Source organism: Collinsella sp. 1033st1_E11_1033SCRN_220408 (assembly GCF_039062465.1).
Lineage (GTDB): Bacteria > Actinomycetota > Coriobacteriia > Coriobacteriales > Atopobiaceae > Parolsenella.
The window spans coordinates 1-56,958 of the sequence record NZ_JBCLNF010000006.1 but is presented as its reverse complement, the minus strand read 5'-3'; the positions used below and the strand labels follow the sequence as shown (position 1 = coordinate 56,958).

Annotated in this window: 54 protein-coding genes; 3 read left to right on the top strand and 51 right to left on the bottom strand. The window is 65.1% G+C overall.

Annotated features, from left to right (window positions below):
- Positions 1 to 348: 348 nt before the first annotated feature.
- The 51 genes from ABCN07_RS06090 to ABCN07_RS05840 form a co-directional block, all read right to left on the bottom strand.
- The gene (locus ABCN07_RS06090; RefSeq protein ID WP_343005848.1) at positions 349 to 567 is read right to left on the bottom strand and encodes an exodeoxyribonuclease VII small subunit; all 219 of its coding nucleotides are present in this window, start codon (positions 565 to 567) and stop codon (positions 349 to 351) included.
- Positions 568 to 569: 2 nt separating this feature from the next.
- The gene (gene nusB / locus ABCN07_RS06085) at positions 570 to 1,181 is read right to left on the bottom strand and encodes a transcription antitermination factor NusB (protein ID WP_343005847.1); all 612 of its coding nucleotides are present in this window, start codon (positions 1,179 to 1,181) and stop codon (positions 570 to 572) included.
- A 5-nt stretch (positions 1,182 to 1,186) separates the two neighbouring features.
- Entirely contained in the window at positions 1,187 to 1,549 is a 363-nt protein-coding gene (locus ABCN07_RS06080) for an Asp23/Gls24 family envelope stress response protein (RefSeq protein ID WP_343005846.1), read from the bottom strand.
- Positions 1,550 to 1,609: 60 nt separating this feature from the next.
- Positions 1,610 to 2,176: an elongation factor P gene (gene efp / locus ABCN07_RS06075; protein WP_293816019.1), complete on the bottom strand. Its 567-nt coding sequence runs from the start codon at positions 2,174 to 2,176 to the stop codon at positions 1,610 to 1,612.
- 75 nt (positions 2,177 to 2,251) lie between these two features.
- Entirely contained in the window at positions 2,252 to 2,626 is a 375-nt protein-coding gene (locus ABCN07_RS06070; RefSeq protein ID WP_343005845.1) for a DUF956 family protein, read from the bottom strand.
- 91 nt (positions 2,627 to 2,717) lie between these two features.
- A complete protein-coding gene (locus ABCN07_RS06065) occupies positions 2,718 to 3,638 on the bottom strand; it encodes a PTS system mannose/fructose/sorbose family transporter subunit IID (RefSeq protein ID WP_343005844.1) in 921 nt (306 codons plus the stop codon).
- 18 nt (positions 3,639 to 3,656) lie between these two features.
- Positions 3,657 to 4,472 (bottom strand): PTS mannose/fructose/sorbose transporter subunit IIC, encoded by an 816-nt coding sequence (locus tag ABCN07_RS06060; RefSeq protein WP_343005843.1) that lies wholly within the window; start codon positions 4,470 to 4,472, stop codon positions 3,657 to 3,659.
- A gap of 15 nt (positions 4,473 to 4,487) precedes the next feature.
- Positions 4,488 to 5,477, bottom strand: a complete 990-nt coding sequence (locus ABCN07_RS06055; RefSeq protein ID WP_343005842.1) for a PTS sugar transporter subunit IIB — start codon at positions 5,475 to 5,477, stop codon at positions 4,488 to 4,490.
- A 347-nt stretch (positions 5,478 to 5,824) separates the two neighbouring features.
- Positions 5,825 to 6,949, bottom strand: coding sequence for a Xaa-Pro peptidase family protein (locus ABCN07_RS06050; protein WP_343005841.1), 1,125 nt, complete (start codon positions 6,947 to 6,949; stop codon positions 5,825 to 5,827).
- A gap of 76 nt (positions 6,950 to 7,025) precedes the next feature.
- The gene (locus ABCN07_RS06045; RefSeq protein WP_343005840.1) at positions 7,026 to 8,357 is read right to left on the bottom strand and encodes a hypothetical protein; all 1,332 of its coding nucleotides are present in this window, start codon (positions 8,355 to 8,357) and stop codon (positions 7,026 to 7,028) included.
- The gene (locus ABCN07_RS06040) at positions 8,354 to 8,917 is read right to left on the bottom strand and encodes a shikimate kinase (protein WP_343005839.1); all 564 of its coding nucleotides are present in this window, start codon (positions 8,915 to 8,917) and stop codon (positions 8,354 to 8,356) included. The genes ABCN07_RS06045 and ABCN07_RS06040 overlap by 4 nt, the downstream gene beginning before the upstream one ends.
- Positions 8,918 to 8,986: 69 nt before the next feature.
- Positions 8,987 to 9,457 (bottom strand): prepilin peptidase, encoded by a 471-nt coding sequence (locus tag ABCN07_RS06035; protein ID WP_343005838.1) that lies wholly within the window; start codon positions 9,455 to 9,457, stop codon positions 8,987 to 8,989.
- Positions 9,458 to 9,465: 8 nt separating this feature from the next.
- Positions 9,466 to 9,951, bottom strand: coding sequence for a YqeG family HAD IIIA-type phosphatase (locus ABCN07_RS06030; protein ID WP_343005837.1), 486 nt, complete (start codon positions 9,949 to 9,951; stop codon positions 9,466 to 9,468).
- The gene (gene mltG / locus ABCN07_RS06025; protein WP_343005836.1) at positions 9,951 to 11,294 is read right to left on the bottom strand and encodes an endolytic transglycosylase MltG; all 1,344 of its coding nucleotides are present in this window, start codon (positions 11,292 to 11,294) and stop codon (positions 9,951 to 9,953) included. The genes ABCN07_RS06030 and mltG overlap by 1 nt, the downstream gene beginning before the upstream one ends.
- Before the next feature lie 36 nt (positions 11,295 to 11,330).
- On the bottom strand, positions 11,331 to 11,753 hold the full coding sequence (gene ruvX, locus ABCN07_RS06020) for a Holliday junction resolvase RuvX (RefSeq protein WP_343005835.1): 423 nt from the start codon (positions 11,751 to 11,753) through the stop codon (positions 11,331 to 11,333).
- 66 nt (positions 11,754 to 11,819) lie between these two features.
- On the bottom strand, positions 11,820 to 14,477 hold the full coding sequence (alaS, locus tag ABCN07_RS06015) for an alanine--tRNA ligase (RefSeq protein ID WP_343005834.1): 2,658 nt from the start codon (positions 14,475 to 14,477) through the stop codon (positions 11,820 to 11,822).
- Between the two features lie 189 nt (positions 14,478 to 14,666).
- Positions 14,667 to 16,007, bottom strand: coding sequence for an AI-2E family transporter (locus tag ABCN07_RS06010; protein WP_343005833.1), 1,341 nt, complete (start codon positions 16,005 to 16,007; stop codon positions 14,667 to 14,669).
- Complete coding sequence (locus ABCN07_RS06005) at positions 16,004 to 16,861, bottom strand: SigB/SigF/SigG family RNA polymerase sigma factor (protein WP_343005832.1); 858 nt, start codon at positions 16,859 to 16,861, stop codon at positions 16,004 to 16,006. The genes ABCN07_RS06010 and ABCN07_RS06005 overlap by 4 nt, the downstream gene beginning before the upstream one ends.
- Entirely contained in the window at positions 16,854 to 17,249 is a 396-nt protein-coding gene (locus ABCN07_RS06000; RefSeq protein ID WP_343005831.1) for an ATP-binding protein, read from the bottom strand. The genes ABCN07_RS06005 and ABCN07_RS06000 overlap by 8 nt, the downstream gene beginning before the upstream one ends.
- Entirely contained in the window at positions 17,250 to 17,897 is a 648-nt protein-coding gene (locus tag ABCN07_RS05995) for a DUF948 domain-containing protein (RefSeq protein WP_343005830.1), read from the bottom strand.
- An 80-nt stretch (positions 17,898 to 17,977) separates the two neighbouring features.
- Positions 17,978 to 19,546: a replication-associated recombination protein A gene (locus tag ABCN07_RS05990; protein WP_343005829.1), complete on the bottom strand. Its 1,569-nt coding sequence runs from the start codon at positions 19,544 to 19,546 to the stop codon at positions 17,978 to 17,980.
- Between the two features lie 34 nt (positions 19,547 to 19,580).
- Positions 19,581 to 20,813, bottom strand: a complete 1,233-nt coding sequence (locus tag ABCN07_RS05985; protein WP_343005828.1) for an HD domain-containing protein — start codon at positions 20,811 to 20,813, stop codon at positions 19,581 to 19,583.
- A 62-nt stretch (positions 20,814 to 20,875) separates the two neighbouring features.
- Positions 20,876 to 22,030, bottom strand: a complete 1,155-nt coding sequence (locus ABCN07_RS05980; protein WP_343005827.1) for a hypothetical protein — start codon at positions 22,028 to 22,030, stop codon at positions 20,876 to 20,878.
- A 3-nt stretch (positions 22,031 to 22,033) separates the two neighbouring features.
- A complete protein-coding gene (locus ABCN07_RS05975) occupies positions 22,034 to 23,329 on the bottom strand; it encodes an SGNH/GDSL hydrolase family protein (RefSeq protein ID WP_343005826.1) in 1,296 nt (431 codons plus the stop codon).
- Positions 23,329 to 24,195: a metallophosphoesterase gene (locus ABCN07_RS05970; RefSeq protein WP_343005825.1), complete on the bottom strand. Its 867-nt coding sequence runs from the start codon at positions 24,193 to 24,195 to the stop codon at positions 23,329 to 23,331. The genes ABCN07_RS05975 and ABCN07_RS05970 overlap by 1 nt, the downstream gene beginning before the upstream one ends.
- 20 nt (positions 24,196 to 24,215) lie before the next feature.
- Positions 24,216 to 24,824 carry a very short patch repair endonuclease gene (locus ABCN07_RS05965; RefSeq protein WP_343005824.1) on the bottom strand — a complete coding sequence of 203 codons (609 nt, stop codon included), beginning with the start codon at positions 24,822 to 24,824 and terminating at the stop codon, positions 24,216 to 24,218.
- 7 nt (positions 24,825 to 24,831) lie between these two features.
- Positions 24,832 to 25,110 (bottom strand): YggT family protein, encoded by a 279-nt coding sequence (locus ABCN07_RS05960; protein WP_330027518.1) that lies wholly within the window; start codon positions 25,108 to 25,110, stop codon positions 24,832 to 24,834.
- 4 nt (positions 25,111 to 25,114) lie between these two features.
- Entirely contained in the window at positions 25,115 to 25,942 is an 828-nt protein-coding gene (gene proC, locus ABCN07_RS05955; protein WP_343005823.1) for a pyrroline-5-carboxylate reductase, read from the bottom strand.
- Positions 25,943 to 26,008: 66 nt separating this feature from the next.
- Positions 26,009 to 26,797: a cell division protein SepF gene (locus ABCN07_RS05950; RefSeq protein ID WP_343005822.1), complete on the bottom strand. Its 789-nt coding sequence runs from the start codon at positions 26,795 to 26,797 to the stop codon at positions 26,009 to 26,011.
- Positions 26,798 to 26,847: 50 nt separating this feature from the next.
- Positions 26,848 to 27,609, bottom strand: a complete 762-nt coding sequence (locus ABCN07_RS05945; RefSeq protein ID WP_320679055.1) for a YggS family pyridoxal phosphate-dependent enzyme — start codon at positions 27,607 to 27,609, stop codon at positions 26,848 to 26,850.
- Positions 27,599 to 28,414 (bottom strand): PhoU domain-containing protein, encoded by an 816-nt coding sequence (locus ABCN07_RS05940; RefSeq protein WP_343005821.1) that lies wholly within the window; start codon positions 28,412 to 28,414, stop codon positions 27,599 to 27,601. The genes ABCN07_RS05945 and ABCN07_RS05940 overlap by 11 nt, the downstream gene beginning before the upstream one ends.
- A gap of 38 nt (positions 28,415 to 28,452) precedes the next feature.
- Entirely contained in the window at positions 28,453 to 29,256 is an 804-nt protein-coding gene (gene pstB, locus ABCN07_RS05935; protein WP_293835034.1) for a phosphate ABC transporter ATP-binding protein PstB, read from the bottom strand.
- 1 nt (position 29,257) lies between these two features.
- Positions 29,258 to 31,228, bottom strand: coding sequence for a phosphate ABC transporter permease PstA (gene pstA / locus ABCN07_RS05930; protein WP_343005820.1), 1,971 nt, complete (start codon positions 31,226 to 31,228; stop codon positions 29,258 to 29,260).
- Complete coding sequence (locus tag ABCN07_RS05925; RefSeq protein ID WP_343005819.1) at positions 31,225 to 32,103, bottom strand: phosphate ABC transporter substrate-binding protein; 879 nt, start codon at positions 32,101 to 32,103, stop codon at positions 31,225 to 31,227. The genes pstA and ABCN07_RS05925 overlap by 4 nt, the downstream gene beginning before the upstream one ends.
- A complete protein-coding gene (locus ABCN07_RS05920; protein WP_343005818.1) occupies positions 32,067 to 32,873 on the bottom strand; it encodes a polyphenol oxidase family protein in 807 nt (268 codons plus the stop codon). The genes ABCN07_RS05925 and ABCN07_RS05920 overlap by 37 nt, the downstream gene beginning before the upstream one ends.
- The gene (gene ftsZ / locus ABCN07_RS05915) at positions 32,873 to 33,982 is read right to left on the bottom strand and encodes a cell division protein FtsZ (RefSeq protein WP_293815194.1); all 1,110 of its coding nucleotides are present in this window, start codon (positions 33,980 to 33,982) and stop codon (positions 32,873 to 32,875) included. The genes ABCN07_RS05920 and ftsZ overlap by 1 nt, the downstream gene beginning before the upstream one ends.
- Positions 33,983 to 34,205: 223 nt before the next feature.
- Positions 34,206 to 35,297 carry an FtsQ-type POTRA domain-containing protein gene (locus ABCN07_RS05910; protein ID WP_343005817.1) on the bottom strand — a complete coding sequence of 364 codons (1,092 nt, stop codon included), beginning with the start codon at positions 35,295 to 35,297 and terminating at the stop codon, positions 34,206 to 34,208.
- 106 nt (positions 35,298 to 35,403) lie between these two features.
- Entirely contained in the window at positions 35,404 to 36,324 is a 921-nt protein-coding gene (murB, locus tag ABCN07_RS05905) for a UDP-N-acetylmuramate dehydrogenase (RefSeq protein ID WP_343005816.1), read from the bottom strand.
- Positions 36,325 to 36,333: 9 nt separating this feature from the next.
- Entirely contained in the window at positions 36,334 to 37,743 is a 1,410-nt protein-coding gene (gene murC, locus ABCN07_RS05900) for a UDP-N-acetylmuramate--L-alanine ligase (protein ID WP_343005815.1), read from the bottom strand.
- Positions 37,744 to 38,017: 274 nt separating this feature from the next.
- A complete protein-coding gene (locus tag ABCN07_RS05895; RefSeq protein WP_343005814.1) occupies positions 38,018 to 39,139 on the bottom strand; it encodes a UDP-N-acetylglucosamine--N-acetylmuramyl-(pentapeptide) pyrophosphoryl-undecaprenol N-acetylglucosamine transferase in 1,122 nt (373 codons plus the stop codon).
- Positions 39,140 to 39,141: 2 nt separating this feature from the next.
- On the bottom strand, positions 39,142 to 40,713 hold the full coding sequence (locus tag ABCN07_RS05890) for a putative peptidoglycan glycosyltransferase FtsW (protein ID WP_343005813.1): 1,572 nt from the start codon (positions 40,711 to 40,713) through the stop codon (positions 39,142 to 39,144).
- Positions 40,713 to 42,119, bottom strand: coding sequence for a UDP-N-acetylmuramoyl-L-alanine--D-glutamate ligase (gene murD / locus ABCN07_RS05885; RefSeq protein WP_343005812.1), 1,407 nt, complete (start codon positions 42,117 to 42,119; stop codon positions 40,713 to 40,715). Before murD ends, ABCN07_RS05890 begins: the two co-directional genes overlap by 1 nt.
- Before the next feature lie 179 nt (positions 42,120 to 42,298).
- Entirely contained in the window at positions 42,299 to 43,330 is a 1,032-nt protein-coding gene (mraY, locus tag ABCN07_RS05880; protein ID WP_343005811.1) for a phospho-N-acetylmuramoyl-pentapeptide-transferase, read from the bottom strand.
- Positions 43,331 to 44,785 carry a UDP-N-acetylmuramoyl-tripeptide--D-alanyl-D-alanine ligase gene (gene murF, locus ABCN07_RS05875; RefSeq protein WP_343005810.1) on the bottom strand — a complete coding sequence of 485 codons (1,455 nt, stop codon included), beginning with the start codon at positions 44,783 to 44,785 and terminating at the stop codon, positions 43,331 to 43,333. It lies immediately after the preceding gene.
- Between the two features lie 25 nt (positions 44,786 to 44,810).
- Entirely contained in the window at positions 44,811 to 46,436 is a 1,626-nt protein-coding gene (locus tag ABCN07_RS05870) for a penicillin-binding protein 2 (protein ID WP_343005809.1), read from the bottom strand.
- Positions 46,437 to 46,613: 177 nt separating this feature from the next.
- A complete protein-coding gene (locus ABCN07_RS05865) occupies positions 46,614 to 47,201 on the bottom strand; it encodes a hypothetical protein (RefSeq protein WP_343005808.1) in 588 nt (195 codons plus the stop codon).
- 215 nt (positions 47,202 to 47,416) lie between these two features.
- The gene (gene rsmH, locus ABCN07_RS05860; RefSeq protein WP_293834995.1) at positions 47,417 to 48,406 is read right to left on the bottom strand and encodes a 16S rRNA (cytosine(1402)-N(4))-methyltransferase RsmH; all 990 of its coding nucleotides are present in this window, start codon (positions 48,404 to 48,406) and stop codon (positions 47,417 to 47,419) included.
- Positions 48,381 to 48,827, bottom strand: a complete 447-nt coding sequence (locus ABCN07_RS05855; RefSeq protein WP_293815170.1) for an MraZ family transcriptional regulator — start codon at positions 48,825 to 48,827, stop codon at positions 48,381 to 48,383. Before ABCN07_RS05855 ends, rsmH begins: the two co-directional genes overlap by 26 nt.
- An 837-nt stretch (positions 48,828 to 49,664) precedes the next feature.
- Positions 49,665 to 50,564, bottom strand: coding sequence for a site-specific tyrosine recombinase XerD (locus ABCN07_RS05850; RefSeq protein WP_343005807.1), 900 nt, complete (start codon positions 50,562 to 50,564; stop codon positions 49,665 to 49,667).
- Positions 50,565 to 50,823: 259 nt separating this feature from the next.
- Positions 50,824 to 52,473 carry a CTP synthase gene (locus ABCN07_RS05845; RefSeq protein ID WP_343005806.1) on the bottom strand — a complete coding sequence of 550 codons (1,650 nt, stop codon included), beginning with the start codon at positions 52,471 to 52,473 and terminating at the stop codon, positions 50,824 to 50,826.
- A 387-nt stretch (positions 52,474 to 52,860) separates the two neighbouring features.
- Complete coding sequence (locus ABCN07_RS05840; RefSeq protein WP_343005805.1) at positions 52,861 to 54,333, bottom strand: DUF1846 domain-containing protein; 1,473 nt, start codon at positions 54,331 to 54,333, stop codon at positions 52,861 to 52,863.
- Positions 54,334 to 54,450: 117 nt separating this feature from the next.
- Here ABCN07_RS05840 and ABCN07_RS05835 point away from each other — a divergent pair, with 117 nt between their 5' ends.
- The 3 genes from ABCN07_RS05835 to ABCN07_RS05825 all read left to right on the top strand — a co-directional run bounded on the left by ABCN07_RS05835 (position 54,451) and on the right by ABCN07_RS05825 (position 56,839).
- The gene (locus ABCN07_RS05835; RefSeq protein ID WP_343005804.1) at positions 54,451 to 55,380 is read left to right on the top strand and encodes a tRNA threonylcarbamoyladenosine dehydratase; all 930 of its coding nucleotides are present in this window, start codon (positions 54,451 to 54,453) and stop codon (positions 55,378 to 55,380) included.
- A 5-nt stretch (positions 55,381 to 55,385) separates the two neighbouring features.
- Positions 55,386 to 56,141, top strand: a complete 756-nt coding sequence (locus tag ABCN07_RS05830; RefSeq protein WP_343005803.1) for a TatD family hydrolase — start codon at positions 55,386 to 55,388, stop codon at positions 56,139 to 56,141.
- Between the two features lie 182 nt (positions 56,142 to 56,323).
- On the top strand, positions 56,324 to 56,839 hold the full coding sequence (locus tag ABCN07_RS05825; protein ID WP_343005802.1) for a nitroreductase family protein: 516 nt from the start codon (positions 56,324 to 56,326) through the stop codon (positions 56,837 to 56,839).
- Positions 56,840 to 56,958: the final 119 nt, after the last annotated feature.

The window sequence follows — 56,958 nt, the reverse complement described above, 5'->3', positions numbered from 1 at the left end:
GCAAACCAAACAATTAGTTTGTTATTCCATATGAAACCATACTTCTTGTTCGAATCAAGGCAGGAATTGTGCCGATTGGCGAACGTACGGTTTTCAAGCGTGAACGGAGACGCGCAACATAAACCAGACAAATGGTTTGGATAGAAGCGACGAACGCGGGAGAGGCGCAACGGGCACGGGATGCGAGCGAGCAGCACAGCTCTATCCCTCTATGGGACGCGACGCCCCCTATGGAGGCGGCGCTCCCCTTCTAGATAGCAAACGAGCCGCAATCGCGGCTCGCTTGGTTACTTCGCAAATTGTGCGGCAAGACCACTTGCCAGACCTGAAAAAGGGACTGTCCCTTTGTCAACTTTTGTCGACCAGGCGCTCGCGCTCCTCGGGCGAGAAGGCGACCTTGTCGACTAGGTCGACGGCCCTCGTGCCAAGAGCGATGGCCTCGTCGAACAGGTCAAGCGAGCGCTCGAGCGAGGTGCCCTTGTCGCGCACCGCGGCAACGATCTCGTCGAGACGATCAGTCACGTCCGAGAAGCGCTCGTAACTCGAGGTGTCCGGCTTGGAAGCCATGGTTACTCGCCCTCTCGGGCCCACTCGGGCACGTCAGAGGCCTCGTAGTCGCCACCGTAGAAGTTCTCGCGCTCAGGCGCGAAGTCTTCCTCCGAGGCATATTCGCGGTCATCCTCGTCGCCATAGGCGGCGGAGGCGAGCTCGGCGGCGGAATCCTCGTAGTTCTTGCGAGCGACCTCGATCACGTCAACACCGTTGTCGATATCCGCGGCGACGCGGCCGAGAACGCCGTTCACGAAGCGCGAGGACTCGTCCGAGCTGCCAAAGGCCTTCGCAAGCTCGACGCACTCGTCGATGCTGACGGCCTTGTCGACGTCATCCTCGAAGAGGATCTCGTACAGGGCGACACGCAGAAGGTTGCGGTCCGTCGCAGACATACGGCTGATGCTCCAGTTGCGGGCGGCACCGGAAAGGACATGATCGAGCTCGGCGCGGTGCTCATCGGTGCCGCGAGCGAGCTGTTCTGCGTACTCGACGAGGGGACCCTCAGAGAGCACGTAGTCACCAGCGAGGACATCGGCGACGCTGCGGCCACAGGCCTCGGCCTGGAAGAGCAGCTGAAGGGCCTGGCAGCGGGCGAGCGTGCGCCCGACGATACGAGAGCTAGAAGACAAGGGACCTACTCCTTGGGGAAGATGAGTTCGTCGATGCAGACGTCGATGCTCGAGACGCGGACGCCAATCTGCGCGTCAACGGCGGTGGCGACGGCAGAACGGACCTCGGCGGCCAGCTTGGTGAACGGGTAGCCGAAGAACACGGCGAGGCGCACGGTGATGACGAGGGAGTCGTCATCGGCGACCGAGCACTCGACGGCGTTAGTGGTGGGCTGGGGCTTGGACGTGAGCATGGCGATGAGGCCGCGCGCGATGTCCTGGCCATAGATGGCAGCGACACCCTCGACCTTCTCCGCGGCAGTGCCCACAATCTGGGAGATGACGTTCTTCGACACGCCCATGCCGGCGATTCTCAGCTCATTGCTCATGCCTGCCCCTTTCCATGAGGGAAGTGAGGCCACGCCGGATGGCGTGGCCGTGGGTTTGTGCTAGACGCGCGCGACGAACTTGCCCTCGCGAGTGTCGACCTTGATGACTTCGCCCTCGTTGAGGTACATCGGGACCTGGATGACGGCGCCGGTCTCGACGGTGGCCGGCTTGCCGCCGCCCTGGACGGTGTCGCCCTTGAAGCCCGGGTCGGTCTTGGTGATCTCGACCTCGATGAACATCGGCGGCTGGACGGTGAGAAGATCGTCGTCAGCGTACATCAGCTGGCAGGTGTCGTTCTCCTTGAGCCACTTGGAGTTCTCGCCGATAAAGTCAGCGGGGACGGGGATCTGCTCGTAAGTCTCCATGTCCATGAAGTAGTAGTTGTCACCGTCGTTGTAGAGGTACTGCATCTCCTTGGTGGAGAGCATGACGGAGTCGAACTTAGAGCCAGCGTTGCAGGTCTGGTCGCCGATGACGCGGCCGGAGCGGAGGTCCTTGATCTTGTAACGAACGAAGGCGCCACCCTTACCGGGCTTGACGTGCTGGAACTCGACGAGGGTATAGATCTTGTCCTTGATCTTGAGACCCATGCCGTTCTTGAACTCGGCGGTGCTGATCTGCTGCATCTGGCGACTCACTTTCTTATTGCTGCCCTCTCGGGCCGTTACGCATACGACTGATGGATTATATCACCTCGCGGGCTAGCGGCCCAAACGCGACAAACTCCGCACGCCTGCCTTGAGAACGTCGAGGAGCGACGGGCTCCTCTGCAGGAGCTCCTCTGGAAGATGCTCCCTCATGGCGCGCAGCGTCGCCTTGTTATCGCGCGTCGAGAAGTCAAAATGCCCGTTTTCCTTGGTAAAGATCGCGAATCGGGCGATCTTCTTCCCGGGCAGGACCTCCGCGGCCACGTAGTCGACCTCATCCCACGGGATCTGGATGAAATCCTCCTTGTTACGCTCGTTGTAAAACTCGAACGCGCGGTCGCCAACCATAACGTCGCCATAGGTGGCAACCCCGGAAAGCGACGAGGCCCTCTCCGTGTAGTCGACCTTCGTGTTCTGAGACTGGACCATGCGTGTCTCCTTAGGCGTTTGACGAAAAGGCCGCACCCACCAGCTAGCGCCAGGGGTGCGGCCTGCTAGGACGCTATGAGCGTCTCATATCCTACATGAAGCCGAGCAGACGGCCCACGATGCCCACGGCGAACAGGGCGAGGATGATGACGATCGGGCTGACCTTCTTCTTGAGGAGCTTGCAGACCAGAAGCGTCAGGCCGACGGCCGCGAGACCAGGAATGAGCTGGTCAAGGTTTGCCTGGAGCGTGGTGGTCTTGACCGGGTCGAGCGCGGTGGCGCCGATCGAGCTGTACGCCGTCAGCGCTTCCTTGACGCCCTCAGAACCGGCGGGCAGGCTCGCCCAGTCGATGTAGGCGCCCTCGGACTGCGTGATCTGGGAGACGATCGGGGTGAAGGAGATCGAGACCCAGCGCTCAACGAGCGAACCGATGATGAACATGCCAAGGATGGAGGCGCCCTCGGTCACCTTGCCCATGAGGCCGCCGGAGAGGTCCTTGGCGATGGAGGAACCCACCTTGTAGCCAAACTCCTGCGTGTACCACAGGAACGCATAGCGGATGATGTTCCACGCGAAGAAGAACAGGAGCGGGCCCATGATGCTGCCGGAGAGCGCGATGGAAGCGCCCAGGGCGCCGAGGATCGGGCGAAGGGTGAACCAGAAGGCCGGGTCGCCGACGCCGGCGAGCGGGCCCATCATGCCAACCTTCACGCCCTGGATGGCGACGTCGTCGATGGGGGCACCGTTGGCACGCTCCTCCTCGAGGGCGAGCGTGACGCCGATGACCGGCGCGGACACGTAGGGGTGCGTGTTGTAGAACTCGAGGTGACGCTTCAGGGCGGCGATCTGGTCGTCCTTGTCGGTGTAGAGCTTCTTGATCGCGGGGATCATCGCGAAGCACCAACCGCCGTTCTGCATGCGCTCGTAGTTCCACGAGCCCTGGAGGAACTGGTGACGGAAGCAGACCTTCTGTCGATCGGACTTAGTAAGCTGAACCTTGTTCTCTGCCATGGTGATCACTCCCCCTTCCTACTCGTAGTCGTTCAGGATGTCGCCGAGCGGGTCGCCGGACCCACCGTTACCGCCGCCCTGCTTGGCCATGTCCTTGAGGCCGAGGTAGATGAGGGCGAGCGAGATGCCGATGAGGCCGAGGGCGATGAGCGTCAGCTGCGAAATGGCGGCGAGGACGAAGCCGAGGATGAAGAACGGCCAGGTCTCCTTGGTGGCCATCATGTTGATGACCATGGCGTAGCCGACGGAGGCGACCATGCCGCCGCCGACGGCCATGCCGCCGGAGAGCCAGTCAGGCATGGCATTGAGGACGTTGGTCACGGCCTCGGCAGGAATGATGCAGAGCATGACGGCGGGGATGGCGATGCGGACGCCCTGCATGAGGATGCCGGCGACCTGCCAGCGCTCGATGCCCGCGAAGTCGCCCTTCTCGGCGCACGCGTCCATGCCGTGGACCATGGCGGTCGCGATGGTGCGGCAGATCATCGTCAGGAAGAGGCCGGCGACGGACAGCGGCACGGCCACGGCGATGGCGGCCGTGATGGCCGTAGAGGAGTCGACGCTGCCGCCATTGAGGGCGAGCACCATGATGATCGAAGAGGCGACCGAGGCGAGAGCCGCGTCAGGGGCGACGGCGGCACCGATGTTCGCCCAGCCGAGAGCCATCATCTGGAGCGAACCGCCAAGAAGGATGCCCTCCTGGAGGTGGCCCGTGACGAGGCCGATCAGCGTGCACGCGACTAGCGGCTGATGGAACTGGAACTCGTCGAGGATGCCCTCCATGCCTGCAAGCAGGGCAACGATTGCGACGAGCGCGATGGTAATCGGAGACATGTGTTAGACCCTCCCTTACTTTGCCTGTTCGGCCAGCTCGGCCTTGGCTTTCCTGAGCATTGCGTCGATGTCCTCAGAGGAGTCAGACGGAACCTTGCGGGCCTCGAACTCGACACCCTTGGCCTTGAGCTCCTCGAGGGTCTTCACGTCATCCTCGCCCATGGCGATAGCGTTGGTGACCACGACCTTGCCCACGGAGTGCGCCATGGAGCCGATGTTGACCTTCTTGATGTCAACGCCGCCCTCGATGCACCTGAGGAGGTCCTGCGGGGTCTCGAAGAGCAGGAACGCCTTGGTGGCGCCGAAGCGCGGATCCTTGGCGACCTCGACCATCTTGCTGATGGGGACGACGTTGGCCGGAACTCCCGGAGGCGCCGCCTGCTCGATCATGGTCTTGCGCAGCTCGTCGTGAGCGACGCCATCGGAGACCACGATGATGCGGTTCGGGGTGATCTGCTTGGTCCAGGCAGTTGCCACCTGACCATGGAGCAGACGCGTGTCGATGCGGACGGCGGCGATGTCGATCTTGCCGTCGCCGAGCACCGTCCCCGGCGCGATGGCGCCGGCCTTGGCAACAGGAGCCGCCTTGACCTCGGGCGCGGGCTCGAGCTCCTCGGGCAGGACGCGGACGCCCTTGCGCGCCTCGCCAACGATGTGCGCCGCGATTTCGTGGGCGGTCTTAGACGGATCGAAGCGTGCCGAGAAGGCCTCGATGACCATCGGCAGACTGAGGCCCGTCACGATTGCCCAGGTGTCGTGCCCCTTGGCGAAGGCGGTCGTCTGATTGAACGGCGTGCCTCCCCAAAGGTCGACCAGGAACAGGACCTGCTCCTGGTTCTCGAGAGTGGCGACCGCCTTCTCGAGGTTGGCCCTGAAGTCATCAGGGCCCATGGAGGGCTCGAGGCTCACGACGACAACGTTCTCCTGGTCACCAAAGACCATGGAGCTCGTCTGCCGCACGCCTGCCGCTAGCTCGCCATGACTTGCTAGGACGATACCTACCATTCCTACCTCCCATGCAGATATGTGGTCCATTTGAGACAAGACACAATCATATTGGTTATAGCTTTAACTATGGAGAATAATTGGGTTTGGCCTTACGTTATCTTTCTCCATATCCTTGAAAGGTATTTCGCTCATAATAAAGGGTTTCTTTTAAATAGCATCAGCCCGACTACCAGCATCTTTATCATCGGTAGTCGGGCTGAATAAGCCTGATATGTCAGGTGATGTTCACTCGCGTGAGGTCATTTAAGCAACCGTTTGCGGAATAGTTCCACTGGGTCCGAGGTTTAACAAGCCTGAAATAACTCAGCTCTCCGCAGGTCAGAGGCTCTCCCAGGGAGCGTCTCCTAGCACGGAATGACCACGAGGTCATGGGTCGATTCGGTGAACGGCTCATATCCGTCCTCGGTCACCACGCCGAAGTCCTCGAGGCGGATGCCGAACTTGCCCGGCAGATAGATACCCGGCTCGATCGTGATGACGGCACCCGCGGGAATCGGCTCGAGGTTACGACGGTTGAAGTTCGGCTCCTCGTGAATCTCCACGCCAACGCCGTGGCCAAGGCCGTGCTTGTAGTAATCGCCATAGCCGGCGTCAGAGATGACCTTGACGGAGTGGTCGTAGACGTCCTTACCGATGACGCCGGCACGCGCCATGGCAGCGCACTCCTCGTGGGCGCGGCGCACGACGTCATAGACGTGACGCTGTTCCTCAGAGGGCTCGCCCAGGCAGACCGTGCGGGTCATGTCAGAGTGGTAGTCGGCGACGCAGCAGCCGTAGTCCATGACGATCATGTCGCCTTCCTGAACGGGACGGGGGCCCGGCTGGGCGTGGGGGTTGGCACCGTTGGGGCCGGAGGCAATAATCGAGCCGAAGGAAAGCGCGCTCGCACCGTTGGAGAGCATGTAGTTCTCGAGCTCGGCGCGGATCTCCTGCTCGGTCATGCCGGGCTTGATGTAGCCGCAGATGTGCGTGAAGGCATCGTCGGTGATCTTCTGCGCCTGGCGCATGAGATCGATCTCCTCGGCGTCCTTGACGGCGCGGATGTTCACGAGGTCGCCGTGCAGGCGCGGGGTTGCAGGAGCAACGGAGTGAGCGGCGAGCTGGTGCTTAAACTCGTCATAGAAAGCAAGCGTGCAGGTGTCCTCAACGGCGACCACGCGGGCGCGGGCGGCGACGACGCAGGCAGCGGCCCAGAGCTCGCCGGTGACCGGCGACTCATCGAGCTCCCAAGCGGTATCGGGCCCAAGACGCTCGCAGAAGGTGATGTAGTAGCGGGAGTCGGTGTGGAGCATCTGGCGATCGGCGGTGATCACGACGGTGTGGGCCGTCTCGTCATCGAAGGTACGCTCGCAACCGGTGAGCCAGCGGAGGTCCGGGTTGTTGCGGAGGACAACGGCGTCATAGCCACGATCCTCCATGAGCTCGCGAAGGCGGGCGACGCGCTTGGCGCAAGACTTCTCATCTGCCATGTGAATCCCTTTCCACGGGTTTTATAAACGTATGAACGGACGTCGCGCCGCCTCGGGAGACGGCGCGCGAGTTTTGCTATTTGTCGGCGGAGGAACCTGCCGGGGCGACAGCGTTCTCAGCGGCGGGTGCCTCAGGGGCAGCAGCGTCACCAGCGACGGCGTCACTCGGGGCGGAGGTTTCGGCGGCAGCGGCCTCCTCGGCCTGCCTGGCGAGCCTTCGCGCGAGCTTCCTACGAGCGCGGCACCAGCCGGAGAGATGCGCGAGCAGTGTCTCGTCCTCGACGGAGCAGAGCCTCACGCGGCCAAAACCGAGGGGAAGCGCGGGCATGAAGCGATTGGAATGCGCGAACTCGTCCGCGCGCAGGGCCTCGAGCAGGCGTTCCGGGTCGACGTTGCAGGCGACCTCCGGCAGGCCGAGCTTCTCGAGCAGGCCGTCCTGCGCGAAGACGAGGTCAACGACCGCCTGGTCAGGAGTCTGGCGAGCCGCGGCGAGACGTGCGGAGATGCGGAGGCCCTCGGCAAGCAGACGGCCCTCGCAGACCTCGCGCTCAACGGCGAGCTGGCCGCCCTTGTCGTCCTGCTCCGCCAGACAAGCGCCAAGGGCGCGCCCCACGGACAGGCCATAGAGTATGCCCTGACGCATGGCGAGCGCCGTGGAGCTCGCGACGCGCGTGCGAGCCTTGGTGATGTCGAGGATCTCGTCAACGAGCGTGGCGGCGTCCGCGGAGACGATGCCATCCGCACGAACCGCGAGGTCAGAGAAGGCGCTCTCCCCCGCCGCGACGGCGCCGGCAACGAGCACGGCATACGCCATGAGCGTGGTGGGGTCGTCCGCGGCCGCGGGGAGAAGGTCGGTGTCACAGAGCGAGAAGCGCAGGTTGGCGCGCGTGCGCAGGGACTCGGGCATGGAGGCGGAGTCGATGGCGCGGGGCGTCACCGGGGCGTCGACCATGCCATCGAGCGTCGTCGGCACGGAGACGACGGGAGAGCCCGTCTGCCAGGTGGCGGCGGCGAAGAGGACGAGCGAGAGGACGTCCGCGTCGCCGACGACGACAACCGGGTCATCGGGCGTCACGCCCGCGGCAGCGAACTCGTCATAGAGGCGCATCGCGTGGACGAGCTTGCGGCTCTCGCGACCAGACGGGACCTCGCGGACGGTGACGGAGAACCCCACGTCGACGAGCGAGCGTCGAAGGCGCTCCACGAGCTCGCCAGAGACGTCGTCGCCGGCGACAAGGAGCGTATGACCGGGCTTGCCGGCGACGGACTTGGTTGCCTGACCGAGCTGGTCTGCCACGCCGGGACCGACGCGCATGTCACAGGCACCAGAGCGCAGTACGATGGACTGGCGGCGGATGGGCACGACGACGGGCTCGGTCTCCAACTCGTCACTCTTAGGGTCGCTCATAGGAGTCCCTTCTCCCAAAGGAGGGCACCCACCTCGTAGGCGACCTCCTGGAACGTCTTTCCGGAAATAACCACGCGATAGTCGCACGCCGCCTCGTAGAGCGGACGGCGATGCGCGTAGAGCGCGCGAGCATGCTCGGCGTCACCGAGGTCCGGGCGCTTATCCGGCCTACGGATCTGACGGAGCGAGTCCTCGAGCGTGCCGTCTAGATAGACGATGCTACCCATCTCGCGCATGATGCGAGCGTTCTCCTCGGATTCGATCACGCCACCGCCGCAGCTCACAAGCAGGCTGCGCTTGTCGCGAAGGCTCTCGAGCGAGCGGGTCTCCGCCTCGCGGAACGCCGCCTCGCCACGCGTCTCGAAGATGCGGGAGACGCTCGCGTGAAGCTCACGCTCGACCATGCGGTCGACGTCGACGAAGTCACGATGAAACATGTTGCCGAGGTTACGGGCGACCGTCGTCTTGCCAGCGCCGAGAAAGCCGATGAAAAAGACGTGGTCACAGCCATGATGGGCACGCTTATGGCCGCCTTGCGGCAGAGTGGGTATCCCCGTCATCGTCTTCGCCTCCCTCGGTCTTCGCTTAGGACAAATCCCAACGGCGCATACGCACCGCACTATGCGATTCTAGCAAGCCGTGAGACCTGTGAGGGCGAGGGCGACTCCGACGAGGCAGAAGGAGCCGGCAAGCCAGGGCCCGAGGGCGAACGTCCGCTCGCCGCGAACGAAGGATAACAACGCGCCCGCGAGGCATGCCAGCGCAAACCCGACGAGGTCCCAAGCGCCAATGAGGCAGCCCCATGCGGAGAGGAACTTGACGTCTCCCAGGCCCATGCCAACACGGCCCGAGAGACGGCGATAGCCCAGCTCGAGAAGCGTCCCGGCGGCAAGTTCAGACAGGGCGACGGCGAGACAACGCGTAAGCGGCGGAAATGCGGGCAACAGGCCCGTTCGAGCACGCACCAGCCCAAAGACGAGGCCAGAGACGGCAACACCCACGCATGCGGCGTTGGGAATCGTCCGCTCCCGGGCATCGACCACGGCAGCCCAAAGGGAGACGCCCATGGCGAGGACGAGCGAGGCCGCGCAGATCGCCATACCCAAGGCTACTTCCGGGCGCCGATCGCACGCTCGAAGACGCGGAAGATGTGCGTGTACCAGAGGTCCGTCGTGCTCTGCGGGTCAACCAGGATGGGCCGCACGCCAGCGAGGTTGCCGGCCATGACGTCCGTGAAGACTTGATCGCCCACAAGCACCGCCTCGTCGGCGGTGGCGCCCATGAGCTTGAGGGCGCGACGCACCGCGAAGGGCGCCGGCTTCATGGCATGATGCACGACCTCGCAGCCAAGTTCCTTTGCGCTTTCCTCGACCTCGCGGGAGTGGAAGTTGTTCGAGACCATGCAGACCTTGATACCCGCCGCGCGCAGGGCGTCAAGCCACGCGAGGGCAGACTCCGGGGCCTGCTTGGTGTCGCGCGGGACGACGGTGTTGTCGCGGTCGATCAGGACACAGCGGACGCCAGCCTCGACGAGGCCGTCGACGCCGATGGACGCGACGTCAGGCTCGCGCCTCCAGGGCTTAACCAGTGCCATTAGCGATTCGCCTCGATTGCCTGTAGGTGCTCGTCATAGGTAGCCGAGAACCATTCGTCGGTCTGGGTGATGTAGAAGTACAGGTAGTCAGTCTCGTCCGGAGAGAGCGCCGCCTTGATCGAATCGAGGGAGGGCGAGCAGATGGGCGTCGGGGTGAGACCGCTGTTGAGGTAGGTGTTGTAGGGGCTCTCCTGCTTGAGGTCATCAGCCGTGACCTCTCCGCCGGTGACGTACATCATCGTGGCGTCGCTCTGAAGCGCCATGCCGATCTTGAGGCGGTTGTAGAACGTGGAGGAGACCTTGGGACGCTGCGAATCCGTCACGGCCTCGCGCTCGATGATGCTCGCGAGCTTGAGGAAGTCATAGTCGCTCATGTCAATGCCGTAGCGGTCCTTGATCAGGGACTTGGCGCTGTCAAAGTCGAGCGACATGACGTCGGACTTGTACTGGTCGAGCATCGCACGGATAACGTCGTCCGCGGTGACGTTCGACTTGCCGGAGAAGTTGTAGGTCTTGGGACAAAGGAAGCCCTCGAGCGAGTCATCCTGCGCGTCGGCAAGGAAGGGGTAGTCCGCGACGTAGTTGGAGGCCTTTGCCTGGGCGAGGAAATCGTCAGAGGAGATGCTTGAGAACGTCTGGGAGACGACCGCCGCGGCCTGGGAGACCGTCAGGCCTTCCGGAATCGTAAACGCCCCGCTCGTGGAGTTGGGACCGGATACGAGCTGGTCGATGATCGAATCGAAGCTCTGGCCCACGGTGAACATGTAGGCACCGCTCTTGAGAGAAGAGTCCGCCCCCTGCTTCCTGACCTCGGCCACGAAGTCATCGGAACTGGCAATGACACCGGCATCCTTGAGCTTCGAGGCGATGGCAATGGCTCCGGACCCGTCGTCGATGACGACCTCAACCTGCATGCCCTGGTTGGGAAGGTCACCCTGGCTGGGTTTCTTGAGGAGGCGCGGCACGAAGACGACGCCTGCCACAACGATTGCGACGAGAACGATCAGAGCAGCCAGAACGGGACCCTTGCGCGAGTGACCACCGCGGGCAGACGCGGCGCGCTGAGAGCGCGTGCGAGGCGTGGCGAGGCTCTGCATGCCAGTGGCGGAAGAGCGACGGCCCGCATTTGCGGGGCGCGAGGAACGGGTAGCAGCCGGGCGCGCGGTGCGGTTGGCAGCCGGACGCGCGCCAGCAACGTGGGAAGAGGCAGCCGGACGAGAGCCGGCGGCATACGGAGAGACCTGCGAGCCCGAACCCGTAGGACGCGACGCACGACGAGTGCCTGAAGAAGCCGCGTCGCTCGAGAAGTGGGAGCCTCGACGGCGCCTCTGGGAATCTGCCATAGGTGACCTTCCGAACTGCGCCGGCGGGCGCGTAGACTACCTGTCGCCCGACCCTCGCGAGTCAAGCCAGGCCTGCAGGAAGAGGGACGCGGCAATCATGTCGACCTTGCCACGCATCTGCTTCTCGTTGAGGCCCTGCTCACGCAGGATCCTCTTTGCCTCCGAACTGGAGAGTCGCTCGTCAGCGAACTCAAGCGGGAGGTCGCAGGCCTTTGCGATGGAGCGAGCCTGAGCCATGACGCGCTCCGCCTGGGGACCGTCCTCACCAGACATCGTCTGAGGACGCCCGCAGACGAGGACCTCAGGCTCATAGTCCTCGAGAATGCGACGGAACGTCTTCGCGCACGAGAGAACCTCGGCCGCGGGCAGCACCTTCACGGGGCTGGCGACACGGCCGGAGGCATCGCTCGCGGCGATGCCGATACGCACCTCGCCGATGTCGAGCGCGAGGGCCCTCATGAGAGGGCTCCCGCGACGGCACCGGCGAGGTGGTCATATGTGAGAGTGAGCGAAGCCACGCGAGCCCTAGGAGAGCATCTCGCGGGCGGCAGCGAGCGCGTCGTCGATGCCGGAGGCATCCTTGCCGCCAGCCTGGGCCATGTTCGGGCGTCCACCGCCACGGCCGCCAACGTAGCTGGCGACGTTGCGAATCACGTCGCCAGCGCCAAAGCCAGCGGCAACGGCACCGTCAGTCGCGGCCGCGAGGAGCGCGACCTTGCCCTCGGGCGTGTTCGTGGCGAGGAAGCACGCGACGTCGCCAGTGGCCTTGTCACGGATGGCGTCCCAGGCCTCGCGGAGCTGGCCGGCCTCCAGGCCGTCCATGCGAGCGATGACCGCCTTGTAGGAGCCGCAGTCGATGGCGGCGGCCATGGCCGTCTGGATCTTGTCAGAGGAACCGCCGAGGAGGGCCTGCTTGAGCTTGCCCTCGAGGTCACGGGCGGCGGCCTTCATGTCCGCGATGCGGTTAGCGGCGTCCTCGGGACGGCACTTGAGCTCGGAGGCGACGGCGTCGAGGGCGTCGTTGCGCTCGTCAAGCCAGGCAAGCGCGCCAAGGCTCGTCACGGCTTCGATACGACGGACGTTGGAGCCAGTCGAGCTCTCCGAGACGATCTTGAAGAGACCGAGCTCAGAGGAGTTGCGGGCGTGGGCGCCACCGCACAGCTCGCGGCTGAATGGCTGGTCCTCGTTGCCAACGGAAACCATGCGCACGACGTCACCGTACTTCTCGCCGAACAGGGCGATGGCGCCGGCCTCCTTGGCCTCGTCAATGCTGCAGACGCGGGTCACGACGGGCTTGGCGGCGAAGATCTCGACGTTCACAAGGTCCTCGACCTCGTGGAGCTGCTCGGCCGTGAGGGCCTCGAAGTGCGTGAAGTCGAAGCGCAGGCGCGAATCGTCGCAAAGGGAGCCAGCCTGGCTGACGTGCTCGCCGAGAACCGTCTTGAGCGCGGCGTCGAGCAGGTGCGTGGCGGTGTGGTTGCGGCGGATGAGCTCGCGACGGTGAGCGTCGATGGCAGCGCAGACGACGTCGCCCACGGAGATGGCGCCCTCGGCGACGTGAGCCATGTGGGCAAAGAGGCCGTTGTGGCTCTTGGTGTCGCTCACCTCGAGCTTGACGCCCTCGGCGCTGATGGTGCCGGTGTCGCCCACTTGGCCGCCCATCTCGGCGTAGAACGGGGTGCGGTCAAGGATAACCTCGACGTCAGCGCCAGCCTCGGCGCGCTCGACGGACTCGCCGTTCGCGACGATGGCGACGACGCGGGCATCCTCGACGGCGTTCGCGTCATAGCCCTCGAACTCAGTGGCGGCGAGCTTATCGGAGAGCTCGGTCCAGACGTTGTTGAAGTCACCCCAGGCATCGCGGTTGGCGTTGGCGCGAGCGCGCTCCTTCTGCTCGGTCATACAGGCGTCGAAGCCGTCCATGTCGACGTCGTGACCGGCGGCGGCGGAAATCTCGACCGTGAGGTCGATGGGGAAACCGTAGGTGTCGTGCAGCTTGAAGGCGACCTCGCCCGGAAGGACCGCACCCTCGGCAAGACCGGCGATGGCCTCGTCGAGATAGGTGCGCCCGGTGTCGAGCGTGGTGGAGAAGCGCTCCTCCTCGGCGGCGACGATGCCCTTCACGAGCGCGACGTTCTTGAGAAGCTCGGGATAGGCCTCGCCCATGAGGCGGTTGACCTCATCGATGAACTTGGTGAGGAAGGCGCCCTCGATGCCCAGCAGGCGACCGTGGAACACGGCGCGACGAAGCAGGCGGCGAAGGACGTACTCGCGACCCTCGTTGCCCGGCAGGATGCCGTCGGAGATCATGAAATCAACGGCGCGGGCATGATCCGCGATGATACGGAGGCTGCGGGAGGCGCCGGAGTAATCGTTGGCGTCATAGGTCTTGCCGGAGATCTCCTCGCCGAGGGCGATGAGGCTCTGCATGAGGTCGCCGTCATAGTTGGCGCTCTTGTGCTGCATGATGGCGGCCATGCGCTCGAGACCCATGCCCGTGTCGAGGTTGCGGTGCGGAAGCTCCGGCAGAGAGCCGTCCTCCTGGCGGTCGAACTGGGTGAACACGAGGTTCCAGAACTCGAGGAAGCGGTCGCAGTCGCAGCCGGGGGCGCAGTCCGGCTTGCCACAGCCCACGTCCTCGCCCTGGTCAAAGTAAATCTCGGAGCAGGGACCGCAGGGACCGGTGGGGCCAGCGGCCCAGAAGTTGTCATCCTCGCCGAGGCGGGAGATGTGATCTTCCGGGACGCCGAGGCTGCGCCAGACGTCATGCGTCTCGTCGTCATCCGTGAAGATGGTGAAGTAGAGGCGCTCGACCGGGAGGTGGAACTTCTCGGTGATGAGCTCGAAGGCCCAGGCGCAGGCCTGCTCCTTGGAAACGCCGCCGAAGGAGAAGTCGCCGAGCATCTCGAAGAAGGAGAGGTGACGGCCATCCTCGCCGATGCAGTCGATGTCGTTGGTGCGCACGCACTTCTGGCAGCTGCAGGCGCCGATCTCCTTCATCGTCTTCTTGCCCTGGTAGTACTCCTTGAACTGGTTCATGCCAGCGTTGGCAAGAAGCAGCGAGGGGTCATCAGGAACGAGCGAGGAGCTGGGATACAGCTTCAGGCCGCGCTCCTCGAAGAACTTGAGGAAGGTCGAGCGAATCTCGGCGGTGGTCATGGACGGGAAATCGGCGGTGCTCATATCTCTCCCCTACGATCGGGTGGTGTCAGCGCATACAGCTCGTAAGTATACCGCGAGCGACTACGCGGATGAATGGAAACGACGAAGGGCCGGAGCTGAGCCCCGACCCTTCACAAGATTCGATTGAGCGCGCCTGCCGCGCCGCTCCCCGTGCAACGTGGCGCGCGAACGCCCGCATCATCCGACGCCCTACTTGCGCAGGCGCTTGAACTCCTCGAGTTGCTGGCGGAGAGTCTCCGCGAGGATGGGCTTCTCCGCGTCAGGGCGCTCCTCCGCCTCCACCCCGTCCATGGTGCTGGGGTCGATGATCAGGGACCTCTCGAGGAAGGAGTCATCGTCGAGGGCGTCAAACGAGGGCACCGGCGTGCCATCCGGGTGGTGGAAGGGCGTGCCCTTGAAGAAGGCACCCTCCCAGCTCACGAGCTGCCTGCCCGTCTTGTTCTCGAAGAAGTAGATGAAGGCGCCCTTGACGGCGGCGGTAAGCGGCACGGCCAGAGCCATGCCCAGCGCCCCACCAAGGCTTGCGCCCACAGTGACACCGATGAGGCTCATGGCGGGATGGATCTTGACGGCACTACGCATCACGAGGGGGCTCAGGACGTTATCCGTGAAGTTCTGCGCCATGTCAGAAAGCACGAATGACCAGAAGGCGACCACGGGATTCACGAGGAGGCCGACGAGCGCAGCGAGGAACGAGGCCGTGAAGGGACCGATGACGGGGACGAAATGCAGGACTCCCGCGACGAGGGCCATCAGGCCAGGATAGGGGTTCCCGCAGATCGTGAACCCGATGTAGGCCAGGACGCCGTCGATGATGCTCGTGACCACGATGCCGCGCATGTAGCCGCCGACGGAGCGTCCGAGGACCGCGACGAGGAGCGCGAGGTCCTCGGCGTGGCGGGGACCCGCGATGACGCCAAGCTCGCGCATGATCAGCGGATAGTCCTTCGCGAACCAATAGGCCATGAAGAGGCCGAGGAACGACATCACGATGGTGTTCACGAGGCTCATGACGTTGGGGACGAACGCCCGGGAAAGCCAGCCAGCGAGCTTGCTCACGAGCGTGGTGCCCACATCGGTAAGGCCAACAAGCAGGGACTGGACGTTGGCCTGGAAGTCCGTGGTCTCGGCGGAGCCGTAGGAAGAGAAGAGATGCTGCACGAACTCCTGGGACTGCGCGAACAGCGAGGGAACGCGGTCGAGCATCTGGCTCAGCTGGCCGACGAACAGTGGCACCAGCCAGATGAGGAACGCGAGGACCACGCCGATGACCAGCACGAGCGAGAGCAGGGCGCCGATGCCCCTGCTAACGCCACGGCGCTCGAACCAGTTGGTGATCGAGCTGCAGATGAACCCCACGATGGCACCGACGGAAAGGCAGATGACCGCAGAGCTCACACGCCCGAGGACCGCGAGGATGATGGCAAACGCAATGGCACAACCGATGAAAGCCCACACGCGTACGGCAACGAGCCTCGTGGAGCGATAGGACTCCTCTCGCTCCTCGGAGGTTAGTTTCTGTAGGCTCATCGCATAAGGCCTTCCGGGTCGATCTTGTCCTGGAGCTTCTTGAGCGTGCGACGCAGAAGACGACTCACCTGGACCTGGGAGATTCCCAGGCGCTTGGCTATCTCGACCTGCGTGAGGCCCTCGTCGAAGCGCATGCGGACGACTTCCTGCTCGCGCGGGGAGAACTCGCGGATCGTGTCCTCGATGACCATGCGGTCGTCCGAGGCGGCGAGGTCTTGGTCGACGCTCGCGTAGTGGTCGATGACAGCGGGGGCGTCCTCGTCCTCGTTGTTCCCGCCCTCGAGAGGCACGGAGCTATAGGCGCTCGAGGACTCCATCGCCTCGAGGACCTCGTCGACGCTCACGCCAAGGCGAGAAGCGACCTCCTCGGTCGAAGGCGAGCGCTGGAGCTCCTTCGTGAGCTCGTCCGTCACCTGGTTGACCTTGGCAGAGAGCTCCTGCAGACGCCTCGGCACGCGGACGCTCCAGCCCTTGTCGCGGAAGTGACGCTTGATCTCTCCCAGGATGGTGGGCGTGGCATAGGTGGTGAACTCGAGGCCACGCTCGGGGTCGAAGCGGTCAATCGCCTTGATAAGGCCGATCGTGCCCACCTGGACGAGGTCATCGAGGGGTTCTCCCCTGTTCTTGAATTTTGCGGAGAGGAAGCGAACGAGGTTGAGGTGACTCATGATGAGCTCGTCTCGGGCGTCCTCGTCTCCCTCCTCCTTATAAAGGCGGAATAGCTCACGGGTGCGCTCCTTGTCCCAAGCCAGCTTGCCCTTTGGGGTGGCAGGCAGGTCACGCACGGCAGCGGCAGCCTCGCGACGCGCTTGGGCTCGCTGCTCGCTCGTAAGCTCTCTGGAGTCACTAGGCATCAAGGGCATCCACATTCTTCTGGAGCGTGAGCGAAAGCGTGTGTGCCTCGCCATCGAGCTCGCACTCGTCACAGACGGCGGTAAGGATGAGCTCCGCATACGTGGCGATCTGGTCATCCTCCGGCTCGGCCTCGCCAAGGGCAAAGGTCATGGTGAGGGCGTCTCCGCTCGCGTCAAAGCTGACCTCGCAGGCCTCGGGCTTGGTGGCGCAGCACCACACGAAGGCTTCCTCGGCGGCCATGCGGACGTCTTCGACGCCGTCGACGGAGAGGCCGGCGAGCACGGCGAGGTTCGCGGCGAGCATGCGCACGGGACGCGCGAACGAGGCGCTCGCGGGAACGGAAAGGGAAACGGGCATCTGCTGCTCTTCTTCTGTCGTTGCCATCATCTACTCAGCCTTCTCGGCGGCCGCGGAGGGCTCTGCCGGCGCCTCGCAGGAGGCATCATCGGAAACGGACGGAACCTGCTCTGCCGGGACATCCGCGGCGGGAGCGGAAGGATAGGTGAAGTAGCCCTCGTCACCAGAGACCCTCTCGACGTTCACAGGCTCTGCAGGAGCCGGGGCATCGAGCGCGCCGGTGGCGGCAGGAGCGGAGATCTTGGCGCTGGCGCGGCCGGAAACCTTGCCAGCGACCTTACCCAGCGCGCCGGCGACGCCCGTGGCGACGGACTCGACGGCACCACTGACGGCGCCGGTAGCACGCGCGCCCGTATCAGTCACGGTGTTGACGTCCGAGAGGATGCCCTCGACGCGAACGAGGTCAACGTTGATGAGGTCGACCGTGGTGGAGGCCTTCTCGAGAATGGGCTCGATCTGCTTGGCGGCAGCCGGCAGCTCGTCGGCGACGCCATCGAGTTTGGCGACGACGGGGCGGATGTCCGCAATCGTCTCGTTCACGGAATCCGTGAGCTCAGAGACGCTCTTGCGGGTCTGGCGCAGCGTGAGCGCGAGCTCGACCACGGCCCAAACACCGGCGATGACAAGAACAATGAGCGCGATCGTCATAGGGTCAAGCGCAAATCCTTCAGTGGACATCGTGGCTCCTCACGAGTTGGGTGCGCCCGCCTGCGCGGGCGTGCAATGGCTAGGGGACATTCTACCCGTCCGCGCGCAGACTACTCTTCGGCGCTGTCTTGGGTTTGGGACTCCGGCGCAGACGCCTGGCCTGCCTCGGGCGATGCGGGCTCGGGCGCAGCGGCGCCAGCAGCCTGGGGTGCCGGTGCGGCAGGTTCGGGCACCTGGCGCGTCGACGCGGCCGAGCCATCCCCGGCAGACGCGGGCGGAACCTCCACCTCGCGCGGCGTCGCCCCCGTTCGACCGGAAGACGTGACGTCAAGTCGCCAGGCCTCCCAGCCGCGACCGCTCGGGCTAAAGAACTGGCCACGCTCGAGACCGTCCGGCAGGTACTGCTGCTCGACCCACCCCTCCGGATAGTTATGCGGGTAGAGGTAGGGGCCATAGGAATCCGAGCCCGGACGGTGACGGTCACGCAGGTGATTGGGCACCTCGCGACGCGGCCCGTGGCGGACCTCGGCGAGCGCGGCGTCGATACCCGCCTCGCAGGCGTTGCTCTTAGGCGCGAGGCACACGTAGAGCGCCGCCTGGGCGAGGTTAATGCGGCACTCCGGATAGCCAATGACCTCGGCGCTCTTGAAGGCGGCCTCCGCCACGAGAATCGCCTGCGGATCCGCGTTGCCCACGTCCTCGCTCGCGTGGATCATGATGCGACGGGCGATGAACTTCGGGTCCTCCCCCGCGTCGATCATGCGGGCGAGCCAGTAGAGGACGGCATCCGGGTCGCTGCCGCGCATCGACTTGATGAAGGCGGAGATGATGTCGTAGTGCATGTCGCCGGACTTGTCATAGGGAAGCCCACGGCGGGGATTTGCCTCGGTCACGTTCTCGCGGGTAATGCGGAGAGGCGCCTCAGAATCGCCGGCGTCGCGCGCGAGCATGGAGCCACCCTCGAGGAGGATCTCCCCCTCGGGCGTGACCTTCGCTCCCGCGGGAAGTGCCATCTGGCTCGCGAGCTCGAGCGTGGTCAGGGCGGAGCGCGCATCTCCACCGGCAAGCTGAACGATCTCGGTGCGAGCGTCGTCATCGAGGGAGAACAGGCCGCGCAGGCCATGTTCGGACGCGAGGGCGCGGTCCACCAGAAGGCCAATCGCGGAGTCATCGAGAGGAATCAGCTCGACCACGCGGCTGCGCGAGATGAGGGCGGAATTCACCTCGAAGTAAGGGTTCTCCGTGGTGGCGCCCACGAGGATGACGATGCGATCCTCGACCGCATGGAGCAGGGCGTCTTGCTGGGAGCGGTTAAAGCGATGGATCTCGTCCACGAAGAGTATCGTGCGCAGGCCGCGCGTCATGAGGCGGGACTCCGCCGCCTCGATCTCGCGACGGAGGTCCTTGACCGTGCCCGTGATCGCCGAGACCTCGACGAACTCCGCGTGAGTGGTGTTGGCGATAATGCGCGCAAGCGTCGTCTTGCCGGTGCCGGCGGGGCCGTAGAGCAGGACGCTCGAGAGGACGTCATGCTCGATGGCACGGCGCAGCCATGAGTCCGGGCCGACCGCCTGCTCCTGGCCCACGTAATCCGCGAGGGTCTGGGGGCGCATGCGAACCGCCAGGGGCGCGTTCATGTTGCGCTTGTAGCGCTCAACTTCTGAAAAAAGAGTATCCATGGGACCGATTGTATGACGTAGCCGGCGGCGTGAGCTAGCAGAAGTAGCCGCGGCGGCGGAACAGGGCCTCGGACTCGGGGAAGAGGTTCTGCGCGAGGGCAACGAAGTAGTCATCTGTCATGCTGGAGATGTAATCGACCACCGTGAGGTCGAGGTCGTCCTGCCAGCGATAGGTCTGGCCGTAGTATGACAGGGCTCGCTCGACGTCGACGATATGGTGCCGGAAGATCGGGCTCGACTCGTCACCGGCGCGCAGGTCATCGAGCATGCGATCGTACACGCGGGCGAAGAGCGCAGAGATTTCCTCCGCGCGCTCGCCGTTGAGCTCGCTCGCGTTGTATATCTTCTCGAAGTTCTCCCGCTTGGCGCGGCGCATCTCCGCGAAGGCCTCCTCGCTCATCTCGATGCGGTCACGGCCAAAGCTATGCTCGATGATGTCCGTGATGAAGGCACCGAGGGCCCACGAGTTATAGGCACCGCCAAGGCCATCGTCGAAGGAATCCTCCGTCACGAAGCCAGCGGCGATGGCGTCCTGGCGGTCCTTACCCACATAGGCGATGATATCGCTCACGCGGACGACACACCCCTCGAGCGTCATGGGACGGAGATGGCCGATGGCGCCCTCCCCCGTCTTCCAACAGCCGGAGACCACGGCATCAAGGTCATCGAAGCTCGAGAGGTCGCTCGTCTCGAACACCTGGCGCTCGCACTCGCCGTTGTGGCAGATCACGCCATCGAGCGTCTGGAGGGCGAGGTTACGCCCGGAGAGGACATCGAGAACGCGCACGCTCTGGACGTTGTGGAAGAACCAGCGGCCCGTGCGCGCATGGTAGGCGTCATTCAGGAAGCGCTCTCCTGCATGGCCGAACGGCGTGTGGCCGACATCGTGGCCGAGGGCGATCGCCTCGATGAGGTCGAGGTTGAGGCCGAGGGACAGGCCTATGTCCCTCGCAACGCGGCTCACGAGCTGCACGTGGAGGCCGCGACGCGAGATATCGTCGTTGGCGCGCAGCGAGTAGACCTGCGTCTTGCCCGCCAGACGGTTATAGGCGGGCAGGTGGATGATCTTCTCCGAGTCACGGATGAAAGCCGGGCGCTCCGCCCCATCGCGGTCGCGTGCGTCATCGCGACGGCGCACGGCCGCCTCGTTGGGAGTGGCGTAGGGACTCATGCCCCCGTGCGAGCGCTGCTCGAGCACGGCGGCGGCGACCTCACTCGAGAGGGTCTCCCTTAGCGTGGGCGCGCAGAGATTGATGCGACTGGACATGGCTCCTCCAGAGGTGTCGTCGATGACATTCCCCACTCTACACCACGCCGCGGACACTAATCCTAGACGAGGTAGCAGGGACGACGGAGCCCGTCGGTCTCGACGCTCATGCCGGCAAAGCGGCCATTGAAGACGAAGACGCTCAGCGTGTCGCAGCCATGCTCCGGCGCATCGCTCCAGGAGGCAAAGCCCCTCACGAGCTCGAGCTCGCTCGAGGAGAGCTCACGGGAGAAGGCCTCGCTCGTGAGAGCGGAGACGAACTGGGGAGACGCCAGCGGCCAGGTGCGCATGCCGCCCACGAGGCAGGCGACGTTGCGCTCCGCCGCCTGGACAAGCGCGTGGAGGCCCGCTCCGCCAATCTCGAGAATCCTCCCGAGGTCGACGCGGCGCCAAACGCAGGCGATGGGGCCGTCACCGTCGACGAGGCGGACGCGGCCCGGACGCACCTCTCGAATCGAAAGCTCGGAGACGTCGGCGAAGCGAGCGTGCACGCCACGGTCACGGAAGAGCGTGATGAAGCGCTCGATCTCGTTCATGTCAGTGTTTGCGCGGTCGCCCACGATGGAGAGGCTCATCGTCTCATCGCCGTAGGTGTAGTCGTCGCCGGGGTTGGTGTCCGGGAAGCCCGGGCCCGCCCAGGCGCGGTAGACGTCGAGCACGGAGTCGACGCACGCCTCGGTAAGGTCAAAGGCGGACAAGGTCTGGTGACGACGCTCGAACTCGGTGAAGATGCTGGAGCGCCTCCAGGCGCGCGTCACCTCGTCAGCGTCGACGACGCCCCTCGCCGCAGCAGTCGCCACGTTGAAGAGCTGGGCGGCGCCGTCATCGCCAAAGGCGATGTCGAAGCGCACGATGGGCGCCTGGCGCTCATAGCCGGTATCGAGGCAGCACAGGCGCTCCGTCGCGGCGTCCATGCCAAACAGGGCACGAAAGTCCCCGTTGTTGCGAAAGGCACGCAATGCCTTGTCGAGGACGGAATAGGCGATGTTGGAGAAGGTCTCGAGCCGCTCTAGGCCGTTGCCGTCAACGAAGACGGGCTCGCTCGACCAGGCAACGGGCTCGTCCCCGAGGCCCGCGCGGGTGCTCGCGAGGTAGCTCTCGGCCCAGGCGAGGTCGTGGGAGACGTCCTCGGAATCCTTAAGGAGACGAGCGTATTCATGGGCAAAGGCCTCGCTGGCCAGAGAGGCGATGGGATTCCTGGTGGCATTCTCGGTCATGGGTTACTCCTCGTCTTTAATCGAGTCCGCGGGGTCATCGTCTTGCTCACCCGCGATGGCATCTTCTGGGGTTGCAGCCGTACCAAGGCAGGCGCCACAACGGCCGAACTGGCCAAAGTCGCGCAGGCAAGTGCATTCGAGCAACTCGTCGAGGCGGGCGCCGACGAAGTCCGCGAGAATACGTGAGCCTTCCGCCGTTGGGTGGCCATCCGCGTCAGAGAGGAGCTCCTCGCCAAGCTCCGGCTGCACGACTTCATACACCGCGGCGCGCCCCTCAGAGACGCGACGGGCGCGTACGCGAGCGACGGCGTCGCCGATGATCTTGCCGATGAAAGGATAGCAGCTACCAGGCACGGACGTCTTTCCCCCAGCAGGTGGAACCATGACGAGAAGCGAGGCATCCGGCCAGAGCACGTCAACGCGCGAAAGGTACTCGGCGACCTCGCGAGAAACGACTGCGACGGAGGCCCGGCCGTAGCTGTAGTTTGCCCCCAGCGCCACGATCACGACATCCGGGGCGTCAAGACGGTCGAGGCCCACGAGAGCGCTCGGCTGAAAGACCTGACCTCCGACGCTCTGGTTCACGAGTTCAAGGCCACGCTCACGGGCGACGATGGAGGGCCAAGAGGCTGCGGGAGAGTCACACACGAAGCCCTGGGCCACGGAGTCGCCGAGAACGAGGAGACGGCGGGCGGGCACGTCGCGCTCCACCGGGCGCAGGAAGGTGCCGTTTCCGCGGACACGGCCAAGCCCGGCTCCCCTCAGGGCGGGAAGCCACACGCAGACGCGGCTCGCATCCGCAAAGCCCGGGAGCTGGAGCAGGTCGCCCGAGGCGGCACCGGCAGCAAGCTCGAAGGCGACCTCGCTGCCGCGAGTCCCGCGCTCGGCAGGCAGCTCGACCCCGTCAAGCGGAACGTCCGCGAGACACTTCCCATCGACGTCCACCGCAAGCGCGTCATGCGCGCTCGGGGCGAGGAGGCCCTTCTCGGCAACACCTGCAAGCACGCGAGACGTCGCCGCAGGCTCCGCATCGAGGGCGATCTCGAGGACGAGCTCGCTCGCGTCTGTCTCGAACTCGAGACGGACACCCGCACAACACGGCGCCATCTGCCGATAGATGCCGGGATACCATGCGGCGCAGCTACCGAGGGCACGCTCCTGCTCGGGCCAGAAGCGATGCGGGCGCACCCACTTGGCACCCACGTCCTCGAGCCATGCGGCGCCACGGACAAGCTCCGATGCCCACGCGGCGCAAACGACCTCGGAGGCATTGGCGGCACGGACGCGAGCGGCCTCCACTACTCCCCCTCCCTCACGTCTGCATACCAGGCCTCGCGATCGTCGAGGCGCAGGATGCCGACGCGGCCGACGGGCCAGCCCGCGGCGGCGGCGCAGTCGATATCGATGCGGTCCGCGACACCGCCCGTCTCGGGCCGGGCGCCAAGCTCGACAATCTTCCCGTGGCCATCCTCCGTCATGAAGTCTGAGGTCATGTCGTCAGAGTGGCGGGAAAGGTAAATCGAAGGCGTATGGCCAGCAACGACGACGGGGCCCATGCCCTGGGAGTCCACAAGGCCGGTGGGCATGCCCCAGAACCAGTCACGCACCCAGAGGAGCTCCTCCTCGTCGCGCTGGGCTAGGTAGTTCTCGAGCACCGCGTAGTCAGAGAGATCGGCCTCGGGGTTGTCCGCACGCCATGCCTGAGAGTCGGCGCTGTTGATGCCAGCATGTGTGAGGATGTAGTCGCGCTCGCCGGCGCGCACCACGTCATAGAGCGGAAGCCCCGCGACCCAGGCAAGCACCTCCGCGTACCTCTCGGCATCGAGGGTCTCAAGCTGGGAAGCCGTCGCGGACCCGCCGTTCTGCACCCAGTTCAGCCAGTCGACGAAGTTTGAGGAGTCGAGACGGGCGGTCGAGAACTCGCCGTCAACGGGATCTCCCGTCGCGGCGATGGCATTGAGCATAAGGCGCTCGTGGTTTCCCAAGAGAACGCGCACGCCAGGAATCGAACGCACGAGCGAGATGACGCCAAGGGGGTCTGGTCCGCGATCGACCAGGTCACCAAGCACGTAGACGACGTCACCGCCACCGGGAGCGGCGGCATTGAGCGCCTCGTCCAACGCATGGACATGGCCGTGGATATCGGATGTGACGTAGATCGACATGCTCGCCTCCTCCAAGCATGCTAGCGGCGACGCGGGTGGGCCCTTCGCGGGCCACCCTTTCCACTATGACGCATGCGAACCTTTCTAGCTGCGAGAACACGCCTACGCGTGGAGCGAGCGCCGATAACTATCACAGAACCGCCACGAGGCCAGACGAGATTCGGGCGCACGCCCTCACTCGAGACAGGGGATATGCCCGCACGCGGGCGCGCGGTACCCACACCGGCGAGCCGCACCTCACGGACGAGCTCGGCAAGCGTCGACTCCGCCCAAGAGCGCTTGAGGCGGCACTCCCAGACCACGAGGACCGTCCATCCGGCGCGAACGAGCTCGTCTACGTCACGCTCGTCGCGGGCGCGGTTACGCGCGAACTTCTCCTCCCAGAACTCGACGTTGCTCTTGGGCGAGCGCGTCGAGCAGAAGGGGCAGCGATGCCAGAAGCAGCCGTTCACGAAGATGGCGACGCGCTTGCCCGGATAGGACACGTCGGGCTTGCCGGGAGCGGCCTTCCAGTGGAGCCTATAACCGCCAAGGCCCGCCTCACGGAGAGCCACACGAACCTTGAGCTCGGGCTTCGTGTTCTTCGACTTATTCGCCTGCATGACATGGCGCGTAGCGAGCGAGGTCATGCGTGTCCTAGGCGAGCGCGAACAGGAGCTGGAAGAGCACCCTCTCGGCAGCGACGAGCACGAAGAGGGCGATCATCGGCGAGAAGTCCATGCCGCCGATGGGCGGGACGAAGCGACGGAAGATGCCCACGTAGGGCTCGACCAAGCTGTTGATCACCGTGGCGACGTCATCGAGGAGGCTGCCGTCGCGGCGAGGAAACCACGACATGATGCACCAGATGACGACGAGCCACTGATAGAAGTCAACCAGTGACGAAATGACACGGGCTACCTGATAAACACCCATGCGCCTAACCCCTCGCCAGCTCGGCCGTACGCGCGAGGGCGGCGTCGACGGCGGCATAGGCGCCCTCGGTAAGGGCCGGCTCAAGCTCAAAGAGAGCAGCGGCGGTGGTGCCACCAGGCGAGGTCACGCGCTCCATGTAGGCACGGGGGTGCTCGCCAGATTTGGCGAGGCTCTCCGCAACGCCAAGCATCGTGGCGTTGACCATCTCGCGAGCGGCGGCGGCAGGCAGACCAGCGCGAACGCCGGCACGAGTCAGCGCGTCGACCATGAGGGCAAAGTAGGCAGGCGCGCAGCCCACGACGGCGCCCTCGGCGTCAAGCTGGTCCTCGCGCATGACCTTGGCAGAGCCGAGCGTGGCGAACATCTCACGAACGAGCTCGATGTCAGCGGGAGTGGCCGTGCTGCCACCGCAAACGGCGGACGCACCGGAGCGCACGGAAACGGGCAGGTTGGGCATGACGCGGACGACGTGGCACGCGGGGAGCGCGGCCTCGAGCGTCGAGAGCGCCGTGCCAGCGGCGATCGAGACGACGAGCGAGCCGGCGAGCGCGGGCGCGCTCTGAGCAAGAAGGGCACCAAGGACCTGCGGCTTCACCGCGAGCACCACGACATCGGGATGCTCGGCAAGGAGCGCGTCGGACGTGGCGAGCACGCGCACGCCCGCCTCGACGGCGAGGGCCTCGAGCTTGGAGGCGTTATGGTCGCAGACGAGGACGCGGGAGCCCTCGATGGCGCCGGCCTCGACGAGGCCGCGCGCGATGGCGCCACCCATCGAACCGGCACCGATGACGCCAACCGTGATGCCCGCAAGGGCGGTGTTGTTCTCAGGCATGCAAACTCCAAACATAAGGGCGGTGGCACGCAGCCACCGCCCCGGACAATACAGGCGCGCGGAAAGCTAGCGGGCGAGACCCTCGCGGGTGAGCTTCGCCCTGTCGGTCTCGGAGAGCTCGACGCCTTGCGGAAGCACGACGAAGACGCGGTCTCCGAGCTCCTCGACCGAGCCGTCGATGCCGCAGGCAAGGCCAAAGCTGAAGTCGAGGATGCGCTTGGCGACCTCGATCTTGAGGTTCTTGAAGGAGAGCACCACGGGCTGGTTGGTGCGGACGCGACGGACCACAGTTTGGACGTCGTCATAGCTCGTGGGCTTGAGAACGTACGCCGGAAGCTTGCCGCTCGTGACGCGCGGAACGGCAGTCAGGCCCACGTCACCAGGCGTGTTACCCGTGGCGCCAAAGACGCCGGGCTGAGTCGCGGGAGGCACGAAGGAGCTGGGCTCATCGGTGCGCGTGTCGGCAAGGTAGTCGCGAGGGGCGGCGTCGTCCTTGCGCCAGGAGTCATCCGCGGCACGATATGCGCCGTCGGAGCCGTAGGCGTTGTTGGAGCCATAGACGTCGCCGGCGCGACCAAAGTCGTCGCCAGAGAGGTGACGGCCGGAACGCGTGTAGACACTGATGCTGTCAGCGTCCGGACGCGAAGGGTTGCCGAGAAGACCGGAGCCTTGCTGCTGCTGTCCGCGGTCAGCGTAGCGGTCGCCACGCTGCGGGGCATCGTCGTAGTAGCCCGCATCGCCGTCATACGGCTCGTCGTAGTCGTCGTACTCGTCTTCGTAGTAGTCATCCTGACGGTTGTCCTGGGGACGGAGATGGTCCTGGACTGCGTCCTTGATGTTGTCAAAAAAGCCCATGGTGTCTCCCATGTCTCGTCTGGGCGCCGAGGTGGCGCCCCCGCGTATGCCTACTTGAGGCCGTACTCGGAGGAAAACGCTATACGTCCAAGTCTAACGAGGGTGGAGCCCTCCTCGACCGCGATTCCAAAATCATCGCTCATTCCGCAGGAAAGAACCGGAAGAGGAAGACCCATGCGCGAGCGAAGGTCGCATGCGAGCTCCCTCGCGCCCGAGAAGGTCGCGCGAGCGGCCTCGGGGTCATGGGCCGGGGCCATCGTCATGAGACCCTCGAAGGCAAGGCCCTCGAGGCCAACGAGCTCCTCCGCCTGCTCACGAACCTCATCAGGCGAGAAGCCACCCTTGCTCTCCTCGCCGCTAACGTTGCACTCAAGCAGCGCCGGCATGACGAGGCCGGCACGGACGGCGCGTTCGGACACCGCGCGGGCGAGCTCGAGGCTCGAGATCGACTGGATGCGCTCGGCACGGCCCAGCACCTGGTTGATCTTGTTCTTCTGGAGGTTGCCGATCATGTCGAAGCGGGGGGCCTCCACGCCAGCGGCCGCAAAGGCGTCGAGCTTGCGGACAAGCTCCTGAGGTCGGTTCTCGGCAAATGCGTCCCAGCCGGCACGCATGGCGGCGACGACCTCGCGGGGTCCAACCGTCTTGGAGACCGCAAAGGCCGTGACCTCGCAGAGCTCGCGTCCGGAACGGGAGCACGCTTCCGCGATCTGATCCATGATCCGGGCATGGCGCTCGTCCATGAAGGCTTGATAGGCGGCCTCGGGCTCGAGGTCCACGGCACTCGCGACAGCGTCCTCGCTACTGGCCATCGGTCTCACCCTCAGCCTTCGCGGCCGGCGCGGTTTCATCGTTCTTGAGCTCGGGAATCTGACCCACGAGCTCCTCGTCGACCTGCTTGTCCGCCACGAGGCCGGCACTGCGGGCGGCGTACATCTCGGCGAGGTCATCGTCGTCGAGGTCCTGCAGGTCATCAAGGTTGCGGCGCTTGCCCGTGAGCAAGAAGACGAGCTTCTCGCCCACCTCGACGGCGTTGTCGGAAATGCGCTCGAGCATGCGGGACGCCATGATGACGCGGCTCGCAGCATCCTTGTCGTCATCCGGGCCAAGCGTGGAGAGGCGCCTGAAGAACTGCTTGTAGAGGTCATCGACCGGCTCATCGAGCACGGGCAGCGAGGACGCGAGGCGCAGGTCCTCGTTCACGATGGCCATGACGCAGTTCGAGAGGACACCGTAGACGAGGTGCCCCTCGCCCACGAGAAGGTCGATGAGCTGCGCGGGGACGTCGCGACCGGCGCAGCGCTTCGCGGTCTTGGCGATGTTGCGCACGTGGTTGGACATGCGCGCGAGGTTGAAGTTCGCGTAGATCACGAACTGGATGAGACGAAGGTCGCTCGCGACGGGCTGCTGCGTGGCGATGAGCATGAAGGCCTTCTGCTCGAGGGCGGCGCAGTGGTCATCAAGCCGTCGCGTCTCCGCCTTGACGGCCTTGGCCTTCTCCCTGTTGCCCTCCTCAAGGGCATCGAGCGCCTCGTGGAGCTGAAGGTCGATGTTTGCGTAGATGTAGACGAGCTCCTGGCGAAGCTCGGTGAGCTGGCGATTGAATGCCTCACGCATGGTGTCCTCCTCAGGTGCTTTGGGCCGGATGGTCGCGATCAGCCGAAGCGGCCGGTGATGTAGTCCTCGGTGCGCTGGTCGCTCGGGGAGTTAAAGATCTCGTTCGTGTCGCCGTACTCGACGAGTCCGGCGGGCTCGCCCGCGTGCTCCTGCAGGAAGAAGGCCATGTAGTCAGAGATGCGGGCCGCCTGCTGCATGCTGTGGGTGACGATGATGATGGTCATTTCGCTCGAGAGCTCGGCCATGAGGTCCTCGACGCGCTGGACGCTCGTCGGGTCGATGGCGCTGCAGGGCTCGTCCATGAGAAGGACGTCGGGCTGGACGGCGAGGGTGCGCGCGATGCAGAGACGCTGCTGCTGGCCGCCAGAGAGGGCGAGGCCGTTCTTGTCGAGCTGGTCCGCGACCTCCTTCCAGAGGTTCGAGCGCTTGAGCGACTCCTCCACGATGTCATCGAGGTCACCTTTGCTGGTCACACCCAAAAGGCGCGGGCCAAAGGCGACGTTCTCGTAGATCGACTTCGGGAAGGGGTTGGGCTGCTGGAAGATCATGCCAACGCGACGGCGAAGGTCGACCGGGTCGACGCCCTCCGCGTAGATGTCGGCGCCGTCGAGGGACATGGTACCCGCGGTGTGAGTGCCCTCGATGAGGTCATTCATGCGGTTCATGCAGCGCAGGAAGGTCGACTTGCCGCAGCCAGACGGGCCGATGAAGGCCGTGATCTTGTTGGGCGCGACATCCATGGTGACACCGGAGAGCGCGTGGAAGTCTCCGTACCAGAAGCCAAAGTCCTCGACGTGGATGCCCATGCCGCCGTTCTCAGGCGCGTGGCGATAGACGGTCATGCTAGTTTCCCTTCGACTTCGATGCGGAACGACGCGACAGGTAGCGCGCGAACAAGTTAAAGGCCAGGATCATCACCATGAGCAGAAGGGCGGTGCCATAGGCGGCCTGCATGTTGATGCCCTCGTTGGCAAGCTGGTACAGGTGGATGGTCATCGGACGGCCGGAGTCAAGCGGCGTGAGGGGCAGGTTGATCGCCTGACCCATCGTGTAGAGCACGACGGCCGTCTCGCCGATGGCGCGGCCGATGGCCAGCACGATGCCCGTGGCGATCCGTGGGAAGGCGCTCGGGAGAACGATCTTGGAGACGACCTGCCACTTCGTGGAGCCGAGGCCGTAGGCGCCCCAGCGAATGTAGCGGGGCACCGAGCGAATGGCCTCCTCCGTGGTGCGCATGACGATCGGGAGCATCATGAGCGCGAGGGCGAGGGCGGCGGAGAGCATCGAGAGCCCAAAGCCCATCGCCTCGACGAAGAGCGCGTAGCCGAAGAGGCCCATCACGATGGAGGGAACGGACGAGAGCGTGTCTGCGGCATAGCGGATGAAGGTGACGAGGCGACCCTGCTTCGCGTACTCCGCGAGGTAGACCGCCGCGAGGACGGCGATCGGTACGCAGATGAGCATGGCGAGCGCCGTGACATAGAGGGTCGAGACGATCGTCGGGAAGATGCCGCCCTCCGCGTTAACGCCCTCGGGCCAGCCAAAGATGAAGTCGAGCGACATCACGGGCAGACCGTTCACGGCAACGAAGCCGATGATGAGGACGAGAACCGCCGTCGCGATGACGCCCGCGGCGCGGAAGACGCCGATCATAAGGTCATTCGTGCGGTTCTTGTTCGAGCCGCCGGCAGAGGAGGAGCCCTGGGCAAGAAGACGCTTGATACGGGCGCGGCTGCCCTCTCGGGGCTCCGTGACGACGCCGGTAACGGGGGTGACGTCATCGCCGGTGAGGACCTGCACGGGCGCGTGCTCCGCGGGATCCTCGGGATGGTCGAACGATATGCCGCCGGCAGCGACGGCCGCGCGGTCCGCGGCCTTGGCACGGCGATGCTTCGAGCGTCCGCGGCCATCCTCCCTCATGCTCGACATCTTGCGAACGATGCCCACGAGGGCCGCGGAGATGATGAACAGCACACAGCCCATGCCAAACAGGGCGCTCCTGTGGAGACCGCTCGAGTAGCCCATGTCGAGCGCAACCTGGCTCGTGAGCGTGGAAAGCGGGCTTGCGATGCCGGCAGGGATAACGGGCGCGTTGCCCACGACCATGAGGACGGCCATCGTCTCGCCGATAGCGCGACCCATGCCGAGGACCACGGCGTTCACGATGCCCATCTTCGCCGCGGGAAGGACGACCTTGTAGATGGTCTGCCAGCGCGTGGCGCCCATTGCGAAGCTCGCCTCGCGAATGCCCATAGGGATGGAGCGCAGCGCGTCCATCGTGAGCGTGGTGATGGTGGGCACGATCATGATTGCGAGCACGAGCCAGACCGTGAGGGCGCCGAAGCCCAGGCCACCCGTGAGCTTGGCCACGATCGGGCGGAGGATGACGAGGCCAAAGAAGCCGTAGACGACGGACGGCACGCCGGCGAGCAGGTCAACGGCGGTGCTGACGACGCTCGCGAGCTTCTTGCCGGCAATCTCCGTCAGGAAGACCGCGCAGCCCACGGCAAGGGGCACGCCAAGGGCAAGGGAGCCCACCGTGACGATGCCAGAGCCGGCGAGCAGGGCAAGGATGCCGTAGCGGCCCTCCGTGGGAGCCCAGTTGAGGCTGAAGAAGTCTTTGAGGCCGATCTGGGTGATGACCGGGATCGCCTTCCAGAAGGTGAAGATGAAAATGAGGATGACGGCCAAGACCGCCACGCACGCGCAGGCGAGGAAGAGGTTCTTGAGGGCAGTCTCCTTCATGCGCGTGGCGCGCGTCACCTGCTTCAGGCTCGCGGGCTGCTGAGACGGGGTGCTGGTGGTATCGCTCACTTGCCCTCACTCCCCTCTCCCTGCGTCTGGTGGGCGGGGATGTAGCCCGCGTCGCGGATGGTGTCGTTCATGGCATCGGAGAGGACGTAGGAGATGTAGTCATAGGCGGAGTCATAGGCGGCGCCCTGCGGGTCTCCGTTGGTGAAGAAGTAGAGATCACGCGAGATGGGATAAGACCCGTCCTCGACGTTCTCCTCCGTCGCCTCGACGCCGTCGATCGTCAGGGAGCGCACGGAGGTGCTGGCGAAGTCGTTGTCGACAAAGCCGATGGAGATGTAGCCGATGGCACCGGGCGTGCGGCTCACGACATCGCGGACCTGCCCCGTGCCGGGGAGAACCGCGGCGGTGCGGTCGAACGAGACGTCGCCCATGACAATCGTGCGGAACGCCTCGCGAGTGCCGGAGGCCTCATCGCGGTTCACGACCTGAATGGCGAGATCAGGACCGCCGACCTCACTCCAGTTGCGAATCTTTCCGGCGTAGATGTCTCGGAGCTGCTCGGTGGTGAGGTCCTTGACCGGGTTCTCCGGGCTCACGATGACGGCGATGCCGTCATGCGCGATGACAGTCTCGACAAGCTCGTGCTCGGACTCCTCCGCCGTAAGCTGGCGGCTCGAGGTGGCGATATCCGCAGTGCCGTTGGAGACCGCCTCGATGCCGGCAGAGGAACCAAGACCACTCACGAGCACGTTCGTGCCCGTGTTGGCCTCGAAATCCTCGGCAGCCATCTCGGCGATGGGAAGCACCGTGGTGGAACCCGCGACGGTCAGCGTCTCGGAGGCGGAGGAATCCGCGCGACCCGAGAGCGTGAGCGCGCCCACAAGGGCGAGCGTTGCCGTTACGAGAGGTAGGCGATAGCAGCGTGACGACCGCATAGCCCCCCTTCCGCTCGATACGAAAAGAAACGACCGGTGTTGGCGGCCGTGGAAACGCACGAATCCACGAGGTTGGCGGCAGGAAGGCCGGCATCCCCGAGAGCGCACGCTATGGCTGCGGACAAGTCGAGGTTCAAGTTCGTCGAGGCAGCATGAACCATGCTACCAAACTCATCCACGAAGGTCTGCAGCAGCTCGGGCGACACCTCGTAGTCCTCGCCAAGGATGTGCGGGCCGACGTAGGCATAGACCTCGTCCGGGCGAGCGTTCGCCTCGCGGCAGAGGATGCCGAGGGCCTTGGCGGAGATGCGCGCGAGCGTCCCGCGCCAGCCGGAGTGGATAACCGCGAACGCCCCGGGCGCCGCAAGCACGACCGGGACGCAGTCCGCGAAGCACAAGAGCACGGGAACGCCAGGGGCCGTGCAGACGATGGCGTCTGCCCCCTCGAGCGCCTCGACGCGGGCGGCCTCGATGGCCTCTGGCGCGGCATCGCGAATGACGACCACAGTGTCCCCGTGGACCTGCTTGGGCTCCACGAGGTTGCGAGCGATGCGCGCGGCCCCCACGGCGGCGAGCGCACGTGCGCGGTTCTCCGCGACGTCCGCCGGGTCATCGCCGCAGCGAGACCCCAGGTTCAGACTCGCGAACTGGCCTTTTGAGACTCCACCCTCACGCTCGGTAAACGCGAACGTGACCCCGCCCGGGCGATCGATGTCGCCGAGCAGGGTCACGCCATTCGAGACGTACCGGGTGAGCGAAGGGCTTGTCATTACAGGCGGCCACGCTTCAGGAAGTCAGGAATGTCGAACTCCTTGCTGCCCGTGGTGCTCGCGGCAGGGCGGGCGGAGGCGGCGGGAGCCGGGGCCGGGGTCTCGGCCGCGGCCGGAGCGCGGAAGTCACCGAGGAGGGACGGCTGCTGGGAGGCATCGGCGAAGCCGGTGGCGATGACGGTGATGCGGACCTGATCACCCAGGCTCTCGTCGACCGTGGTGCCGAAGATGATGTTGGCCTCGGGGTCAACGTTGGAAGCAACGAGGTCTGCGGCGTCGGAGATCTCGGTGATGCCGAGGTCCTTGTTGCCGGCGATGGAGAGCAGGACGCGAGTGGCACCGTCGACGGAGCTCTCGAGCAGGCGGCTGGAGATGGCCTCCTGGGCGGCGTCAGTGGCGCGATTGTCACCAGAGGCCATGCCGATGCCCATCATGGCCGTGCCAGAGCCGCGCATGATCGTGCAGACGTCAGCGAAGTCGAGGTTGATGAGGCCCGGGACGGTGATGAGATCCGTGATGCCCTGCGTGCCCTGGCACAGGACGTCGTCCGCCATGCGGAAGGCCTCGAGCATGGTCGTCTTCTTCTCGGCGAGGTCGAGGAGACGGTCATTCGGGATGACGATGAGGGTGTCAACGTTCTCAGAGAGGTTCTCGACGCCGCTAAGGGCGCTGGCGGTGCGCTTGCGGCCCTCGAAGGTGAACGGCTTGGTGACGACGGCGATTGTGAGGGCGCCCACGTCGTTCTTGGCGATGTCAGCGACAACGGGGGCAGCGCCGGTGCCGGTGCCGCCACCCTCGCCCGCGGTGATGAAGACCATGTCGGCGCCGGCGAGGGCGGCCTTGATCTCGTCACGGGAGTCCTCGGCGGCCTGAGCGCCGACCTCGGGGTTGGCGCCAGCACCAAGGCCCTTGGTAATGTCGGTGCCGATGTGGACCTTCACGTCCGCGTCAGACATGGCGAGAGCCTGGGCATCGGTGTTGACAGCCACGAACTCGACGCCGCGGATGCCCTCCTCGATCATGCGGTTGACGGCGTTGGTGCCGCCACCGCCGACTCCGACAACCTTGATGACGGCGAGGTAGTTGCTGAGGGTATCGGTGGCGCTCATGGTTCCTCCTTGCGTGGCAGTGCTTGTTGTGGTCGTTCTTCTGTGGGCGGGGCCCGTCTTAGTGGCGCTGTGTTTAGCCATATTCTTCAAACTCTCAAGCTCAGGTTTAGCTCTACCCGAAAGATAAAGCGCCACATACTGTCATATATGGCGCTCCCCTGTCAACAAATCGTTGGCGTTTTTTCACGCGAACTGCAGATTGGGACCGCCGACGGTAGCGATGTTATTCCTCGTCCGCCCCCGTATCTTCGTACTGGCCAGAGTCTCCGGCGGAGTCACCATCCGAGCCGTCGTCGGCATCCTCGCCGGAATCATCGCTCGAGGAAGAGGTTGTCGCCGGCGTGGACTCGGCCGTGATCTGCGCCACGGTGTTGGCGGCGCCAGAAAGCGTAGTGCCATCCGCGACCTTGCGATAGGTGGGCTTGCTCGGGACGCGAACGTTGACGTAGGTGAGCTGATCGCCATAGTTCGCCATGATCTCGCTCAGGGCCTGGGCCTTTGCGGAGACATCGTTCGCCGCGCCAAGGGAGACCTCGAGGCCGTTCTTGAGAACGACGGAGATGCTTCCGGAACTCGCGGCGTAGAAGACCTGGGCCTCAGAGCTGATGGAATCCGGGAGCTGGCTCTGGTAGGTCAGGACATCGAGGATGGGGTCATCGGTCGAGGGTGCGCCCTGCGCGGGGTTGACCGTGGCCGGCACGTTGGCAATGAGCAGGCAGCCCATCTCCTGCGCACGGGCGAGGGCGAGCTGGACGACGTCCTCCCCGGAAGAGGTGTCGAGTTGCACGGGCTCGATCCAGACGCCGTCGTCACCAAGCGCCCACACGCTCGTACCGCCGCCAATGACGACGAGCGCGGCAACCGAGCGCTCCTCGACGGAGACCCCGAGCGTATCCGGGAACTCGCGCTTGATGATGACGCGCTTGACCCAGGGATTCTTCGAGACCTTCTCCGTGATCTGGGAGGTGTCGACGTTGAGCAGCGTCGTCCCCTCCTCGACGGAGGCGAGCTTGGCGATCTGCGACTCGCTCACGTGCTCCGAAGCCGTGGCGTTGATGCCGGTGATCACGAAGACCGGCAGCTGCGCCAAGACGAGAAGCACGATCAGCGAGACAAGGGCGAGGCCGGCGACGATGCCCGCGCCAATGGCAACCCTACGCACGTTGACGTTGCCGCCCGAGCCCCCATCGCGCCCGCGCAACGCATCGCGAGACGACGGTGAAGGCGTCTTGGGGCGGGAGGCCGGGGTATTGAGCTTGCCGCGACCACCCGCCTTGGAGCCCGCCGGAGCACCGGGGGCGACCCTGGGGGTCACTCGCGCCTTGGGACGCGCGGACGGCAACCCAGAGGCCGGGCGACCCGATCCTGTGCGCGAAGCTATCTTTGAGGAGCCACGCGGCGTGGCGACGCGACCGCGCGCGCTACGACGTGAAGCCGAGGAACTTGACTTCCGGTTGGAGGTCGACACCCGTTGCCTCCCTCACCCTGTCATGCATCGCCCTCATGACGGCCAGGACGTCGGCCGCGGTGGCGGTGCCGTTGTTTACGACGAAGTTGGCGTGCACGTCAGAAACCTGAGCGCCGCCGGAGGAGTATCCCTTGAGGCCGCATGCCTCGACAAGCTGGGCCGCACCCCTGTCTCCGGGAGGATTCCTGAAGACCGAGCCGCAGCAGGGCTTGCCCATGGGCTGCGTCGCACGCCTGCGCGCGAGGAGCTGCTCCATCTGGGCGGTGATCTCAGTGCGGTCGCCAGGGTCGAGGGCGAGCGTCGCCTCGAGGACGATGTCCGCGCCGCCAAGGCTCGTCCAACGATAGCCCCACTCGACGTCAGTGCCCCAGACGCGCATGAGGCCCCTTCCGGGGCGAAAGACCACGAGGCTCTCGATGCGACGGCCAATCCACTCGCGACGCGTGCCCGCATCCATGGAGACGGCGCCGCCAAGCGTACCCGGGATGCCGCAGGCGAACTCCAGGCCCGACATCGACGCCTTCGTCGCCGCGGTCACCACGCGCGAAAGCGGGACGGCAGCACCCGCAACGATCTTATTGTCCTCCGCCAGGACCTCGATGCGAGAGAACTCGCGACCGAGGACGATGACGCAGCCGTCAAAGCCGGCATCCGAGACGAGCAAGTTCGAGCCCTTGCCCATGACGACCCACTCGACGCCCTGGGCGCCAAGGACCTCGATCACGCGAGAGAGAGCCGCGGGCGTGTGGCAGACGGCGAGCATCGCCGCGGGGCCACCGATTCGATACGTCGTGCGGTGCGCGAGGCGCTCGCCGCGAGTGATATCCGCGTCGACGGCACCGGAGAGTGTGAGATATGCGTTAGCCAGACTCAAGCGCAGCCCCTAGGCCTCGTTCTTTGCCTCGATGAACGCCGGACCCACGAGGGTGACGTCACCGGCGCCCATGGTCAGGAGGATGTCGCCGGGACGGACCTCCTCGACGAGGCGCGCCATGAGCTCACGACGGTTGGGGACGTAGTTCACCTCGGCGACGTGGCCGTTCTCCTTGACGGAGTTGGCGACGGTCTTACCGGAGATGCCGGGGATCGGCATCTCGCCCGCGGAGAAGACGTCCATCACGAAGAGGACGTCGGCGTCGTCGAAGGCGCGGCCGAACTGCTCAGCCAGGGCCTTGGTGCGCGTGTAGCGGTGCGGCTGGAAGACGACGACCACGCGGTCATAGTCGAGGCCGGAGGCGGCGGAGAGGGTCGCGGCGACCTCCGTGGGGTGGTGGCCGTAGTCATCGACGACGGTGATGCCGTCCACGTCGCCGACGTGGGTGAAGCGGCGCTTGACGCCGGCGAAGGTGGAGAGGGCGGCAGCGGCCTTCTCGATGTCGAGGCCGAGGACGTCCGCCACGGCGATGGCGGCGGTGGCGTTCAGCATGTTGTGACGGCCGGGGTTGGCCTTGATGACGACCTTGACCTCGGCGCCAGAGGGGGTCTTCACCGTGAGGTGGCTCTCGATGGAGTGGTGCGTCGGCTCGGGGACGCAGACGTAGTCGAACTCTCCGTCGCCCTCGAAGCCATACGTGGCGACCTTGCGGCCGCAGGAGGCGGCGACCCTACGCACGCGCTCGGACTCGCCACAGGCGACGACCCAGCCGTCTTCGCCCACGGAACCCATGAACTGGCCGAAGGTGTTCTCGAGGTTCTCGATCGTGCCGTAGTGGTCGAGGTGGTCCGCCTCGATGTTGGTGACCACGACGACGGTCGGGTCGAAGAAGAGGAACGAGCCATCGGACTCGTCGGCCTCGGCCACGTAGAACTCGGACTTGCCGCTGTGGGCGTTCGTGTCGTAGCCCTCGACGAAACCGCCGATGAGGAACGACGGATCGAGTTCCATGCGGTCAAGCATGGTGGTGACCATGGAGGACGTGGTGGTCTTGCCGTGGGTACCGGAAACCGCGATGGTCTTGTGGCCGAGAGAGAGGGCCGGGAGCATCTTGGCACGCGGCCAGACGTCGATGCCAAGCTCGCGTGCGCGGATGACCTCGGGGTTAGACTCCGGAATGGCCGTCGAGATGACGACGACGTCAGGATTCACGGCGTCGATCGTGGCGGCGTCATGGCCAACGTGGACCTCGATGCCGGCAGCCTCGAGCTCGCGGACGTAGCGAGAGCTCTTGAGGTCGCTGCCGGTGACGTGAATGCCACGCTCGTGGAGGACGAGCGCGATGCCGCTCATGCCGGCACCACCAATGCCGATGATGTGGACGCGCTCGAACGGAAGCTTCTCAGAAGTGGTTGCCATGCGATGGCTCCCCTCTTGTTTGTGGCGGCGATAGCCGCACCTGTCCGCGTGCCAGAAGACACGCGTTGGATTCGCATACAGCTCTTTAGTTTAGCCCAGCCCCACGGTCGCGTGCACAAGCATGCCCGTCTTCATCAGGAACGCCAAAGGCCGAGGCGCCACAGGCCCTCGGCACCTCGGCCTCTGGGCATGCGACGCCTCGGACTTGCGAATAGCAACGACGTAAGCTGGAGCGAGCTCAAGGTGCGTGCCGGCACAACTCTGTCCGCGGGCCCTAGGCGCGCGCGACGGCCTCGAGCTCGTCGGCGAGCTTGACGGCGGCGCGGTCCTGGGCAAGGCCCCGGGCGCGCTCGCGCATGGCGCCGCGCTCCTGCGCATCCGTCACGAGCGTGAGGAGCTTCTCGGCAAACGCCTCGCCGGAGACCTCCTCATCGGTGAAGAGCACCGCGGCGCCCGCGTCGGTGAGGTAGCGGGCGTTTGTGGTCTGGTGGTCCGCCGTGGCGAAGGGATACGGAACGAGCACAGAGGGTACGCCGAGGGCGGCAATCTCCGCGATGGATGAGGCGCCGGCACGCGAGAGCACGAGGTCCGCCGAGGCGAGCACGTCTCCCATGTTGTCGATGTAGGGAAGAAGGCGCCAGCGCCTGGCCTGATCCTCCGTGAGCGCGAGGGCCTCCGCAGCGGCGTCATAGCCACCCTTACCCGTCGACTGCACGACATAGAGTCCGTCGACCGCAAGCAAGCGCTCCTTGAGGGCCGCCATGCCCTCGTTGAGGGTGCGCGCGCCAAGGCTGCCACCAAAGACGAGTAGCAGCGTGGCGTCGGCGGGGATGCCAAGCGCCTCGCGGCCGGCCTCGCGCGAACCCGCAATGACGCTCCTGCGAACGGGGTTGCCCGTGAGCACCACGAGCTCGGGCTTGTCCGCGCGGGCGAAGACCTCGCGCGCGGCGGGCACGGATATGCAGACGCGCTCCGCGTGAGCCGCCATCATCTTGTTGGCAAGCCCCGGAACGGAGTTCTGCTCGTGGAGCAGATAGGGTACGTGAGCGTCCTTGCACCAGCCCAGGAGCGGAACCTCGACGTAGGCGCCAAAGCCGCAGGCAACATCGGGCGCGCCCTGCGCGCGGAAGAGCTTGCCGAGGGCCCTCTTCGCGGACCAGACGCGATAGAGCGACGTAAGCGCGGTCCAGGGGCGAGAGCGGTCGAAGCCCGTGACCTCGACGGGCACGAGCTCGAAGCCCGCGGCAGGCACGAGCGTGCCCTCGAGCTTGGAGGGGCGGCCATAGAAGGTCACTTCGTGGCCGCGGTCGCGAAGCTCCTCCGCGAGCGCAAGCGCCGGATTGATATGGCCAGCCGTACCGCCCGCCGCAATCGCGACCCTGAGCTTGTCTGCCATCGCTATCCCCTTCTCCTTGGTCTGTTTGAACCACCCGAGGCACCGCGGCTGTTGCGGACCCTGGGACCCTTATCGTCCGAACGCAGACGCGAGCGCGCGTCGCCCTGGAGGTTGATCCTCTGGCGGGGGCCAGCAGCCCTGCCCGCCCCTCCCTCGACGACGGTGAAGGCACCGCCCGACGAGGGCCTGCCCTGAAGCGGCGTCGAGGCAGCGCGCGAACCTGCACCGGAGTAGCCGGAACCACGCGAGCTAGGCCTACTCGTGGGAGACGTCGCGTATCCGACGCCCCTCACGTGCGCCTCGCCGACGCCCGTGTCCTCCTCATCCGAGACGACGCCAATCTGCCTACGACGACGGTCGTGCTCCGTCTCGGGAAGGCTCGAATGCCTCGAGACGCCCACGATGGCTCCCGCCAGCGCCAGGCAGCTCATGATCGAGGATCCACCATAGCTCAGGAACGGCAGGGGCTTGCCGGAGAGCGGGAAGAAGCCGAGCACGCCAAAGACGTTCAGGAAGAACTGCGTGAGGAACAGGGTCGTCGCCCCGATGACGATGAGACGGCCCATGAGGTCAGGGGCGGAATCGGCGATCTTCTTGGCCTCATACGCGAGGAGCACGAACAGCGCGACAACAAAGAGCGTGCCCACGAGGCCCAGCTCCTCGCCGATGACGGCGAAGATGAAGTCGTTGTGCGCCTCGGGGAGGTAGGAGTACTTGGCGACGCTCATGCCGAGGCCACGGCCGAAAAGACCGCCGGAGCCAAAGGCCATGAACCCCTGCGTGAGCTGGTAGCCGGAGTCCCATTGGTCCAGCCAGGGGTTGAGCATCGTGAGGACGCGTTGGCGCGAGTAGTCGTCGGAAAGGACGATGACCATCGCCATGACGCACAGGGCGCCAAGGACCTTGACGATCAGGTCGCGCCGAAAGCCCGAGGCATAGGCGAGCGAGACGATCATCAAGACGATGATGCCCGTGGTTCCCTTGTCTGGCTGGACGAGGATGAGCCCGAGCGGTCCGCCGAGGGCGACGCCCGCAGTGATCGCGAACGAGCCATACGACATCGCGCGGCCGCCAAAGAACTCCGAGGCAAGCGTGGCGGCCGCGTACAAGACCGTCACCTTGGCGAACTCCGAGGGCTGGATGCGGAGCGGTCCCACGCTGAGCCAGCGCGTCGCTCCGTTGGCGCCCGATCCGGCGACGAAGACGACGACCAGCATGCCCATCGTCACGACCCAGAGGAACAGCAGCACGGGCCTCGAACAGATACTGTGATAGTCGAAGAATCCCGTGCAGAACGCGAGTATGAGGCCAAGGCCGATGCAGAGCAGCTGACGCTTCAGGTAATACGCAGCGTCACCCTGCTCGGACAGAGCCTCGATCGAGGAGGCCGAGAAGATCATGACGAGTCCGAAGCACGTCAGCGCGACGACTGCCGCGACGAACAAGAGCCTCGGCTTCATGATCGAGGCGGGCACGCCCATGATCTTGCGCTCTATGTTTGAGGCGGACGACTCCTCGCGGCCCGCTCGGGAACCGCGCGCAGAAGCCACGCTGGCGTTGGCGCGTGAAGACACTAGTTGCTCCCCTTGGCGATGCGATCGGCGACGAGAGACTTGAAGGCGCGGCCACGCTCCTCGAAGCCCGAGAACTCATCGAAAGACGAGCACGCGGGCGAGAGAAGCACGGTGTCGCCGGGACGCGCGGCCTCGATGCCGGCATCGAGCGCCTGCTCGAGGTGCTCGGCGCGAACCACAGCCCCGCCGGCGGCCTCGACCGCCTCGGCGATGCGCTCCCCGGCCTCGCCGAAGCACACGGCGACGTGGGCGTGGCGAGCGACGTCTGCGGCCATCTCGGAAAGGTCCGTGCCCTTGTCGTGTCCACCAAGGAGAATGACGACGTGGCCGGGCTCGAAGGCGGTGAGCGCCTTGGAGACCGCATCGGTGTTCGTAGCCTTTGAGTCGTTCACGAAGCGCACGCCGGCAAGCTCGCCGCACGGCTCGATGCGATGCTCGAGCGGACTGAAGGCGAGAAGCCCGGCGCGGACGTCGACGGCGTCAACGCCGCACGCAAGCGCGAGCGCAGAGGCGGCGAGCGCGTTCTCGACGTTGTGCTCACCGGCAATCGAGAGCTCGCCCTTGTTCACGAGCTCGACGTCGCGGCCATCAAGGCGCACGACGAGCATGCCGTCGGTACGCTCCCACGCGGCGTTCGCAGTCGTGGCCTCGGGAGTCTCGCCCGCGGCAAGCAGATGGCAGACGCGCAGGCCACGCGCCTCGCAGCGCGCGGCGATGTCACGACACCAGGAGTCTCCATCGGAGATGACAGCGAGATCGCCGGCATCCATGTTCCGGAAGAGGCGCTCCTTGGCGGCGGCGTAGTTCTCCATGGTCTTATGCCAATAGAGGTGGTCAGGCGTGACGTTGAGCAGCACGCCCACGTGGGGATGTAGCTCGACCGTTCCCGCAAGCTGGAAGCTCGAGAGCTCGGCCACGAGCCACTCGCCGGGAGCGCGCCTGGCGACCTCGCCAATGGCCATCGTTCCGATGTTGCCAACCGCCTCGGCGGCAAGGCCACCCGCGCGAAGGAGGTCACGGGCGAGGGTGGTCGTCGTAGTCTTGCCGTTGGTGCCGGTGATGCCAACCCAACGCTCGGGGCTCTCGCGCCAGGCAAGCTCGGGCTCGCCGATGATCTCCTTGGAGGCGGCCTTACCACTCGCGTAGAAGTCGCTGAACTCGGAGATGCCCGGGGAGGCGATCGCGAGGTCGAAGCCGCCCTCGACGTCCTCGGTGCCGTAGACGACCTTCGCACCCTCATGCTCGAGGGCGAGCGACTCGTCAGACGGGGCGCTCTTGGCGCCGCCCACCACGGTCACGGAACTCACCCTGCCATCATCGCGCTGGGCGAGAAGGTACTCGGCAACGGCCTCTCCCGTCTTGCCAAGGCCAAGGACGCAGACGTCCCCAAGTTTGCCGTCAGTCATGTGAAAGCCCCCTTTGGCTCGTCATTTCAGTGTGTGGCGTGTCCCTGCCCGCTGCCATGGCGTCAGCGCCTCGGCAACTCGCAGGGCCGTGCCATTCGTGCGACCACACCGCACGCACGGCTTGTTGTGCGTCGCGGGCACGAGCAGATGCGAGAAGGCCGCCCGAGGGCGGCCCGTCGTTAGCGAAGCTGGAAGTAGAGCGCGAAGCCCACCGCGGCGAACATGGCGCTCACGATCCAGAAGCGAATGACCACCTTTGTCTCGCTCCAGCCCTTCTTCTCGAAGTGGTGGTGCAGCGGCGCCATCAGGAAGATGCGCTTGCCGGTGGTCTTGAAGCTGATTACCTGAAGCATCACGGAGAGAGCCTCGCAAATAAAGAGGCCGCCCATGACAAGCGAGGTCACCTCAGTCTTCGTGAGGACCGCAAGGGCCGCAAAGCCCGCGCCCAGCGCAAGCGAGCCCGTGTCACCCATGAAGATGGCCGCGGGATAGCAGTTGTGCCAGAGGAATCCCACGCACGCGCCGGCGCTCGCCGCAGCGAACACGGAGAGGTTGATCTCATCGTAGGAGAAGGCGACCATCGACATGGCGAGCATGACGACCATGACGGTGCCGCCCGCAAGGCCATCGAGGCCATCGGTGAGGTTAACGGCGTTGGAGAGGCCCGCAAGCAGCAGGAACACGAAGATCAGATAGAGCCAGGGCACGCTGACGCCGCCGATGCTGAAGCCAAGCACGCCCAGGTCGAGCGTGAAGCCACCCGGGAAGGTAATCGTCGGGGGGACGCCCACCCAGTTGACGGCGAGCAGGCAGAAGGACACAGAGATGACAATGAGGCCGAGCATCTTCTGCGACGGGGTGAGACCAAGCGAGCGCCCGTGACTCACGGACTCGACGTCGTCGAGCAGACCGAGGAGGCCCGTCGCGATCGTGGCGGCGACGCAGAGGATGAGGTCGGGCGTCCAGCGCGCGAAGAGCACGGTCGTGAGGATCATGCCGGCGAGGATGATCACGCCGCCCATCGTGGGCGTGCCCTGCTTCACGAGGTGCGTCTGCGGACCGTCCGCACGAACTTGCTGGCCGATGCCGTCCTTACGCATAAGGCGGATGAACGGCGGCATAAGGAGCGCCGTGATGAGACACGAGACGAAGAAGGACACAAACACCTGGTAGGTCGGGTACTGGGACCCAACGAGAAGATTGGTCAGCACTTACGCCGTCACCGCCTTCACGAATACGTCGAGCATAGCCGCGCGAGACGCCTTGACGAGAACGAGGTCTTCGGGCGCGAGCACGCCCGGCATGACGCTCGTGAGCGCATGGACGTCATCGACGCGAACGATCTTGTCCTCGGAGAAGCCCATGAGCCTCGCGGCGGACTCCATGTGGTCCGCGCGGTCCGTGCCGACGATGACGAGCATGTCGAGCGGCTTCGCGGCGGCATAGGCACCCACGAGCTCGTGGAGGCGCTCCTCCTCGTCACCGAGTTCGCCGATCTCGCCGAGCACGGCGATGCGGCGGCCGCCCTCCTCCACCTTCATGCTGCAGAGGGCGTTCAGGGCCGCGGCGACGGAGTCGGGCGCGGCGTTGTAGGAGTCATCGATGATGCGGCAGCCACATGCGGCACGGACGACCTCCTGGCGCATGTGCGCAGGCGCGAGCGACGAGAGCGCACAGACGGCGGCGTCCGCATCGACGCCCATGTGGCAGGCAACGGAGAGCGCAAGCAGGAAGTCAGGCACGACCTGCGAGCCCGTGAGGGAGAGCGTGACGCGGCGGGTCTCAGCCTCGCCAGCGATCGAGAGGTCAAAGCTCGGGTGCGCCTCGTCATCGAGCGTGACGTTGGCGGCGCCAGCGAAGCAGCCCTCCGCCGTGCCCACGAGCGTGACGGGGATACCTGCCGCATCGGCGAACTCGCGCGCGATGAAGGGCGTGTAGTCGCCGTCCGCGCACATGAACAGGCGCGGCTCGGGAGCGACGGTGCTCGCCGGGGCGACAGCCAGGGGCGCCACGATCTCGCCCTTGGCGCGGGCGATGTTCTCGCGAGAACCAAGCAGGCCGATGTGGCTGGTCCCGACGTTCGTGATCACAGCGACGCGCGGGCGCGCGCACTTTGCGAGGCGATCGATCTCGCCGGGGTGGTTCATGCCCATCTCGACGACGAGGACCTGCGCCGAGGTGGGAGCCTCGAGCAGCGTGATGGGCACGCCAATCAGGTTGTTGAAGTTACCGGCGGTGGCGTGAACCTCGTACTTGGCGCCGAGGGCGGCCGCGAGCATCTCCTTGGTGGTGGTCTTGCCGACAGAGCCCGTCACGCCAACGACGCACCAGTCCTGCCGCGCGCGCCACCACTCGGCAAGACGGAGCATGAACTCCGTGCCGTCGTCATCGGCGACGCGGACGATGGCGCAGCCGGCCTCGAGCGCGGCGTGCTCGACCTCGGGAGAGACCGCGCGCGTAACGGCGACGACGCCGGCACCGGCAGCGATGGCGTTGGCGACGTAGTCGTTTCCGTCAACGTTCTCGCCGGGGAACGCGACGAACAGTCCACGCTCGCCGACGCGTCGGGAGTCGATGGCGACGCCGACGAGGGTCTCCTCGCCCGTGCCGCAGACAAGCGTGGCCCCGGTGGCCGCGCAGACGTCATTCGCAGTGCATTCGATCATGCGATCTCTCCAGTCGGTGGTTACGTTATGCCTTGGGGACGTTCAGGTCGGTCAGGGCCTCATTCATGATAGCGACAAACGACGGGACGGCCGCGGCGCTTCCGTGATACGAAGTGCCGTTGATGCCCACGTAGCACAGGACCGAGGCGTCGTTACCGTTGGCGAAGCCGATGAACGAGCTCATGAAGCGGTTCTCGACATAGCCGCCCTCGCTCGAGGCCTGCTCGCCCGTGCCGGTCTTGCCGACGACATCGTAGCCCGCGATGTTGGCCTTCCTGCCGGTACCGTCATCCTGCACGACGGCGCGCATGTCGCCCACGACGCTCTCGGCGGTTTGCTCGGAGATGACCCGCTCGCCCTCTCCCCAGTCGACCGTCTCGGCGCCCTTCTGGACGAGGAAGTGCGGCGTCATCATCGTGCCGCCGTTGGCGACCGCGCCGACCGCACGTACAAGCTGCACGCTCGGGAAGGCGATGCCCTGGCCGAACGCCGCCGCGCCCGTCGTAGCACCGGTGTACTGGTCACGTGAGGGCACGATGCCGTCCGCCTCGCCGGGGAAGTCGATGCCGGTCTTCTGACCGATGCCGAACTTGGCGAGGCCCGCGCTGAAGTTGTCCGCGCCGATGGCCATGCCCACGAGGGCCGCACCCGTGTTGGAGGAGCGGCGCATGATCTCGGTGGGGGTCATGTCCATGGTGTAGTCGCGGTCGTCCGCGTCGTTGACCTCGTCGTCTCCGACCTTGACCGTGGGCGGGACGGAGAAGGTCGAGTTCTTAGTGATGGTGCCGGTGTCATAGCCGATCGCCATCGTGAGAACCTTCATCGTCGAGCCGGGCTCGTAGGAGTCCGAGACGCTCGAGAGCTTGAGGCCCTCGTTGGTGATGCTCGAAGGATCGGTGAGGTCCGCGAACGGCGTGGAGCAGGCAGCGAGGATTTCGCCCGTCTTCGGGTCTGTCACCATGGCGTTGCCCGACTCGCCCTTCACGTCCTCGACTGCCTGGGCGAGCTGGGTCTCGGCAACCTGCTGGATGTTGATATCGAGGGAGATGATGATGTCCTGGCCGTCCGTCGCCTCATGGATCTGGGAAGCGCCGCCGGCGACCGGTTTGCCATCGCGGCCGCGCTCCATGAGCATCTCGCCGTCCGTGCCCTTGAGGACATCGTCGTACTGGAGCTCGAGGCCCGTGATGCCGTTGCCGTCCGTGTCGACGAAGCCAAGAACCTGACCGCCAACGGCACCGTACGGATAGACGCGCTTCACGTCCGTGAGGGCGTAGACGCCGGTGATGCCATCCTCAGAGAGCCTGGAGAGGAGATCCTCGGCCACATCGGTGTCGATCTTGCGCTGCACATAGGCGAAGGTGGTGTCCTGGGAGAGCGTCGACAGGTAATCATCCGCCGAACCGCCAAGGGCGTTCGCAAGCTCCTGGGCACACGTAGGCTTGTTCGTAACCTCTTTGGGATTGCAGTAGATGGTGCGGCACTCGACGCTCGTGGCGAGGACGTTGCCATTGCGGTCATAGATGGTGCCGCGCTTGGCCGTCAGCGTGACGTTGGTCGTGTGCAGGCTCTGAGCCTTCGCCGAGAGGTTAGGGGCATCGATGACCTGCAGCCACAGGAGTCTCGCCACGACGAGGGCGAATAGCACCATGGCGAGCCTCGGGAGGGGGGTGTTCGAATTCGAGCCCCTACCACCAGAGCGCGCGCGGCGCGCCTCTTCATAAGAAGACGCGGGACGCCCCCTTCGGGCACCCGCGCCTCGATCGTTTCTGTTACCTCTCGTTGTCATGGCTCACCAGTCTACGCGAAACAAACCCTGGCGGGCGCGTTATGCGATGGAGTCCACATCGACTGCATTCGCGCCGGCCGTGGAACCGTCGCCCTGGGTGATGTTGGCCTGTTTGAGCTGGGAGGCGACCTCCTCCGGAGAGGCGGCGGTGCTGGCGCTGGTCTCCTGGGCATCTGCGCTGGCAGAGTTCTCGGCCTCTGCCTCGGCAGCGGCGGCCGCCTCGGCATCGCCGACGGCGAGCTTGACGGAGTCGCCCGCGAGGACCATGCCGTAGCTCTGGGTGGCGATGCGGTCGATGCGCGAGGCGCTCGAGAGGACGGAGCGCTGGACTCGGAGGTCATCCTGGAGGGAGCGGGCCTCCTTGAGCTCGCTTCTCATCGTGGAATTCTGGGAGAGGATGGTCGCAGCGTACGTGAAGACGCCGACGCGCGCGGCAGAGAGCACCATGAAGATCACCGCGACAGCCGCGAGGACCTTGAGGGTGGAGAGAACCTGCCTTGAGACGCCAGCGCGCTCTCGGGCATCGAGGCCAGCGCCTTCGATCGTCTCGAAAGAGCGAGCCCCCTGCGGAGCGAACGCCCCCCTCGAGGCGTCGAGGTCATATGCCTCGGTACCCATGTACGTCATTGCGAATCATCCTTGTGCTGTGAGAGTGGTGACAGGTGCGCCCGCCCCGCTTTCGCGGGGCGGATTGGCACCCTATTCTTCGTTGGTGGTGCGATTAGGCTGCGTTTAAGTGCGTTGTAGTGTGTTCGTGCTTCGGTGGTGCGTCGTTTGTGCGTCGTGCTATGCAAGACGGCCTCGCGGCCGGCGTTGCCTTCTCGGCGCGTATCGGCAGAGCCCTAGAGCTTCACCGCGACGCGCGTCTTGGCGCTGCGGGCGCGGGGATTGCGCTCGAGCTCCTCCTCGCTTGCCACGAGTGGCTTGCGAGTCTTGACGCGAATGATCGGCACGTGTCCGCACACGCACACCGGGAAATCCGGCGGGCAGGTGCAACCCTGGGAGTAGACGCCAAACAGGTGCTTGACGATGCGATCCTCCAGGGAGTGATAGCTGATGACGCAGATGCGGCCACCGGGGTTTGCCCAGCGAATCGCCGCCTCAAGGCCTCGCTCCAGGACTTCAAGCTCGTGGTTCACCTCGAGCCTGAGGGCCTGGAAGGACTTACGGGCGGGATGTCCGCCGTGGCGACGCGCGGCTGCCGGGATGGCGGCCTTGATGGCGTCGACCAGCTCGAAGGTGGTCTCGATGGGAGCTTTCTCCCTGCGACGACACACCTCGCGGGCGATACGGGAGGCGAAACGCTCGTCTCCGTAAACGGAAAGAATCCGGGCGAGGTCGGCTTCGGTGTAGGTGTTTATGACCTCAGCTGCGGTTTGGGTGTGTTTTCCCGGATCCATCCGCATATCGAGGGGCGCATCCTCGTTGTAGGAAAAGCCCCTCTCGGGTAAGTCGAGCTGTGGAGACGAAACGCCAAGATCGAACAGGAAGCAGTCGACTCCAGGGACTTGAGCCTTGACGAGAAGATCGTCGAGATCGCCGAAGTTGCCCTTGAGGAACTGGTGCTGGCCCTCCGGGACCTCGCGCTCGAAACGCGCGGAAGCGGCGGCAAGCGCCATGTCATCCTGGTCGATGCCTAGGGACAGGCCGTTGGGGGCGACACGACGAGCGAGCTCGACCGTGTGGCCGGCACCGCCAAGCGTGCAATCGCAGACGATGTCTCCCGGCTTGGGGTCCAGCTCTCGCAGGACCTCCTCCAGCATCACGGGTACATGCCGATATTCTGCTGTCAACTTCTCCACCTCGCTAGTCCTCGTCGAAGAACATGTCATCGTCATCCTCCATCAGAGCGGCGAGCTGCTCGGCCCACTTCTCCGTGTTGTACACGGCGAAGTGATCCGCGTCGCCGACGACGACAGCGTCCTTGCCAAGTCCAAGCTTCTCCTGCACGGCAGCGGGGACCTTGTTGAGCGGAAGACGCCCGCTCTTGTCAATCTCCACCGTGACGGTGCTGGAGTTGAGCCTCAGGCGACGGAGATTGTCCTTCTTGGAGTTGGCGTTGAAGCCCTCCTTGAAGTGACTCATCACCCATTCCCTGTGGCCCTCCGGGGTGAAGCCCCATAGCGCGTCCTTCACGAGGATGAGGCAGACCTTGTTGCCAGACTCTTCCTTGAACTCATCGCGATACTCGGCTGGAAGCGTAATGCGCCCCTGGGCGTCGACAGAAACGGTCTTCGACCCAGTCAGGTACATATTCAGCTCCCCTCCGGCTTCGCGACCGGCGTCCCGGTCTGAGTCATCCGCGTGCGTTTGCGCTAGCCAGAATATTACCGCCTGAGCACGCCTGGGCAAGCCTAAATCTGACTATTTCCCCCTAAACGGCACTACGAATGACTTATCGACATTCGTTCGAGGAACGCCATCACCACGGATAGTGGCGAACGTCCGTTTGCATACAGGAACTTGGGGCGCACGGATTTGCAATCGCTAGGCGGGCGCAAGTGCGCAGGGCAAACGTTTGACGAAGCTGTGAAGGTGCAGGTAAACGAGGTGTCTTTGACAATGCTTGTCAAGTGGCGACCGGACGAGCGGCATCCGTACACCGGCAGAAGGTATCGCACGGACATCAAAATGCATGCTATTGGCTCAAACTCGAACACAGGGACGCTGCGGTTTGGAGACTTCGAGACCACAACGGAGAAGAGACACTTTCATACGCCAAGTGCCCTTTCGCGTCCCTCCTCCGACAGCCCTTCCGTGCCCCCGGCAGCCCTTCCGCGCCTCTCCCAGCCGCTTTCCGCGTCCCGGCTTCCCTTCCGCGCCCCCGCCGTCAAAAGATGCGCCAAGTAGGGGGCCATTCCGGAATCCGACGAGTAGACAAGCGAAACGTCTCCTCGCCAACTGGGGTTTTGTCGCGAGAATAAGGCGTCTACTCGATCATCCGAGGATTAGGCCCCTACTTAGCGACCTTTTTGTGCGGCGCTAGGCCAACTCGGCCGAAAAGTATGGACCTGATTCTCGATTCGCCAAGTAGACATGCGGTCCCACCGCCCAGCGGTTACCGCCAGACGGATGAAAACCGCCCCGCCCCTACGCGTTGGCTCGGGGGTGAGCTCCCAGATAGACCTCGCGGATGTGGCTGCGGTCAAGGTGCGTGTAAAGCTGAGTGGTCGAGATGTCGGCATGGCCGAGGAGTTCCTGGACGATGCGCAGATCCGCCCCTCCCTCGAGCATGTGGGTGGCAAAGCTGTGACGAAGCGTATGCGGATGCAGTCCCTCGATGCCCACGACGCCGCCGGCCCTCGCCACAAGCGAGTGCACGCTCTGGCGCGAGAGTCGACGACCTCGGTTGTTGAGAAACACGGCAGGCGTCGACACGCGGGGGTTCACGAGCTGCGGGCGCCAGTTCTCGAGATAGTCGCCAAGAACCTCCGCAGCCGTACCCACGATGGGCACGATACGCTCCTTGTCGCCCTTACCCACGACGCGCAGAACCTGCTCGTCGAGAAGGACGCGGCGCAGGTCAAGGCCGCAAAGCTCAGAGACGCGCAAGCCGCAGCCGTAGAGGACCTCGACGATCGCATGGTCGCGCTGCCCCGCCGGGGTCTCCGGGAAGGGCTGGTCGAGAAGGGAAGCGGCCTGGTCACGGCTGATAACATCAGGCAGGCGGTCAGGCTTCTTGGGAAGCGGCAGATCAGCGGCGGGGTGAGCCACGGTTATACGCTCGGACACCATGAAACGGTGAAAGCCCTTGATAGCTGACACCGCGCGCTCGACGCTCGAGATGGCAAGGCCGCTCTCGCGCAGGTGCTGAATGTGGGCCTCGATGCGTTCGCGGGTGATCTGGTCAGGCAGGGTAACGCCCGCGCGCTTGAGACCGGCGATGTAGTTGCGCAGGTCTCGACCATAGGCCAAGACGGTGTTGCGTGAGCAGCCGCGCTCGACCGAGACGTAGTTGAGGTACTCCCTGAGAGCTCGAGACAGATCCAACGTCGCTCACCCTTCAAACCAAATCGGACACGCCCGAAAGAACAACGGCCGCCCCACGCAAAAAAACGTGAGGCGACCAAGATGGTAACAAGTAAACGAGGTGTTATGTCAGCTTACCAGCCCAGCGCGTCAAATCGCCAGACGACAGGCACATCGCGACGGTGTAGACAAAGGCCTGATGACGTCAGACGGCGACCCGCTCTCCGCCGGCGCGCAGAGGCCACGGGCGTCAGGAAACCAGACACCACCAGACGCTCCCCTACTCCCCCGCGTTGACTTCGTGGCGGTCGATGCCCTCGTGCTTGGCGATTGCCGCGCGAACGAACTCGCGGAACAGCGGCTGAGGACGAGTCGGACGGCTCTTGAACTCCGGGTGGAACTGGGCGGCCACGAACCACGGGTGCACGTCCTCGGGAAGCTCGACCATCTCGACGAGGCGGTCGTCCGGAGAGACGCCGGAGAAGGTGAGACCGGCCTCGCGAAGCTTGTCGCGGTACGAGTTGTTGACCTCGAAGCGGTGACGGTGACGCTCGTAGATGAGCTCCTCGCCATACGCCTCTCGGGCAAGCGAGCCCTCGGCAACCTTGCACGGATAGGCACCCAGGCGCATGGTGCCACCCTTGGACGTGACATCCTGCTGATCAGGCATGATGTCAATCACGGGATACTCGCAGTCGGGGAGGAACTCGGTCGAGCTAGCGCCCGGCATACCGGCGACGTTGCGCGCGTACTCGCAAACAGCCACCTGCATACCCAGGCAAATGCCGAGGAACGGGACCTTCTTGGTGCGAGCGCGATGCGCCGCCAGGATCTTGCCCTCGAGGCCACGGATGCCAAAGCCGCCCGGCACCAGGATGCCGTCGGCGTCGCCGAGGACCTCCTCGACGTCATCCTCGCCGAGGTTCTCGCCATCAATGAGGTCGATCTTGACGTGGCGGCCATAGTAGACGCCGGAGTGGTGGAGCGCCTCGATGACGGAGAGGTAGGCATCGGGCAGCTGCGTGTACTTGCCCACCACGGCGATGCGCGTCGTGTCGGCCTTCGCGTTCGCCTCGTGCATGCGCGTCGTGAAGCCGTACCACTCGCTCATGTCGCACGTCCTGGGATCGAGGCCGAGCCTCTCGCAGACCTTCACGTCAAAGCCCTGGTCAGCGAGGTGCTTCGGCACGTCGTAGATGGAGGGGCAATCGGAGTTCTCGAAGACGCAATCCGCCTCGACGTCGCAGAAACTCGCAATCTTGGCACGGATGGACTCGTCGACCTCGTGGTCGGAGCGGCACATGATGAAGTCAGGCTGGATGCCCATGGAGCGAAGCTCACGGACAGAGTGCTGTGTCGGCTTCGTCTTAACCTCGTGAGCGGCGGCGATGTAAGGCACGAGGCTCACATGGATGAGGCAGCAGTCAGCAGCGCCCTTCTCCTTGCGGAACTGGCGGATGGCCTCGACGAACGCCTGGCCCTCGATGTCGCCGATGGTGCCACCGAGCTCGGTGATCACAACATCGGCGCCACTCTGCTCCTCGACGCGACGGAAGCGCTCCTTGATGGCATTGGTCACGTGCGGGATGACCTGAACGGTACCGCCGAGGAAGTCGCCGCGCCTCTCGCGGGCGATGAGGCTCTGGTAAATGGCACCGGTAGTGAAGTTGGAGTTGCGCGTTAGGTTCTCATCGATGAAACGCTCATAGTGGCCGAGGTCGAGGTCAGACTCGTAGCCGTCCTCGGTGACAAAGACCTCACCGTGCTGGAAGGGGCTCATCGTGCCCGGATCGACGTTGAGGTAGGGATCCGCCTTCTGCATCATGACCTTGTAGCCACGAGCCTTAAGCAGGCGACCGAGCGAGGCGGCAGTGATGCCCTTGCCCAGCGAAGAGACAACGCCTCCGGTCACAAAGATGTGCTTTGTCATTCGATGATCCTCCCGTAAAAAGTGCCGACAAACACGTATCTACGGGCTTTCATCCTAGCACCGGAAATATACCTAAATATCGACGAACTTCACGTTAATAGAGATGCAACATGTCGCCACGAATTACAAGCGCACCCCATGCAACTATCGGCACCTTTAAACGGGGATCAGAACGCACGGTGCCAGCACACGCCGCACGGCACGCGCAACGCAAAAGGCGGCGCCGGCACGATAACCGACGCCGCCCGAATCACACGGCATTCAAAAAGCGAGGCAGCGCCCGGCAAGGCTCCGTCGGCAACCTAACGCGACGCCAGCTCCCGCCAGCACAACGCTCGCCAGAAGTCAGAGCGCCGCGCCCGGCCGCCAGACGCCGCGCCCGGCCCGCTAGATGCCGGAGCGCTCGTACTTGGGCTCGCAGCAGACATTAAGGCCCAGACGACGGAGGAACTGCTCGTCCTCCGTCGAGATGATGACGGAGAAGAAGGCGTCGCAGCCACGCAGCTCGTCGAGCGCGCCGAGGACCTTCTCGGCGACCTCGCTCGTCGCAGACGTGATGGAAAGAGCCATCAGCGTTTCGTCCGGGTGCAGACGCGGGTTCTTCGAGCCGAGGTAGTGCGTCTTGAGACGGCTGATGGGCTCGATCGCGGAATCGGAAATGACCTCGAGCTCGAGATCGACGCCGGCGATCGCCTTGAGGGCGTTCATAAGCAGAGAGCTCGCGCAGCCCAGGCGCGTGGAAGTCTTGCCCGTGATGACCGAGGCGTCCGGCATGACCATCGCACCCGCGGGGCCGCCCGTGACACGCTCACGCGTGAGGGCGGCAGAGCGCGCCGGCGAGTAGTTCTTGTCGACGCCCGCCTTCTTCATGATGCGCTCGAGTCGCTCGACCTGGTCAGCGCCGGCACCGGTGCGCTTGAGCTGAACGGCGGCCTGGAAATAGCGGCGCACGATCTCCATGCGGCTCGCGTCGCGGCAGGCGTCATCGTCAGTGATGGCAAAGCCCACCATGTTGACACCCATGTCCGTCGGGCTCTGGTAGGGGCTCTCGCCCAGGATCCTCTCCATCAAGGCGCGCACCACGGGGAAGGCGTCGACGTCGCGGTTGTAGTTGACCGTCATCTCGCCGTAGGCCTCGAGATGGAAGGGGTCGATGATGTTGGCGTCGTCGAGGTCAGCCGTGGCAGCCTCGTAGGCGATGTTCACGGGGTGCGTGAGCGGCAGGTTCCACACGGGGAACGTCTCGAACTTCGCATAGCCGGCTTCGATGCCGCGCTTGTGCTCGTGATAGATCTGCGAGAGGCAGGTCGCGAGCTTGCCAGAGCCCGGGCCGGGCGCCGTCACCACGACGAGCGGGCGCGAGGTCTCGACGAACTCGTTCCTGCCATAGCCCTCGTCGGAGACGATGAGGTCGACGTTGTGGGGATAGCCGTCGATGGGATAGTGCAGCTTGCAGGTGATGCCGAGGGAATCGAGACGACGACGGAAGGCATCGGCGGCAGGCTGGCCGGCATACTGCGTGATGACCACGCCCGCGACGGAAAAGCCCTGGCCGCGGAACAGGTCAACGAGGCGCAGCGCGTCCTCGTCATAGGTGATGCCGAGGTCTCCCCTCGCCTTGTTCTTCTCGATGTGATTGGCGTTGATCGCGATGATGACCTCGGCCTCAGACGAGAGGCTCTTGAGCATGCGGAACTTGGAATCGGGCTCGAAGCCGGGAAGCACGCGGCTCGCGTGGTAGTCGTCGAACAGCTTGCCGCCAAACTCGAGGTAGAGCTTGCCGCCAAACTGGTTGATGCGCTCGCGAATGCGCGAAGCCTGTAGTTCGATGTACTTGTCGTTATCAAAGCCCTGACGCATGCGCATCCCTTCTCGTAACCACCACCCGAGCGCGGGCGAGGCGGACGTCCCGCTCGTCCACATGCTACCGTGGCATCATGTCCCAGGACTATGACTTTAACCGACTGGAGGCCCTACGTGAGCGAGACCCACAATGAGCAGATGACGGGACACGCCACCACCAAAAGCAGTGCGGACGCCGACATCACGACGAGGCTTCGTCCCATCTACACCCAAACCGGGCTCGACGCCCTCGCCGGCTCGCGCGTGCTCGTATTCGGGCTCGGCGGAGTGGGCTCTAGCTGCGTGGAAGCGCTCGCACGCTCAACCGTGGGCGAGCTTTACCTCGTGGACCGCGACATCGTCGACCGCAGCAACCTCAACCGACAGGCCCTTGCCTTCGAGGGCACGATCGGCCGAGACAAGACGGCCGTCATGCGCGAGATGGTGGCCCAGATCAACCCCCAGTGCCACGTGGAGACGCTCAAGACCTTCATCGACAGGGACAACGTGTCGGAGGTGCTCGCCTGGGCAGGCGCCGAGGTGGACGAGGAAGGCCGCGTGGTTGGTCGTGGACGCATCGACTATGTGGTTGACGCCATCGACACGATGACGCAAAAGCTCGTGCTCGCGAAGCTGTGCTGGGACGCCAACATTCCGCTGATCAGCAGCATGGGTGCCGCGAACAGGCTCAATCCTGAGTTGCTCGAGATCTGCGACATCAGGAAGACCCATGGCTGCCGCATGTCCCGCACGATTCGCAAAGAGTGTGGCAGGCGCGGCATCCCCCACCTCGAGGTCCTCTACTCCTCCGAAGGCCCGGTGCGCCCGAGCGTCGTGGCCGGCTCCTCGCATGGCGGCCTCTCCAACCTGGGAACGGCAAGCTACATGCCCCCGATCATGGGGCAGATGGTGGCGGGTCGCGTCATACGGGCGCTAATCGGCTACGAGCCGTGGCGCTGGGACAAGGAGAGTGGCGCCGGCGTCATCGCCCGCGAAACCAAGACCGTGTCCGCGACTGACGCAGCCGCCACGATAGCCGGCGGCATCGTCTCTGAGACGGAGTAGGCGCAATGGCGGCCGATATCTTCGACATGCACTGCCACCTCGGCTTTTATGAGAACCCCGGCGAAGCGGCCACAGAGCTGTCGCGCCTGGGCGTAAGCGGCGTTTGCGCCACCGTGACGCCTGACGAGTACGCCATGCTTTCAAATAAACACCAGGTAACAGACGCGTTCCGTCTAGGCGTGGGCCTCCATCCCTGGTGGCTCGCGGACGGCCGCTGCACCGAGGCGGACATACGGCAAGCCGCCGAAATCGCCGCCGAGTGCACCCACGTCGCCGAGATAGGCCTCGACTTCTCCCACGGAAGGGACGCTTGCGCGCGCACGCAGGTCGAAGCGCTCGACATCCTGCTCGACGCTTGCGCCGGCTCCCGCCATGTGCTCTCGCTTCACGCCGTCGCATCTGCGACCACCTTGCTCGACGCACTCGAGCGGCACAAGACGCACGAGACGAGCACGCCGATTCTTCATTGGTTCTCGGGCTCTGGCGACGAGCTGGTCCGCGCGCGCCAGATGGGCTGCTTCTTCTCCGTCAACGAGTTCATGCTCGCAACGCGCCGTGGCCGCGCCTACGCGCGCCAGATTCCGACAGGCCAGCTACTCCTCGAGACCGACCTTCCCGCCGAGCCGGGACATCCCCTCGTCGTCTCGCCAGCCGAGCACGCGCGGCGGCTGCGCGCCACACTCGACACCCTCTGCGAGCTGCGGGGCGAGGACGTCCGCGACGCCATCGCCCGCACCAGCCGCGAGCTGCTCGCGCCGTAGCCCGCACCGCCCGCTGAGCCCGCGTCGCCCGTCGCGCCGAGACGAGCCGCACGCGGCACGCGCCACGGGCGCGCGTCGCAGCCTCGAGGGCGCGCCAAACGCAAGCGCCCAAGATTGGGTAGCATCGAGCCAAGAACGAATAGGCGCCCGAGCGGCGCCGCACGCCAGAGAAGGGACCCGCCATGCAAGACTTCCTTACGCTCGCCCACGAGCGCTACTCCTGTCGCAAGCTCTCTGACGCCCCGGTCGAGGCCGAGAAGATCAACGCCCTGCTAGAGGCCGCCATCTGCGCTCCCACCGCATGCAACAAGCAACCCTGGCACGCCTGGGTCATCGAGAGCCCAGAGGCCATCGAGCGCCTCGGCGGCTGCACGCGCTTCGTGTTCGGCGCGCACACGGCCATCGCCATCGGCGCCAAGGCAGAGGACGGCTGGGTCCGCAAGTCTGACGGCCGCGCGTTCGCCGACGTCGACGCAGCCATCGTTGCTACGCACGTCATGCTCGTGGCACAGGACCTGGGCCTCGGCACCACGTGGGTGGGCGCCTTCGACACGAACGCCTTCGCCGAGGCCTTCCCGGAGACGGCCGACTATGACATGGTCGCCCTCTTCCCCATCGGCTACCCCGCCGATGACGCAGAGCCCGGCCCGCTCCACCCCACGCGCAAGGACGCCTCCGAACTCGTCAGTCGCATCTAGCCCGCTCGGCGGCGCCCGGCCCGCCCGCTCGGCGGCACCTGCCTAGCTGTTATGTGCCATGACGTTGTTTACACCGAGTATGCGTGACATCGGAGGCAGGCCCCCGCACGCGCTGTGCG

Bases quoted from the DNA above. Each gene is read 5' to 3' on its own strand.
- ABCN07_RS05925 (WP_343005819.1), bottom strand. From the start codon at position 32,103: ATGCGGTCGTCACGCTGCTATCGCCTACCTCTCGTAACGGCAACGCTC.
- ABCN07_RS05830 (WP_343005803.1), top strand. From the start codon at position 55,386: ATGGCGGCCGATATCTTCGACATGCACTGCCACCTCGGCTTTTATGAG.
- murD (WP_343005812.1), bottom strand. From the start codon at position 42,119: ATGACTGACGGCAAACTTGGGGACGTCTGCGTCCTTGGCCTTGGCAAG.
- ABCN07_RS06035 (WP_343005838.1), bottom strand. From the start codon at position 9,457: ATGGCGATCTGCGCGGCCTCGCTCGTCCTCGCCATGGGCGTCTCCCTT.
- ABCN07_RS05920 (WP_343005818.1), bottom strand. From the start codon at position 32,873: ATGACAAGCCCTTCGCTCACCCGGTACGTCTCGAATGGCGTGACCCTG.
- pstB (WP_293835034.1), bottom strand. From the start codon at position 29,256: ATGACCGTCTATCGCCACGCGCCTGAGAACGGCGGCATGGGCATCCAC.
- ABCN07_RS06010 (WP_343005833.1), bottom strand. From the start codon at position 16,007: ATGAGCCTACAGAAACTAACCTCCGAGGAGCGAGAGGAGTCCTATCGC.
- ABCN07_RS06055 (WP_343005842.1), bottom strand. From the start codon at position 5,477: ATGGTAGGTATCGTCCTAGCAAGTCATGGCGAGCTAGCGGCAGGCGTG.
- ABCN07_RS06065 (WP_343005844.1), bottom strand. From the start codon at position 3,638: ATGGCAGAGAACAAGGTTCAGCTTACTAAGTCCGATCGACAGAAGGTC.
- ABCN07_RS05945 (WP_320679055.1), bottom strand. From the start codon at position 27,609: ATGGCCAGTAGCGAGGACGCTGTCGCGAGTGCCGTGGACCTCGAGCCC.
- ABCN07_RS06030 (WP_343005837.1), bottom strand. From the start codon at position 9,951: ATGGCACTGGTTAAGCCCTGGAGGCGCGAGCCTGACGTCGCGTCCATC.
- ABCN07_RS05960 (WP_330027518.1), bottom strand. From the start codon at position 25,110: ATGGGTGTTTATCAGGTAGCCCGTGTCATTTCGTCACTGGTTGACTTC.
- alaS (WP_343005834.1), bottom strand. From the start codon at position 14,477: ATGAGCACCGCCGATTTCCCGTCCATGACCACCGCCGAGATTCGCTCG.
- ABCN07_RS05940 (WP_343005821.1), bottom strand. From the start codon at position 28,414: ATGCGTGAGGCATTCAATCGCCAGCTCACCGAGCTTCGCCAGGAGCTC.
- ftsZ (WP_293815194.1), bottom strand. From the start codon at position 33,982: ATGAGCGCCACCGATACCCTCAGCAACTACCTCGCCGTCATCAAGGTT.
- ABCN07_RS06060 (WP_343005843.1), bottom strand. From the start codon at position 4,472: ATGTCTCCGATTACCATCGCGCTCGTCGCAATCGTTGCCCTGCTTGCA.
- ABCN07_RS05970 (WP_343005825.1), bottom strand. From the start codon at position 24,195: ATGTCGATCTACGTCACATCCGATATCCACGGCCATGTCCATGCGTTG.
- ABCN07_RS05840 (WP_343005805.1), bottom strand. From the start codon at position 54,333: ATGCGTCAGGGCTTTGATAACGACAAGTACATCGAACTACAGGCTTCG.
- ABCN07_RS06040 (WP_343005839.1), bottom strand. From the start codon at position 8,917: ATGACGGGGATACCCACTCTGCCGCAAGGCGGCCATAAGCGTGCCCAT.
- ABCN07_RS05980 (WP_343005827.1), bottom strand. From the start codon at position 22,030: ATGACCGAGAATGCCACCAGGAATCCCATCGCCTCTCTGGCCAGCGAG.
- murF (WP_343005810.1), bottom strand. From the start codon at position 44,785: ATGATCGAATGCACTGCGAATGACGTCTGCGCGGCCACCGGGGCCACG.
- mltG (WP_343005836.1), bottom strand. From the start codon at position 11,294: ATGGCAGATTCCCAGAGGCGCCGTCGAGGCTCCCACTTCTCGAGCGAC.
- ruvX (WP_343005835.1), bottom strand. From the start codon at position 11,753: ATGAGGGCCCTCGCGCTCGACATCGGCGAGGTGCGTATCGGCATCGCC.
- ABCN07_RS05870 (WP_343005809.1), bottom strand. From the start codon at position 46,436: ATGGTGCTATTCGCCCTCGTCGTGGCGAGACTCCTGTGGCTGCAGGTC.
- murC (WP_343005815.1), bottom strand. From the start codon at position 37,743: ATGGCAACCACTTCTGAGAAGCTTCCGTTCGAGCGCGTCCACATCATC.
- ABCN07_RS05845 (WP_343005806.1), bottom strand. From the start codon at position 52,473: ATGACAAAGCACATCTTTGTGACCGGAGGCGTTGTCTCTTCGCTGGGC.
- ABCN07_RS06045 (WP_343005840.1), bottom strand. From the start codon at position 8,357: ATGAGCGACCCTAAGAGTGACGAGTTGGAGACCGAGCCCGTCGTCGTG.
- efp (WP_293816019.1), bottom strand. From the start codon at position 2,176: ATGCAGCAGATCAGCACCGCCGAGTTCAAGAACGGCATGGGTCTCAAG.
- ABCN07_RS05965 (WP_343005824.1), bottom strand. From the start codon at position 24,824: ATGACCTCGCTCGCTACGCGCCATGTCATGCAGGCGAATAAGTCGAAG.
- ABCN07_RS06000 (WP_343005831.1), bottom strand. From the start codon at position 17,249: ATGATGGCAACGACAGAAGAAGAGCAGCAGATGCCCGTTTCCCTTTCC.
- ABCN07_RS06050 (WP_343005841.1), bottom strand. From the start codon at position 6,949: ATGGCAGATGAGAAGTCTTGCGCCAAGCGCGTCGCCCGCCTTCGCGAG.
- ABCN07_RS05865 (WP_343005808.1), bottom strand. From the start codon at position 47,201: ATGACGTACATGGGTACCGAGGCATATGACCTCGACGCCTCGAGGGGG.
- ABCN07_RS05855 (WP_293815170.1), bottom strand. From the start codon at position 48,827: ATGTACCTGACTGGGTCGAAGACCGTTTCTGTCGACGCCCAGGGGCGC.
- proC (WP_343005823.1), bottom strand. From the start codon at position 25,942: ATGCCTGAGAACAACACCGCCCTTGCGGGCATCACGGTTGGCGTCATC.
- ABCN07_RS06090 (WP_343005848.1), bottom strand. From the start codon at position 567: ATGGCTTCCAAGCCGGACACCTCGAGTTACGAGCGCTTCTCGGACGTG.
- ABCN07_RS05895 (WP_343005814.1), bottom strand. From the start codon at position 39,139: ATGGCAGACAAGCTCAGGGTCGCGATTGCGGCGGGCGGTACGGCTGGC.
- rsmH (WP_293834995.1), bottom strand. From the start codon at position 48,406: ATGACATGTTCTTCGACGAGGACTAGCGAGGTGGAGAAGTTGACAGCA.
- ABCN07_RS05950 (WP_343005822.1), bottom strand. From the start codon at position 26,797: ATGGGCTTTTTTGACAACATCAAGGACGCAGTCCAGGACCATCTCCGT.
- ABCN07_RS06005 (WP_343005832.1), bottom strand. From the start codon at position 16,861: ATGCCTAGTGACTCCAGAGAGCTTACGAGCGAGCAGCGAGCCCAAGCG.
- ABCN07_RS06070 (WP_343005845.1), bottom strand. From the start codon at position 2,626: ATGGTCCAGTCTCAGAACACGAAGGTCGACTACACGGAGAGGGCCTCG.
- ABCN07_RS05995 (WP_343005830.1), bottom strand. From the start codon at position 17,897: ATGTCCACTGAAGGATTTGCGCTTGACCCTATGACGATCGCGCTCATT.
- ABCN07_RS05825 (WP_343005802.1), top strand. From the start codon at position 56,324: ATGCAAGACTTCCTTACGCTCGCCCACGAGCGCTACTCCTGTCGCAAG.
- ABCN07_RS05990 (WP_343005829.1), bottom strand. From the start codon at position 19,546: ATGGATACTCTTTTTTCAGAAGTTGAGCGCTACAAGCGCAACATGAAC.
- ABCN07_RS05985 (WP_343005828.1), bottom strand. From the start codon at position 20,813: ATGTCCAGTCGCATCAATCTCTGCGCGCCCACGCTAAGGGAGACCCTC.
- ABCN07_RS06080 (WP_343005846.1), bottom strand. From the start codon at position 1,549: ATGAGCAATGAGCTGAGAATCGCCGGCATGGGCGTGTCGAAGAACGTC.